This is a genomic window from Sphingomonas sp. Leaf62 (assembly GCF_001421915.1).
GTDB lineage: Bacteria > Pseudomonadota > Alphaproteobacteria > Sphingomonadales > Sphingomonadaceae > Sphingomonas.
Map to the genome: position 1 here is coordinate 52349 of NZ_LMLN01000009.1, position 56924 is coordinate 109272.

Annotated in this window: 54 protein-coding genes; 20 read left to right on the forward strand and 34 right to left on the reverse strand. The window is 66.2% G+C overall.

The window, feature by feature from the left end; all coding sequences use genetic code 11:
- Positions 1–52 precede the first annotated feature (52 nt).
- The 11 genes from ASE91_RS06070 to ASE91_RS06120 form a co-directional block, all read right to left on the reverse strand.
- Positions 53–484: an ExbD/TolR family protein gene (locus ASE91_RS06070; protein WP_056623847.1), complete on the reverse strand. Its 432-nt coding sequence runs from the start codon at positions 482–484 to the stop codon at positions 53–55.
- Between the two features lie 3 nt (positions 485–487).
- Positions 488–1177 carry a protein TolQ gene (gene tolQ, locus ASE91_RS06075; RefSeq protein WP_443024523.1) on the reverse strand — a complete coding sequence of 230 codons (690 nt, stop codon included), beginning with the start codon at positions 1175–1177 and terminating at the stop codon, positions 488–490.
- Positions 1177–1635: a YbgC/FadM family acyl-CoA thioesterase gene (locus ASE91_RS06080; protein WP_055996163.1), complete on the reverse strand. Its 459-nt coding sequence runs from the start codon at positions 1633–1635 to the stop codon at positions 1177–1179. Before ASE91_RS06080 ends, tolQ begins: the two co-directional genes overlap by 1 nt.
- A gap of 59 nt (positions 1636–1694) precedes the next feature.
- Positions 1695–2021, reverse strand: coding sequence for a hypothetical protein (locus tag ASE91_RS06085; RefSeq protein WP_055996166.1), 327 nt, complete (start codon positions 2019–2021; stop codon positions 1695–1697).
- 9 nt (positions 2022–2030) lie between these two features.
- Positions 2031–3050, reverse strand: coding sequence for a Holliday junction branch migration DNA helicase RuvB (ruvB, locus tag ASE91_RS06090; protein ID WP_056623853.1), 1020 nt, complete (start codon positions 3048–3050; stop codon positions 2031–2033).
- Between the two features lie 71 nt (positions 3051–3121).
- On the reverse strand, positions 3122–3724 hold the full coding sequence (gene ruvA, locus ASE91_RS06095; RefSeq protein ID WP_056623856.1) for a Holliday junction branch migration protein RuvA: 603 nt from the start codon (positions 3722–3724) through the stop codon (positions 3122–3124).
- Positions 3725–3842: 118 nt separating this feature from the next.
- A complete protein-coding gene (gene ruvC / locus ASE91_RS06100; RefSeq protein WP_055996174.1) occupies positions 3843–4352 on the reverse strand; it encodes a crossover junction endodeoxyribonuclease RuvC in 510 nt (169 codons plus the stop codon).
- Between the two features lie 152 nt (positions 4353–4504).
- Positions 4505–5248: a YebC/PmpR family DNA-binding transcriptional regulator gene (locus ASE91_RS06105; protein ID WP_055996177.1), complete on the reverse strand. Its 744-nt coding sequence runs from the start codon at positions 5246–5248 to the stop codon at positions 4505–4507.
- Positions 5249–5277: 29 nt separating this feature from the next.
- Positions 5278–5811 (reverse strand): DUF1003 domain-containing protein, encoded by a 534-nt coding sequence (locus tag ASE91_RS06110; protein ID WP_055996180.1) that lies wholly within the window; start codon positions 5809–5811, stop codon positions 5278–5280.
- Positions 5812–5834: 23 nt separating this feature from the next.
- A complete protein-coding gene (locus ASE91_RS06115) occupies positions 5835–6071 on the reverse strand; it encodes a DUF2312 domain-containing protein (RefSeq protein WP_055997244.1) in 237 nt (78 codons plus the stop codon).
- A gap of 69 nt (positions 6072–6140) precedes the next feature.
- Positions 6141–6506 (reverse strand): DUF1244 domain-containing protein, encoded by a 366-nt coding sequence (locus ASE91_RS06120; RefSeq protein ID WP_056623861.1) that lies wholly within the window; start codon positions 6504–6506, stop codon positions 6141–6143.
- A 72-nt stretch (positions 6507–6578) separates the two neighbouring features.
- Between ASE91_RS06120 and pyk the strand changes: the two genes are divergently transcribed.
- On the forward strand, positions 6579–8045 hold the full coding sequence (pyk, locus tag ASE91_RS06125; RefSeq protein WP_055996183.1) for a pyruvate kinase: 1467 nt from the start codon (positions 6579–6581) through the stop codon (positions 8043–8045).
- 137 nt (positions 8046–8182) lie between these two features.
- On the opposite strand, the gene ASE91_RS06130 is transcribed toward pyk, so the two are convergent.
- The 4 genes from ASE91_RS06130 to ASE91_RS06145 form a co-directional block, all read right to left on the reverse strand.
- On the reverse strand, positions 8183–8968 hold the full coding sequence (locus ASE91_RS06130) for a transglutaminase family protein (RefSeq protein WP_056623863.1): 786 nt from the start codon (positions 8966–8968) through the stop codon (positions 8183–8185).
- On the reverse strand, positions 8968–9900 hold the full coding sequence (locus ASE91_RS06135; protein ID WP_200911208.1) for an alpha-E domain-containing protein: 933 nt from the start codon (positions 9898–9900) through the stop codon (positions 8968–8970). Before ASE91_RS06135 ends, ASE91_RS06130 begins: the two co-directional genes overlap by 1 nt.
- A 7-nt stretch (positions 9901–9907) precedes the next feature.
- Positions 9908–11389 (reverse strand): circularly permuted type 2 ATP-grasp protein, encoded by a 1482-nt coding sequence (locus tag ASE91_RS06140; protein ID WP_056623869.1) that lies wholly within the window; start codon positions 11387–11389, stop codon positions 9908–9910.
- Between the two features lie 77 nt (positions 11390–11466).
- Positions 11467–13497, reverse strand: coding sequence for a protein-disulfide reductase DsbD family protein (locus ASE91_RS06145; protein WP_056623872.1), 2031 nt, complete (start codon positions 13495–13497; stop codon positions 11467–11469).
- A 52-nt stretch (positions 13498–13549) separates the two neighbouring features.
- On the opposite strand from ASE91_RS06145, the gene ASE91_RS06150 reads away from it, so the two are divergent.
- Positions 13550–15211 (forward strand): alkaline phosphatase family protein, encoded by a 1662-nt coding sequence (locus ASE91_RS06150; RefSeq protein WP_056623876.1) that lies wholly within the window; start codon positions 13550–13552, stop codon positions 15209–15211.
- Between the two features lie 54 nt (positions 15212–15265).
- On the opposite strand, the gene ASE91_RS06155 is transcribed toward ASE91_RS06150, so the two are convergent.
- From ASE91_RS06155 to ASE91_RS06175, 5 genes are all read right to left on the reverse strand, one after another.
- On the reverse strand, positions 15266–16402 hold the full coding sequence (locus ASE91_RS06155) for a hypothetical protein (RefSeq protein ID WP_056623879.1): 1137 nt from the start codon (positions 16400–16402) through the stop codon (positions 15266–15268).
- A gap of 157 nt (positions 16403–16559) precedes the next feature.
- Entirely contained in the window at positions 16560–17501 is a 942-nt protein-coding gene (locus ASE91_RS06160) for a right-handed parallel beta-helix repeat-containing protein (RefSeq protein WP_056623882.1), read from the reverse strand.
- A gap of 99 nt (positions 17502–17600) precedes the next feature.
- Positions 17601–17879: an integration host factor subunit beta gene (locus ASE91_RS06165; protein ID WP_055996205.1), complete on the reverse strand. Its 279-nt coding sequence runs from the start codon at positions 17877–17879 to the stop codon at positions 17601–17603.
- Between the two features lie 164 nt (positions 17880–18043).
- Positions 18044–19747: a 30S ribosomal protein S1 gene (gene rpsA / locus ASE91_RS06170; protein WP_055996208.1), complete on the reverse strand. Its 1704-nt coding sequence runs from the start codon at positions 19745–19747 to the stop codon at positions 18044–18046.
- A 535-nt stretch (positions 19748–20282) separates the two neighbouring features.
- Positions 20283–21962 carry a DEAD/DEAH box helicase gene (locus tag ASE91_RS06175; RefSeq protein ID WP_055996211.1) on the reverse strand — a complete coding sequence of 560 codons (1680 nt, stop codon included), beginning with the start codon at positions 21960–21962 and terminating at the stop codon, positions 20283–20285.
- A 176-nt stretch (positions 21963–22138) separates the two neighbouring features.
- On the opposite strand from ASE91_RS06175, the gene msrB reads away from it, so the two are divergent.
- Positions 22139–22624, forward strand: a complete 486-nt coding sequence (msrB, locus tag ASE91_RS06180; RefSeq protein WP_056623885.1) for a peptide-methionine (R)-S-oxide reductase MsrB — start codon at positions 22139–22141, stop codon at positions 22622–22624.
- A gap of 65 nt (positions 22625–22689) precedes the next feature.
- Here the strand turns inward: msrB and ASE91_RS06185 are convergent, their stop codons facing one another.
- On the reverse strand, positions 22690–23265 hold the full coding sequence (locus ASE91_RS06185; RefSeq protein WP_056623888.1) for a CHAP domain-containing protein: 576 nt from the start codon (positions 23263–23265) through the stop codon (positions 22690–22692).
- A 347-nt stretch (positions 23266–23612) separates the two neighbouring features.
- Here ASE91_RS06185 and ASE91_RS06190 point away from each other — a divergent pair, with 347 nt between their 5' ends.
- Positions 23613–24164, forward strand: a complete 552-nt coding sequence (locus tag ASE91_RS06190) for a hypothetical protein (RefSeq protein ID WP_055997247.1) — start codon at positions 23613–23615, stop codon at positions 24162–24164.
- Positions 24165–24177: 13 nt separating this feature from the next.
- On the opposite strand, the gene ASE91_RS06195 is transcribed toward ASE91_RS06190, so the two are convergent.
- From ASE91_RS06195 to ASE91_RS06210, 4 genes are read right to left on the reverse strand one after another with little or no spacing between them, the layout of a single operon-like run.
- The gene (locus ASE91_RS06195; RefSeq protein ID WP_056623891.1) at positions 24178–24915 is read right to left on the reverse strand and encodes an extensin-like domain-containing protein; all 738 of its coding nucleotides are present in this window, start codon (positions 24913–24915) and stop codon (positions 24178–24180) included.
- Positions 24912–25625, reverse strand: a complete 714-nt coding sequence (locus ASE91_RS06200) for an NUDIX hydrolase (protein ID WP_056623894.1) — start codon at positions 25623–25625, stop codon at positions 24912–24914. The genes ASE91_RS06195 and ASE91_RS06200 overlap by 4 nt, the downstream gene beginning before the upstream one ends.
- A gap of 37 nt (positions 25626–25662) precedes the next feature.
- Entirely contained in the window at positions 25663–26877 is a 1215-nt protein-coding gene (locus tag ASE91_RS06205) for a hypothetical protein (RefSeq protein WP_082453845.1), read from the reverse strand.
- A gap of 5 nt (positions 26878–26882) precedes the next feature.
- Positions 26883–28223, reverse strand: coding sequence for an MFS transporter (locus ASE91_RS06210; protein WP_056623896.1), 1341 nt, complete (start codon positions 28221–28223; stop codon positions 26883–26885).
- 132 nt (positions 28224–28355) lie between these two features.
- On the opposite strand from ASE91_RS06210, the gene cyoA reads away from it, so the two are divergent.
- From cyoA to ASE91_RS06255, 9 genes are all read left to right on the forward strand, one after another.
- Positions 28356–29516, forward strand: coding sequence for a ubiquinol oxidase subunit II (cyoA, locus tag ASE91_RS06215; RefSeq protein ID WP_200911205.1), 1161 nt, complete (start codon positions 28356–28358; stop codon positions 29514–29516).
- Positions 29517–29524: 8 nt separating this feature from the next.
- Positions 29525–31525, forward strand: coding sequence for a cytochrome o ubiquinol oxidase subunit I (cyoB, locus tag ASE91_RS06220; protein WP_056623899.1), 2001 nt, complete (start codon positions 29525–29527; stop codon positions 31523–31525).
- A 5-nt stretch (positions 31526–31530) separates the two neighbouring features.
- Positions 31531–32160 carry a cytochrome o ubiquinol oxidase subunit III gene (gene cyoC, locus ASE91_RS06225; RefSeq protein ID WP_056623902.1) on the forward strand — a complete coding sequence of 210 codons (630 nt, stop codon included), beginning with the start codon at positions 31531–31533 and terminating at the stop codon, positions 32158–32160.
- Complete coding sequence (gene cyoD, locus ASE91_RS06230) at positions 32160–32543, forward strand: cytochrome o ubiquinol oxidase subunit IV (protein ID WP_055996234.1); 384 nt, start codon at positions 32160–32162, stop codon at positions 32541–32543. The genes cyoC and cyoD overlap by 1 nt, the downstream gene beginning before the upstream one ends.
- Positions 32540–33238, forward strand: coding sequence for an SURF1 family protein (locus ASE91_RS06235; protein ID WP_443024524.1), 699 nt, complete (start codon positions 32540–32542; stop codon positions 33236–33238). Before cyoD ends, ASE91_RS06235 begins: the two co-directional genes overlap by 4 nt.
- 1 nt (position 33239) lies before the next feature.
- Positions 33240–34544, forward strand: coding sequence for an ATP-binding protein (locus ASE91_RS06240; RefSeq protein ID WP_327196764.1), 1305 nt, complete (start codon positions 33240–33242; stop codon positions 34542–34544).
- Complete coding sequence (locus ASE91_RS06245; RefSeq protein WP_056394433.1) at positions 34541–35071, forward strand: response regulator transcription factor; 531 nt, start codon at positions 34541–34543, stop codon at positions 35069–35071. The genes ASE91_RS06240 and ASE91_RS06245 overlap by 4 nt, the downstream gene beginning before the upstream one ends.
- A 116-nt stretch (positions 35072–35187) precedes the next feature.
- Entirely contained in the window at positions 35188–36687 is a 1500-nt protein-coding gene (locus tag ASE91_RS06250; protein ID WP_082453846.1) for a L,D-transpeptidase family protein, read from the forward strand.
- Between the two features lie 10 nt (positions 36688–36697).
- Complete coding sequence (locus tag ASE91_RS06255; protein WP_200911206.1) at positions 36698–37072, forward strand: hypothetical protein; 375 nt, start codon at positions 36698–36700, stop codon at positions 37070–37072.
- Positions 37073–37402: 330 nt separating this feature from the next.
- Here ASE91_RS06255 and ASE91_RS20070 read toward each other — a convergent pair whose 3' ends face one another.
- The 5 genes from ASE91_RS20070 to ASE91_RS06275 all read right to left on the reverse strand — a co-directional run bounded on the left by ASE91_RS20070 (position 37403) and on the right by ASE91_RS06275 (position 43989).
- Positions 37403–37564, reverse strand: a complete 162-nt coding sequence (locus ASE91_RS20070; RefSeq protein ID WP_200911207.1) for a hypothetical protein — start codon at positions 37562–37564, stop codon at positions 37403–37405.
- 162 nt (positions 37565–37726) lie between these two features.
- Positions 37727–37990, reverse strand: a complete 264-nt coding sequence (locus ASE91_RS06260) for a hypothetical protein (RefSeq protein WP_056394428.1) — start codon at positions 37988–37990, stop codon at positions 37727–37729.
- Positions 37991–38056: 66 nt separating this feature from the next.
- Positions 38057–39571 carry an efflux transporter outer membrane subunit gene (locus tag ASE91_RS06265; protein WP_235530353.1) on the reverse strand — a complete coding sequence of 505 codons (1515 nt, stop codon included), beginning with the start codon at positions 39569–39571 and terminating at the stop codon, positions 38057–38059.
- Between the two features lie 2 nt (positions 39572–39573).
- Complete coding sequence (locus ASE91_RS06270; RefSeq protein WP_056623913.1) at positions 39574–42780, reverse strand: efflux RND transporter permease subunit; 3207 nt, start codon at positions 42778–42780, stop codon at positions 39574–39576.
- Between the two features lie 6 nt (positions 42781–42786).
- Entirely contained in the window at positions 42787–43989 is a 1203-nt protein-coding gene (locus ASE91_RS06275; protein ID WP_082453847.1) for an efflux RND transporter periplasmic adaptor subunit, read from the reverse strand.
- Positions 43990–44095: 106 nt separating this feature from the next.
- Between ASE91_RS06275 and ASE91_RS06280 the strand changes: the two genes are divergently transcribed.
- The gene (locus ASE91_RS06280) at positions 44096–44767 is read left to right on the forward strand and encodes a TetR/AcrR family transcriptional regulator (protein ID WP_162233631.1); all 672 of its coding nucleotides are present in this window, start codon (positions 44096–44098) and stop codon (positions 44765–44767) included.
- Between the two features lie 77 nt (positions 44768–44844).
- On the opposite strand, the gene ASE91_RS06285 is transcribed toward ASE91_RS06280, so the two are convergent.
- From ASE91_RS06285 to ASE91_RS06300, 4 genes are read right to left on the reverse strand one after another with little or no spacing between them, the layout of a single operon-like run.
- Complete coding sequence (locus ASE91_RS06285; protein WP_056623919.1) at positions 44845–45354, reverse strand: GNAT family N-acetyltransferase; 510 nt, start codon at positions 45352–45354, stop codon at positions 44845–44847.
- Positions 45351–46718, reverse strand: a complete 1368-nt coding sequence (locus tag ASE91_RS06290) for an efflux transporter outer membrane subunit (RefSeq protein ID WP_056623922.1) — start codon at positions 46716–46718, stop codon at positions 45351–45353. The genes ASE91_RS06285 and ASE91_RS06290 overlap by 4 nt, the downstream gene beginning before the upstream one ends.
- Positions 46715–47863, reverse strand: a complete 1149-nt coding sequence (locus tag ASE91_RS06295) for an HlyD family secretion protein (protein ID WP_056623925.1) — start codon at positions 47861–47863, stop codon at positions 46715–46717. The genes ASE91_RS06290 and ASE91_RS06295 overlap by 4 nt, the downstream gene beginning before the upstream one ends.
- Positions 47860–49410, reverse strand: a complete 1551-nt coding sequence (locus tag ASE91_RS06300) for an MFS transporter (RefSeq protein WP_235530354.1) — start codon at positions 49408–49410, stop codon at positions 47860–47862. The genes ASE91_RS06295 and ASE91_RS06300 overlap by 4 nt, the downstream gene beginning before the upstream one ends.
- Before the next feature lie 256 nt (positions 49411–49666).
- On the opposite strand from ASE91_RS06300, the gene ASE91_RS06305 reads away from it, so the two are divergent.
- From ASE91_RS06305 to ASE91_RS06330, 6 genes are all read left to right on the forward strand, one after another.
- Entirely contained in the window at positions 49667–51439 is a 1773-nt protein-coding gene (locus tag ASE91_RS06305) for a M14 family metallopeptidase (RefSeq protein ID WP_056623929.1), read from the forward strand.
- A gap of 201 nt (positions 51440–51640) precedes the next feature.
- Entirely contained in the window at positions 51641–52351 is a 711-nt protein-coding gene (locus ASE91_RS06310; protein WP_056394389.1) for a response regulator, read from the forward strand.
- A gap of 4 nt (positions 52352–52355) precedes the next feature.
- Positions 52356–53699 carry an ATP-binding protein gene (locus ASE91_RS06315; protein WP_235530355.1) on the forward strand — a complete coding sequence of 448 codons (1344 nt, stop codon included), beginning with the start codon at positions 52356–52358 and terminating at the stop codon, positions 53697–53699.
- A 98-nt stretch (positions 53700–53797) separates the two neighbouring features.
- Complete coding sequence (locus tag ASE91_RS06320; protein WP_056623932.1) at positions 53798–54493, forward strand: carbonic anhydrase; 696 nt, start codon at positions 53798–53800, stop codon at positions 54491–54493.
- Between the two features lie 126 nt (positions 54494–54619).
- Positions 54620–56209 (forward strand): SulP family inorganic anion transporter, encoded by a 1590-nt coding sequence (locus tag ASE91_RS06325; RefSeq protein WP_200910773.1) that lies wholly within the window; start codon positions 54620–54622, stop codon positions 56207–56209.
- On the forward strand, positions 56206–56841 hold the full coding sequence (locus tag ASE91_RS06330; RefSeq protein ID WP_055996281.1) for a carbonic anhydrase: 636 nt from the start codon (positions 56206–56208) through the stop codon (positions 56839–56841). Before ASE91_RS06325 ends, ASE91_RS06330 begins: the two co-directional genes overlap by 4 nt.
- Positions 56842–56924: the final 83 nt, after the last annotated feature.

Below are 56924 nucleotides of genomic sequence, written 5' to 3' on the forward strand. Positions count from 1 at the left end.
ATGTCCCGCAACCGCGATGCCAAGCCCGATCTTCTCCGCCTTCTGCATCGCGTTACTGCGCCACGCTGATCAGCGACACCCGGTTCAGCCCCGCGCGGTTCAGTTCGCCGAGCACGCCGTTGACCCGGCCGTAATCGAGCGTGCGGTCGGCGCGCAGCATCACCTGTCGCGGTTCGGTCGCCCCGGCACCCGCCGCCGCGATCTTTTCCAGTTCGCCGGGCAGATTGTCGGCCGACACTTCGGCATCGTCGATAAAGGTCCGGCCATCGGCATCGATCGACAGCGTCACCGGCTGCTGCGTCTGTTCGACCGCCTTCGCGCGGCTGTCGGGCAGGTTCACCGGCACGCCCGCGGTCATCAGTGGCGCGGCGACCATGAAGATGATGAGCAGCACCAGCATCACGTCGACCAGCGGCGTGACGTTGATCTCCGCCATCGGCGCACGACGCCCTTTACCCTTCGCGGACGGCAGGTTGATGCCCATCGTTCAGACCCCTTCGAGCTGACGCGACAGCGTGGCATGGAACGCGTCGGCAAAGCGGTTCAGCCGCGACTCGATCCGGTTCACGCTGTGGCTGAAGCGGTTATAGGCGATGACGGCGGGGATGGCGGCGAACAGGCCGATCGCGGTGGCGAACAACGCCTCGGCGATGCCCGGCGCGACGACGGCCAGCGACGTATTCTGTTCGGACGCGATCGCGGTGAACGACCGCATGATGCCCCACACCGTGCCGAACAGCCCGACGAACGGTGCGACCGACCCGATCGTCGCCAGTACGTTCAGCCGGTCGGCCAGCGTCTCGCTCTCGTCCGCAACACTTGACGCCATGGCGGTGGCGAGCCGTTCGCGGGTGCCGTCGCGATCGATCTGCTTCGATGCGGTCGAGCGACGCCATTCGCGCACCCCCGACGAAAAGATGCGGGCGATGGCGGTGTCGCGCGTCCCCTGCAACCGGTGGAAGGCGTCGATATCCTCGGCCTGTTCGAATTCGGTTTCGAACCGGTCGATGTCGCGCCGCACTTTCCGCGCGCGGACGAGGAAGCCGATGATGATCGCCCAGGTCCAGATGCTGGCGGCCAGCAGCCCCAGCATCACCGCCTTCACCACCCAGTCGGCGGCGAGGAAGAGCGCGACCGGCGACATGGTCGCGGCGTCGGTGTTCACGAGTACGTCCATCATGCCCCTTTTTCGGTTGCGACCAGGCGCTGGAAGGTGTCGACCCACGCGGCCGGTTGACGACGCGGACGCCCGTTCGGGGCCACGAACGCAACCTCGACCCGGGCCGATGCCAGTAAGAGTGTGTCGCGGATGACTGTCTGATGAATATCGACCGCCGCCGCGCGCACGCGTTCGACGGTACTGACCACGACCAGCGCATCGTTCAGTCGCGCGGGTGCCCGCCAGTCGAGCTGCATCGAGCGGACGGCGTAGGCCCCCTCGCCCGTTTCGTGCGCGGCGCGTTGATCGATACCGGCGATCATCAGCATGTCGCTGCGCGCGCGTTCGAAATAGCGCAAATAATTCGCATGATAGACGACACCCGACAGATCGGTGTCCTCGAAATAGATGCGAACGGGAAAGCGATGCGTACCGCCCGTGAAGCGGCCGCCGGCCGGCTGGTCGGGGTCGGTCATTCGTCCGCTTTAACCACTGCGACCGGACGGGGAAAGGGGTGAAGGGCCCGTCCGACCCGTCAATCCGCCGGCGATTCGTTCAGGACCGTGACCTGGGTAAAGCCGGCCGACTGGGTCAGATAAAGGATACCACCGATCACCCGGTACGGGGCCGCGACCTTTCCCAGCACCGCGATCGTGACCGGGCGGTCCTTGTCCGGCAACGCCTTGAGCGCCGCTGACATCGCGTCCTGTTCATCGGGCAGCACGAACTGCACCCCTTCGATGTCGATCCGTGCGGCGGCATCGCCACGCATCGTCACGCCGATCGTGAGCGGCGTTTCGGCGGCACCAACGGGCGCGTTTATCAAACCCAGCGCAGCCGACGTCAGCAAAGTCTTCTTCATGGCGATTCCTCAGTCGAACAGACCGTCCTGCGATCCGGCCGGCGGTTCGAAGCCGAGATGCTTCCATCCGCCGGCGTTCAGGCAGCGCCCCCGCGCCGTGCGCGCGACCATGCCGATCTGGATCAGATAGGGTTCGATCACTTCCTCGATCGTGTCGCGCGGTTCGGACAGGCCGGCGGCCAGCGTCTCGACGCCGACCGGGCCGCCGCGATACACATCGGCGATCATCGTCAGATAGCGGCGGTCCATCGCATCAAGCCCCTTGGCATCGACCTCCAGCCGGTTGAGTGCGGCATCGGCGGTGCGCGCATCGACGGTCTCGACCCCCGCGACATTGGCGAAGTCGCGGACCCGGCGCAGCAGGCGACCCGCGATCCGCGGCGTGCCCCGCGCCCGGCGGGCGACTTCGGTCGCTCCATCCTTCGAAACGCCAAGGCCGAGCAACCCGGCCGCGCGGACGACGACGCGGGTCAATTCGTCGACGGTATAAAATTGCAGACGGATCGGGATGCCGAAGCGATCGCGCAGCGGCGTGGTCAGCAACCCCTGCCGGGTCGTCGCCCCGACCAGCGTGAAGCGCGGCAGGTCGATGCGGACGCTGCGTGCCGACGGCCCCTCACCGATCATCAGGTCGAGCGCACGGTCCTCCATTGCCGGGTACAGTACTTCCTCGACTGCCGGATTCAGCCGGTGGATTTCGTCGATGAACAGGACATCGCCATCCTCGAGATTGGTGAGCAACGCGGCAAGGTCGCCCGACTTGGCGATGACCGGGCCAGACGTGGCGCGGAACCCCACGCCCATTTCGCGGGCGACGATCTGCGCCAGCGTGGTCTTCCCCAGCCCCGGCGGACCGAAGAACAGGACATGGTCGAGCACGTCGCCCCGCCCGCGCGCAGCATCGATGAACACCCGCAGATTTTCACGCGCCGCCTGCTGCCCGACGAATTCGTCCAGCGCCTTGGGGCGGAGCGCTGCGTCGACGTCCTCGGGACGGCGAAGCGGGGTGGTCATGCGGTCGTCGGTCACGCGTGTTCCCTAGCTGTTCGCGTGGGAGGAAGAAAGCTGCTTCGAAATCCTCCCCGGCACGGGGAGGAGCTTTAGGTGCGGGACGCTTTTCGCAGCGCCAACCGCACCATCGCGTCGAGACTGGCACCCTCGTCCAGTTCCTCCGCCGCCTTGCCGACCGCCGTCGCCGCTTCGGCCGGCCGGAAACCGAGGTTGAGCAACGCCGACACCGCGTCCCCCTCTACCCCGTCACCGCCCGCCGCGGGTGCCACCACCCCCGGACCGATCGCGATGCCGCCGACCTTGTCCTTCAGTTCCATCGCGATACGCTGCGCCAGTTTCGGGCCGACGCCGTTGGCGCGGGCAATGCTCGCCTTGTCGCCGCGCGCGATCGCGGTGCGGACTTCCTCGGGTGCCAGCGTCGACAGGATGCCGAGCGCCACCCGCGCGCCGACGCCTTGCACCCCGGTCAGCAGCCGGAACCAGTCGCGCTCGTCGGCGCTCGCGAAGCCGACCAGCCGGATGAAATCCTCGGCGACCAGCATCTCGGTATGGATCGTCACGCTGCCGCCGACCGGCCCCAGCGCCTGCAACGTCCGCGACGACGCGCCGACCAGATAACCGACGCCGTTCACGTCGATCACCGCGTGGTCGATTCCGGAAACGGACAGCGTGCCTTTGAGATGGGCGATCATGCGGGATTTCTCTCGATACGCCGTATCCCCGCGCAGGCGGGGAGCCAGGGCGACAATCGACGCCGGTTCTGTGTGGCGCTGGATCCCCGCCTGCGCGGGGATACGGGCGCGGCAAGGGTCACGCCCCGATCCCGGTCGACCGCCGCGCCCGCGCATGGGCGCTGGCGAGGTGATGGGCATGGGTAATCGCCACCGCCAGCGCGTCGGCGGCGTCGGGACCGGACAGCTTCACGCCGGGCAGCAGATGACCGACCATCGCCTGAATCTGCTTCTTGTCCGCGCCGCCGGTGCCGACCACCGCCTTCTTGACGATGCTCGGATGATATTCACCGATCGGAAGGCCTGCGGTGGAGGCGGACAACAGCACGACGCCGCGCGCCTGCCCCAGCTTCAGCGTCGATTGCGCGTTGCTGTTGCCCAACACCTCCTCGACCGCCGCGCCATCGGGGCGTTCGGTGCGGATCACCTCGCCCAATGCGCCGAACAGCAGCGCGAGACGGCGGGGAAGCTGCATCGACGGGTCGGTACGGATCTGGCCGTTGGCGATGTGGCTGAGGCGGTTGCCATCGGCCCGGATGATGCCCCAGCCGGTGGTGCCGAGACCGGGGTCTAGACCGAGGATCAGCACGTTCCAGACCCTCCCCGTTCACGGGGAGGGGGACCAGCGTAGCTGGTGGAGGGGGGCTTCCGCGAGCGCTGTGCTGCGAGGTGCNAGGTGCTCCCCCTCCACCACCGCTGCGCGGCGGTCCCCCTCCCCGCAGGCGGGGAGGATGAAATGCGTCAACCCAGCTTCTCCATGACCTCGTCGGATACTTCGTAATTGCCCCATACGGTCTGGACGTCGTCGTCGTCGTCGAGCGCGTCAAGTAGCTTGAACAACGTCGCCGCATCGTCCTCGCCGACCGCGACCATCGTCTGCGGCCGCCACGCGAGCTTGGCACCCTCCGCCTCGCCCAGCACCGGTTCCAGCGCCTTGGCGACTTCGTGCAGGTCACCTACGGCAGTCCAGATTTCGTGGCCGTCCTCGCTCGACGTCACGTCTTCGGCGCCGGCTTCCAATGCGGCTTCGAACACCTTTTCGGCGTCGCCAGCCTTGGCGGGATAGTTGATCAGGCCCACCCGGTCGAACCCATGGCTGACTGAACCGGCGGTGCCCAGATTGCCGCCATTCTTCGACACGGCGGTCCGGACATTGGTCGCGGTGCGGTTCCGGTTGTCGGACAATGCCTCGATGATCAGCGAAACTCCGGCCGGGCCGAAGCCCTCGTAGCGGATTTCCTCGTAATTCTCGAGATCACCCTTCGACGCCTTGTCGACCGCGCGCTGGATATTGTCCTTGGGCATCGACTGCGCCTTGGCGGCGTTGATCGCCGCGCGCAGACGCGGGTTCATGTCGGGATCGGGCAGGCCCATCTTCGCCGCGACGGTGATTTCGCGGCTGAGCTTGCTGAACATGCCCGACCGCTTCTTATCCTGCGCACCCTTGCGGTGCATGATGTTCTTGAATTTGCTATGGCCTGCCATCGGTGCCTCTTTATGTTCTGTGTCTGCTCTTAGGCGGACGGCGCGCGTTGCGCCAGCGCGTCGATTTTCGCCTCCAGCGCCGCCAGCCGGTCGATCACGTCGACGTCCAGCTTGGCATGCAGCGCGAGGATGTCGATCTCTGCGCGCAGGTTGGTTTCATAGTCGAGCCGCGCCGCCAGCCGATCCTTTTCCGACTGCCGGTTCTGGCTCATCATGATGACCGGTGCCTGGATCGCGGCCAGTGTCGACAACATCAGATTCAGGAAGATGTAGGGATAGGGGTCGAACGCCAGCCCGAAATGCGACAGCACGTCGGAATTGAGCAGCATCCATCCGAGCAGCACCGCCGTGAAGGCGATGATGAACCCCCACGACCCGCCGACCGCCGCCACCCGATCCGCCAGCCGGTCGCCGACCGTCGAGCGCAGGTCCGATTCGTCGGCCGCATCGCGCGAGACCGGCGCGCCGCGTTCGATCGCGGACAGGACATGGGCCTCTTCCTCGCCATGCGGATCGCCATGCCCCTTGAGCAGGCGCGTCGCGAAGTGAAAGACGCTGGCCATGTCGCTGCCCCCTTGTCCGGCGTTCAGATACCGAGTGCCTGCTTGTAGGTTTCGAGCAGCATGTCCGCTTCGTCGCGGTGATGCTTTTCCATCCGGCGCAGGCTGATGATCTTGCGCATCGTCTTCACGTCGAACCCGGTCGACTTGGCTTCGCCATAGACGTCCTTGATGTCGTCGCTGATGCCCTTCTTTTCTTCTTCCAGCCGTTCGATACGTTCGATCAGCAGGCGGAGCTGTTCCGCCGAAACATTGTCGGTCATGCGGTCCTCGAATTTCACGCGAATAGGGAACGGGCGCGCCTAGCCGATCCGCGCGCCCGCCTCAACCGATCAGCGCGGCTCGGTGATCGCCGGCGGGTCGCTGGCCGGGAAGCTGTCCTCCAGCGCCTCGTCGAGCGCGTCGTCGGTGCGGTTCCTCGCGACGCTTTCTTCCATTTTCGCGATCTGCTCCGGCGTGGCGGGACGCTGGTGCGTCGCCTTCCACCGGGCATAGGGCATGCCGTACACCGCCTCACGTCCCTCGTCCTTCGACACGCCCGCCGCTTCACCCAGCCAGTCGCCAAGGCAGTTGCGGCAGAAACCGGCCAGTCCCATCAGGTCGACATTCTGCGCGTCGGTGCGATGTTGCAGGTGACGCACCAGACGCCGGAACGCCGCCGCCTGTGCCTGTTCGCTCATTGAATCGATTGTTGCCATGACATTGGCCTCCAAGGTTGATCGTTTACGAATAAGGGCTAGAGGCAGGCGCGCAACGCCCGGAGAGTGATTATGACCAAGGCCATTAGCCCCCGTTCGCGCAAGGTTCGCGTTCTCGCCACGCTCGGTCCCGCCAGCAACACCCCGGAAATGATCGCGAAGCTGTATGAAGCCGGCGCCGATGCATTCCGGGTGAATATGAGCCATGGCGACCAGCAGTCGAAGATCGCGGTGATCGAGGCGATTCGCGGGCTGGAGCGCCAATATGGCCGCCCGACCACGATCCTCGCCGATCTGCAGGGACCCAAGCTGCGCGTCGGCCGCTTCGCCGAGGGCAAGGTGATGCTCGAAACCGGGCAGCGTTTCACGCTCGACCGGTCGAACGAGCCGGGCGATGCGACCCGCGTCGAATTGCCGCATCAGGAAATCTTTGCCGCGATCGCGCGCGATGCCCGTCTGCTGCTGGACGACGGCAAGCTGGTGTTGCGCGTGCTCGACCATGACGATCAGAAGATCGTCACCGAGGTCGTGGTCGGCGGCGCGCTGTCCAATTCGAAGGGGCTGAACGTCCCCGATGTGGTGCTGCCGATGGCGGCGCTGACGCCCAAGGATATTTCCGACCTGCACTTCGCGGTCGAACAGGGCGTCGACTGGATCGCGCTGTCGTTCGTGCAGCGGCCGGAGGATCTGGCGGAGGCGCGCAAGTTGATCCAGGGCAAGGCCGCACTGCTCGCCAAGATCGAGAAGCCGTCGGCGGTCGCGCGGCTGGAGGAGATCGTCGAGCAGTGCGACGGCGTGATGGTCGCGCGCGGCGATCTGGGCGTCGAATTGCCGCCGCAGTCGGTGCCGCCGCTGCAAAAGCGCATCGTCGAGACCGCCCGCCGCCTCGGCCGCCCGGTGGTCGTCGCGACGCAGATGCTCGAATCGATGATTACGTCACCCTCGCCCACCCGCGCGGAAGTGTCCGACGTCGCCACCGCCGTCTATGACGGTGCCGACGCGATCATGCTGTCGGCGGAAAGCGCCGCGGGCAGCTGGCCGGTCGAATCGGTCACGATGATGAACGACATCTCGCACGCGGTCGAACGAGACCCGGCGCATGGCGACCGCGTCCACTTCACCGTGCTGCGTCCCGATCCGACCACCGCCGACGCGCTGGCCGAAGCCGCCAAGAACATCGCGGCGACGGTCGATGCGAAGGCGATCCTGTGCTTCACCAAATCGGGTTCGACCGCGCGCCGGATCGCGCGCGAGCGTCCGGCGGTGCCGATCATGGTACTGACCCCGCAGATCGATACCGCACGCCGGCTGGGGCTGTTGTGGGGTGTCCACGCTGTCCATACGCGGGATGTCGCGTCGTTCGAGGAAATGGTGGCCAAGGCCAAGCGCATGGTGCTGCGTCACAATATCGCGGGTGCCGGCGACCGCGTCGTCGTCTGCGCGGGCGTGCCGTTCGGGACGCCGGGGTCGACCAACGTGCTGCACGTCGTGCAGATCGTCGGCGACGAATTGAAGAACTACAAAAAAGCCGAGGCGTAAGCTGCAATTCCTCCCCGGCAAGGGGAGGGGAACCACTGCCGAAGGCGATGGTGGAGGGGGCGCTCCACGAGCGATCCGTACGCGGAAATCCCCCTTCGCCAGCGTCGCCGGTCCCCCTCCCAGTGCCGGGGCGGAGTTTACGCCTCTTCTACCCGTACATCGACGTCGAGCACCTCGTCGCCCGCGCCCATCCGCACCCCAGCGATCGGCGCGGCCGCAGCGGCGTCCAGTGCCACCGCGACGCGGATATGGTCGAGGCCCGATCGACCCCCCATAGCGGGGTCGAACGCATACCAGCCGTCCGCCACGAACGCCTCGGCCCAAGCATGCGGCGCGGCAGTACGGCGCGCATCATCGCCCGACAGGCTGTACCCCGACACATAGCGCGCGGGAACGCCCTGTGCGCGGGCAGCGGCGACGAAGATCTGCGCCATGTCACGCGGTGACAGTCGGTCGTCCGCCGTCGCGTCGACCGCGCTGCGGATCGTCGGCGTGGGTCGCCGGTCGAGCGGCCAACGGGTGTGGATCGCCGCCGCCAGCGCCGTCATCGCCGCCAGATCATTGCCTGTCGCCAGCACGGCGATCGCGTCATCGGCGATCGTGAGCGGCGTCGTCCGCAGGAACAGATCGGGCGGAAACGGTTCGTCGGTGCCCTCGATCGGCCCATCGCTCTCGCTCAACAGCGCTTCGCCGGTGACGATCAGGTTCAGCGTCTCGACCGGCCCCTCGGCATACAACATCCGCGTCCGATTGCCGTAGCCGTCGATACTCTCGCGCAACCGCGCGTCGCAGTCGACGTCGATCCGCCAGTTCACCACCGTCTGCTGACTGGTATCGCCGGGAAACAGGCGCAGCAGCTGGACGATGCGCGCCTGCGGTTCGGTGAAGTGATAGTGCGTTTCGTGTTGGACCGACAGCCGCATCAGATGAAGCGGAACTGGCGGGCGATCGCGGCATCGAGCATCGCATTCTCCCGGATGAAAGCGGTCAGATATTCGTGGAGGCCGTTGACGATGACCTCATGCGCGCGGGTCTTCTGCATCCGCGCCAGCCGGGCACGCGCCATGCGATCGGCCTCGCCCTGAAAGCCGGTGCGCTTGCCGAGCATGTTGAGCATGTCCACCGTTTCATCGACGCACGCTGCCAGACTGCGCGGCACCTCGCCCCGCGACAGCAGCAGCTCGATGACGCTCGCCGGCTTCAACCCGTCGCTGTAGAGCCAGCGATAGGCGGTGACCGCCGACACGGTCTGCAGGATCGTCGTCCATTGATCGCGGTCGATCGCACCGCCGATCCGCTCGCCCTCGGGCAGCAGCAGGTGATATTTGACGTCGATCAGCCGCGCGGTGTTGTCGGCCCGCTCGATCGCTGCGCCCAGTTGCACGAACCACGTCGCCTCGTTCTTCATCATGCGCTGGACCGCGCCTTCGAAGCCTCGCGCCTCGGCCTTGATCGCCTCGACCAGATTGAGGATGTCCTCGCCCTCCTCGCCGCGCGGCGCGTTGAAGACGATCCAGGCGCGATTGATCGCGGTCCAAGCGTCGCGGGTCAGCGCGGTGCGCACCGCCTTCGCATTGTTGCGCGCGGCGTCGAGGCACCACAGGATCGACCCCGGATGGCTACGGTCGCAGGTCAGGAACCGCGCGACCGATGCCTGTCCGACCGGCTGGTCCGTCGCGGCGAAACTGTCCTCGGTATAGCTGACCGCCAGCGCGCTGGCCCATGCCGCATCGCCCGCCGGGCGCGACGACAGCGCGTCGAGCCGCACCGTCGCCTCGACCAGCCGAGCGAGAAAATCGGCGCGTTCGACATAGCGGCCAAGCCAGTAGAGCGAGGCGGCGGTACGGGAGAGCATCGCCATGTCAGCGTCCCCCCTGCGACTGGGTCATGCCGCCCAACGTCTGCGACTGCATCGGCGGATCGTCCATCAGCACGAAACTGTCCTTGGTCCCGCCGCCTTGGCTGGAATTGACGACCAGCGACCCTTCCTTCAGCGCAACGCGGGTCAGGCCGCCCGGCACCACCTGTATCTTGTCGGCACCGGTCAGCACGAACGGACGGAAATCGACATGGCGGGGTGCCAGCCCCGCATCGGTCAGCGTCGGCACCGTCGATAGCGCCAACGTCGGCTGGGCGATGTAGCGCTGCGGCTCGGCGATCAGCGCGCGGCGGAAATTCTCGATCTCCACCTTCGACGCGGTCGGCCCCACCAACATGCCATAGCCACCCGATCCGTCGACCAGCTTCACCACCACTTCGCCTAGGTGGTCGAGGACATATTTCAGCGCATCGGGCTCGCGGCAGCGCCACGTCTCGACATTGGGGAGCAAAGGCTCGCTCTCCGCATAGAATTTCACGATCTCGGGCATGTAGCTGTAGATCGCCTTGTCATCGGCGATGCCGTTGCCCGGCGCGTTGACCAGCGCGACGTTGCCCGCGCGATAGGCGGCGATCAGCCCCGGTACGCCCAACAGCGAATCGGGCCGGAACACGACGGGGTCGATGAAGTCGTCGTCGATCCGGCGATAGATCACGTCGACCCGGACCCGCCCGGCAATGGTCTGCATCCACACCACATCGCCATCGACGACCAGATCGGCCGGCTCGACCAGTTCGATCCCCATCGAATCGGCGAGGAAACTGTGTTCGTAATAGGCCGAATTGAAATGCCCCGGTGTCAGCACGACGCAATTGGGATGCGCACCGGCACCCGGCGGTGCGACCGACCGCATCGTTTCGAGCAACAGGTCGGGATAGCTGTCGACCGCCGCCACCCGGAAATTGCGGAACAGTTCGGGGCATAGCCGGATCATCGCCTCGCGATTCTCCAGCATGTACGACACACCCGACGGCGTACGGGCATTGTCCTCCAGCACGAAGAATTCGTCCGGTCCGGTCCGTACCAGATCGATGCCGCAGATATGCGCCCACACCCCGTGCGGCGGCCGGATGCCGGCGATTTCAGGACGGAATTGTGCGTTGCCGAAGATCAGGTCGGCGGGCAGCACGCCGGCTTTCAGAATACGGCGCTCGCCATAGATATCGTCGAGGAATAAGTTGATCGCCTGCGTCCGCTGAATCAGCCCCTGGGACAGGCGGGTCCATTCGTCGGCCTTGAACACGCGCGGCACGATATCGAACGGGATGATCCGCTCGGCCGCCTCGCTCTCGCCATAGACGGCAAAGGTGATGCCGAGCTGGCGGAAGGTAGCCTCGGCCGATTGCAGGCGTCGTTTCAACTCGTGCGGCGGCACCTCGCGCATCCACCGCGCCAGTGCCGCAAGGTCGGCGCGCGGATTGTCCGGCCCACCATGTCCCCAGATTTCATCGAACGCTTGCCCCATTCGTCCCCCAACGCCGCCTGCCGCTAATTTCTCCCTATGCTGCGTTGCGAAGCGCGCGCTGGCAAGCAAGTTCGGGATCAGGAGACGAGATCGGTGAGGGTCGCCGGTGTAAGTAACTGCGGCAGAACCCGGGCATCGCGGCTGCCCGGTGCATAAAATAGATACAGCGGTACGCCGGCGCGGTTATGCGCCTCGATGAAACGGCCCAGCACCGGGTCGCCATCGGTCCAGTCGCCGACCAGCACCTTCACGCCGCCCTTGCCGAACGCGTCCGCGACCACTCGAGTCTCGATCGCGGCACGTTCGTTGACCTTGCACGTGAGGCACCAGTCTGCGGTGAAATAGGCGAAGACCGGCTTGCCCTCGGCCCGCAGCGACGCCAGTCGCGCCTCGCTGAACGGTTCGGCCCCGGCGATGCCGGTCGGTGCGGCACCGGCGCGCGGCGCGCGATGCACCAGCATGGCCGAACCGATCGCCAGCACCAGCGCCGCCAGACCCGGCCACCATGGCCGATCGCGCCCGCGCAACTGCCGCCGTCCGGTCCACCACAGGCCGAGCGCCGCCACCAGCAGCGCCGCCAGTCCCGTCGCCATCCCATCGACGCCCGCCTGCCGCCCCAATATCCATGCCAGCGCCAGCGCCGTCAGGAACATCGGCACCGCCAGGCATTTGCGGAACACGTCCATCCACGCACCCGGTCGCGGCAGGCGACGGCGCAGTGCGGGCACGAAGCCGAGCAGCAGGAACGGCAGCGCCAGCCCGAAGCCCAGCCCGGCGAACACCGCCATCGCCGCGACCGGCGGCAGGACCAGCGCCGATCCCAGCGCAGCGCCCATGAACGGCCCGGTGCACGGCGTCGCGACGAACGCAGCCAGCGCGCCGGTCGCGAACGCCCCGCCCCGCCCGCTGCGCGCCCCCACCTGCGGCGTCGGCAGTTCGAACAGCCCGGCAAGGTTCAGCGCGATGCCGCCGGTCAGCACCAGCAACAGCAGCACGACCCGCGGATCGGTCAGCTGAAACGCCCAGCCCGCCGCCACCCCCGCCGCCCGGATCGCGAGCAGCACACCGCCGAGCAGCAGGCACATCGCCACGGCACCGGCGGTGTACGCCACCCCCTCCGCGCGCGCATGGGAGGCCGACTCGCCCGATCGGGCAAGGCTCAACGCCTTCAGGCTCAGGATCGGAAAGACGCACGGCATGATGTTGAGCAGCAACCCGCCCAGCAACGCCCCGGCAAAGGCGATCAGCGCGGCGCGGATCGGTGCCGGTTCGGCGGGCGCGGCGACGACCCCCGGTGTCGCGCGAATCGCGAACCCCTGTCCCTGCCCGGTTCCCAGTACGCCTTCGAGGACCGCCGGACGTCCGGTTCCTTTCGTCGCGACGACGATCGCGTCGCCGTCGCGCCGGATCGTCTGCGGCGCGTCGTAATCGATGGCATCCTCGGTCAGCGGAAAGAAATAGGCAGTGCCGATCGCGACATCGGCCGGGAACGGCACCCGCAACCGCAGCTGCTCGCCGGGCTGGAACACGGCCGGCGATCCGATCGGTTTGGGCAGGGCCCGCCGCCAGCCATCGAACGCCGCGCGCCGTGCCGGATCGATCGCGCCGTCGCCGACGGTCAGATCGGCGGTCAGCACCGCCTTTTCCGGCACGCAGATTTCCCGGGTGCAGACCAGATAATCGATCGCCAGCCGGAGCGGCAGCCTCGTACCGACGGCCAGTCCGGCCGGCACCCGCAGTTCGGTCAGCAACGTCCAGGGGCGTTCATAGACGTAGTTCATGATGCCCGCGACGGTCAGCCGTTCGGGCACCGGATAGCGGAGGTCGCCGACGCTCGCGCCTGCCGGCAACGTCCAGTTGAGCCGCGGCTGGGTCCCCACCGCACCCGGATTCCGCCAATAGCCGTGCCAGCCGGCATCGGGCACCGACGCCAGCGCGATCGCGACGCCCGATCCCGCAGCGGGCGCATCGCTTTCGGCGACGATCCGCATCTGCACGTGCCGCTGCCCCGGAACCTGCGCCGCCGCCGGCCCGGTAGCCAGCAACAGCGCCAGCAGCCCTGCGAGCAACAAGGCGATTCGAACCGATACTATTCTTGCTGCTGTCATGGTCGGGGAGTAGCGGAGTTCCAGGACGGATGCACCGTCCGCGGAGTACCCGATGCGCCTCGTTTCCCTTGCCGCGCTGTTGCTGGCAACCGCTACCCCCGCGCTGGCGCAGACCGCCGCGCCTGCCGCCGCCGATCCGGCCCCGCCGACCTATCCGGCGACCCCGCCCAAGCTGATCGTCGCAATCTCGGTCGATCAATTCTCGGCCGATCTGTTCGCCGAATATCGCGGTCGCTTCACCGGCGGTTTCGCCCGGTTGCTGCAGGGGGTGGTATTCCCGTCGGGATATCAGAGCCATGCCGCGACCGAGACCTGTCCCGGCCATTCGACGATCCTCACCGGATCGCGCCCGTCGCGCACCGGCATCATCGCCAATGACTGGATCGACCAGCGCAGCAACACCCGTCCGGGGTTCAAGGTCTATTGCGCGGAAGACGAACGCGTCCCCGGGTCGACCTTCGACAACTACACGGTGTCCGACGCGCACCTGATGGTGCCGACGCTCGGCGAACGCATGAAGGCGGCCGATCCGCGGACCCGCGTCGTGTCGGTCGCGGGCAAGGACCGCGCGGCGGTGATGATGGGCGGCCACAAGGTCGACGAACTCTGGTGGTTCGGCAAGGACGGCTTCGTCAGCTATGCCGGCCGGGCGATGCCGCCAGTCGTGGCCCGCGCCAACGCCGCCGTCGCCACGCGGATCGCGACCGCACAGCCGGCGATGACGCTGCCCACCTTCTGCCAGCCGCTGGCACGCGCGGTACGGGTCGGCGACAAGACCGTCGGCACCGGCCGGTTCGAACGCGCGGCGGGCGACGTCGCCAATTTCCGACGGTCGCCCGAATATGACGCGGCGGTGCTGGCACTTGCCGCCGGGCTGATCCAGGACATGAAACTGGGTCAGGGTCCGCAGACCGACATCATCTCGATCGGCGCGTCGGCCACCGACTATGTCGGCCATGGCTATGGCACCGAGGGCAGCGAGATGTGCCTGCAACTGACCTCGCTCGACCAGAGCCTCGGCGAATTCTTCCGTGTGCTCGATGCGACCGGCGTCGATTATCAGGTCGTGCTGACCGCCGATCATGGCGGCAGCGACGCCAGCGAGCGGCTGGCCCATCACGCCGTACCCGATGCCGTGCGCCTCGACGGCGACTTCGCCGTCGAACGCATCGGCAAGGCGATCGGCGAGAGGCTGAAGATCGCCGGTCCGGTGCTGTTCGGCGGGGTGAATGGCGATGTCTGGTACGACATCAAGCTGACGGCGGCGCAGAAGGTTGCCGTCGAACGCGAAGCGATCGCCATGTTCGCCGCCCATCCGCAGACGCAGGCGGTGTTCACCCGCGCGCAGATCCTCGCGACGACGGTGCCGAACACGCCACCCGAAACATGGTCGCTGATCGAACGGGCCCGCGCATCCTATTACCCGGCGCGCTCGGGCGATCTGCTGGTCGCGATGAAGCCGCGCGTGCTGACCATCCCGCACCCGGTCGCCGGCACCTCCGTCGCGACGCATGGCAGCTTCTGGGACTATGACCGCCGCGTGCCGATCCTGTTCTGGCGAAAGGGTCAGGGCGGGTTCGAGGAGCCGTTCGGCGTCGAGACCGTCGACATCCTGCCGACGCTGGCCGCGACGATCCGCCTGCCGGTGCCCAAAAACGAGATCGACGGCCGCTGCCTCGACCTCGATCCGGGCGAAGGAACGACCTGCCGGTAATCGGCCGGCGTCGGAGGACCATCCGTCGGGGACGATGCCCGACGGATGGTTCGATCAGGGCAGCGTCACCGACGCCGTCGCTGCCGACGACGGATCGAGCCGATCCTGCAACGACTGGACGATCGCCGCCGCCGTCCGTTGCACCCTGCCGTCGAACACTTCGCGACCATTGACGACGATCCGCACCCGCTGGTCGAGATTCAACAGTCGGTCGGACAGGCGGACGACGGTTCCGGCCGGTACGCTGCCGGTCAGCGTGATCGTTTGCCCCTTCACCACGGCCTCGATCCGGTCGCCTGCCTTCGCCGTCGCCGCATTCGGAATGCGAAGCCAGTAGAAGCGGTCGTGCGTGACATCGTCCTGCACCCACACGATCCGGTTCGGCCACGGATTGCGGGCGAACTGCGCCATCCAAGGCAGCGCCTCCGCATCCTTCCGGTTCATCCAGTGCGGCAGTCCCGGATAGATGCGCGTCATCGATACATAACCGCCCGGATCGGCGGCGTGGAGCCGCTCCAGCTCCGCCCCGCGCTCGGCGGCGATCCGGTTGCGGTCATAGGCACTGTCGGCGCCACCCATGAAGATCGCGAACGGCAGGTTGCGGAGCGACGCGACACCTGCCTCGTTCGGATGCCCCGCCATCATCGCCGCCGCCGCGAAGCGATCGGCCATGCGCGGTGCCAATTGCCACACCCCGTCGCCGCCTGCAGAATAGCCGAGCAGGTAGACTCGATCGGGATCGACTCCGTTGATCGCGACCTGCGCATCGATCAGCCGCTGGAACAAGGGGTCGATCTGCGGCTCATGCCACAAATTCCACGTATCGGTCGGCGCCCGCGGTGCGAGATAAATGCCCTCCGCCGGCTGATACAGGCCGATCTGGTTGCGCCACTGTTGATCGTTGACCGCCGGTGCCGCATTGCCGCCGCCGTGCATCGATATCCACAGGCTGCGTTTGCCGAACGGCGCGTTGCCGAACGAACGGCTTTCCCAGCGCAGCGTCCGGTCGCCGATCGTGATCGCCTTCGCGTCCATCGCCGACTTTGCCGACGCGGCCACTTCCCGCGTCCGGGCAGCCGCGATCAGATCGATCGCCGTCTCCGCTTCGCGTCGAGACAGCGGCCGATGCAGCGCGGGCGCGTCCACGTTCCGCTTGCCCGCACCGGTGAGCCAGTCGGACAGCGCGTTCAACGAATGGGCCGGCGGCGATTTGGAGGAAGCCGCAACCGGTATGGTCAGGAGGAGCAACAGAGCGAGAAGAGAATGTATACGCATGCGATACGCCTACTGGCTATCAGACCGATGTCGAGGCGAAAGCACTGCACCATTTGGGTGACGTTGCTGGCTGTCACCGCCGTTCGAACTTGCGCACCCCCGGTCCCAGGCGATTCACGCCGATGGCGACGCCGTCACCGGTGTAGTCGGCGACGAACGCCGGGCTCTTCGTCATTCCCGGGGCGAGTCGTGCGTCATTCTCCTCGACGCGCAGGCCATTGGCCGGAAACGTCCGCTTTTCCGCCCCCACGACGATAAAGCCGGTCCAGTTCTCCTTTGCCTTGCCCTGTACGAAGGTGTTCCGCGCGATCAATCCGGTCGCGCCCTCGGGCAGGTCGATCATGTAATTGGTCTTGGTGCCGCGGCTGTCATCGAAGCTCGAATCGACGATCTCGATGCGGGGCGCGCGAATCTTGACGTAATGGCCGCCGGTGCCGCGTTCGAAGCGCGACCGCCGGATCGTGATCGAGCCGTTGTTGCTCAGATAGACCGAATGCGAGCAATCGACCGTCTCGTCGCATTGCCCCAGCCCGGCAAAGGTCGAGCGGTCGAGCGTGATGCGCTGCTGCCCCTCGGGATTGCCGCCGAGAATCCCTTCCTGACTGTCGAGAAAGGTTGAGTTGGTGACTGTCAGGTCGCCGATTTCGGTCCGGATGCCTGCGCCATTGCCATCGGGTACGCGGATGCCGCGAAAGATGATGCCGTCGACTGTCGACCGCCGCCCGCGCAGGACGAACGTCGCCTTTCCCTCGCACGCGCCGCCATCGAAGATGACGGTGCCCGGTACGCGGGCACGATAGGTGATGTCGCCGCCGGTCTGGACGGTGCAGTCGCGATAGGTGCCCGGCGCGATCAGGATCGTCGCGGTGTCATCGCGCACCGCCGTCACCGCGGCATCGATCGTGGCATAGCCGACACCGGTCTGCTCGATCACGAACGGCGCTGCGCGCGCCTGCGCCGGCAGCGGCGCGGCGGCAAGCAGCAGGATCAGGGGCGATACGATACGAACGTTCATCCGGCGAACCTCGACAATGTCGGACCCGCCATGCGCCGCCGCGGCGGTCGGCGGAAGCGCTAAATCAGCCCTATCCCCGTCCCGCCGTGACACGCATGATCAGACGTTCAGCCGCGCGCGCATTTCCTTGCCCGGCTTGAAATAGGGCACGCGTTTCGCATCGACTTCGACCGCTTCGCCGGTGCGCGGATTGCGGCCGGTGCGGGCTTCGCGGGCACGGGTCGAAAAGGCACCGAAGCCGCGCAGTTCGACGCGCCCACCGGCATGGAGCCGTTCGGTAATGGTGTCGAAAAAGATCGAGACGATCCGTTCCACATCGCGCAGTGGCAGTGTCGGATTATCCTGCGCAACCTTTTGTACCAGTTCGGATCGGATCATCTTTTCCTCGGCAATCCAGATATCTACGCCAAAATTATCTCGGCTGGGCAACGAACGCCTACCCTGAATTTATTTGCGGCGACAATCCGCCTTTCGAATGAACGAAAAACGGGGCGCTCCAGTTTGGAGCACCCCGTCGATCGTCCTGCAAAGGAAGGCGAAGCTTACTTCTGCTCGCCCCGAGCCTTCAACGCTTCGCCGAGGATGTCGCCGAGCGACGCACCCGAGTCCGACGAACCGTACTGCGCAACGGCCTGCTTCTCTTCGGCGATCTGCATCGCCTTGATCGAGAAGGTCGGCTTCTTCGAACGATCGAAGCCGGTGACCATCGCGTCGAACTTCTGGCCGACCTGGAAACGCTCCGGACGCTGTTCGTCGCGGTCGCGGCCGAGATCGGTGCGCTTGATGAAGCCGGTCGCGCCATCGTCGCCCTGCTGCACTTCGAGGCCCGCGTCGCGGACTTCGAGCACGGTCACAGTCACGATCGCGCTCTTGTTCAGACGGTCGCCCGCCTGCGCCGCGACCGGGCCGCCACGCTCAAGCTGCTTCATGCCGAGCGAGATACGCTCCTTGTCCGGCTCGATCGCCAGCACGACGGCCTGAACCGTCTCGCCCTTGCGATGCAGGTTCAGCGCGTCTTCGCCCGAAATGCCCCATGCGATGTCCGACATGTGAACCATGCCGTCGACGTCGCCGTCCAGACCGATGAACAGGCCGAATTCGGTCGCGTTCTTGACTTCGCCCTCGACGGTCGAGCCGACGGGGTGATCCTCCGCGAACTTCTCCCACGGATTGGCCTGTGCCTGCTTGAGGCCCAGCGAGATGCGACGCTTGTCCTGATCGACTTCCAGAACGATCACATCGACTTCCTGGCTGGTCGACACGATCTTGCCCGGATGGACGTTCTTCTTGGTCCAGCTCATTTCCGAAACGTGGACCAGACCTTCGATGCCCGGCTCCAGTTCGACGAACGCACCATATTCGGTGATGTTCGTGACGCGGCCCGACAGCTTCGCGCCGACCGGATACTTGGCACCAGCGCCATCCCACGGATCGCTCTCAAGCTGCTTCATGCCGAGCGAGATGCGCTGCGTGTCGCGGTTGATGCGGATGATCTGAACCTTGACGGTGTCGCCGATGTTCAGGACTTCCGACGGGTGACCAACGCGCTTGTACGACAGGTCGGTGACGTGCAGCAGGCCGTCGATACCGCCGAGGTCGACAAACGCACCGTAATCGGTGATGTTCTTGACGACGCCGTCGATGACCTGACCTTCGGCCAGGCTCTGGATCAGGCCCGAACGCTGCTCGGCGCGGGTTTCTTCCAGCACCGCGCGACGCGACACGACGATGTTGCCGCGCTTGCGGTCCATCTTCAGGATCTGGAACGGCTGCGGAATGTCCATAAGCGGGGTGACGTCGCGCACCGGACGGATATCGACCTGCGAACCCGGCAGGAACGCCACGGCGCCCGACAGGTCGACCGTGAAGCCGCCTTTGACGCGGCCGAAGATGACGCCCTCGACGCGGGCGGTCTTGGCGAATTCGGTTTCCAGCTTGTCCCACGCGGCTTCGCGCCGGGCGCGGTCGCGGCTCAGCATCGCTTCGCCGTTCGAATTCTCTACGCGGTCGACATAGACTTCGACTTCGTCACCGACCTTCAGATCGGCCTTCTGACCCGGCGCGGCGAATTCACGCAGCGGCACGCGGCCTTCGGACTTCAGGCCGACGTCGATGACGGCGAGGTCGTTTTCGATCCCGGTGACGGTGCCAATGACAACGCGGCCCTCGAAGCTTTCCGAGGCGCCGAACATGTCGTCGAGCATCGACGCGAAATCGTCACGGGTGGGATTTGCCATGCTGGCCATATAAATCTTGGTTCCTGAACGTACTGATTTCCGGCCGGCCGGTTGTCTCCGGCGGTCTTTGACCGGGATTGCCGCGCGCGCCGAATACGACACGCGGCATTCGGCGACCCCGTCGTCACGAAAGGCTTGCCCCGGCTATGCGGAAAGGGCGCGCAAGCACCCGGCCCTCGCGAGTCTGTGCTCGTCGAACCGGCGCGCCATACGCTTTTTGGGCGGAGGGTGCAACGGTTTGAGGTTCGCGCTCGGGTAGAAGAAGGGATTGGTTCACGCGAAGGCGCGAAGGCGCGAAGACGCGGAGAAGAAGCGCGAAGGTTGGATTTCGCGCAGAGGCGCGGAAGGCGCAGAGAGGTTGCGATCGCGGCGACGTCCTGCCGCGCCAGCGGCTGTCATCTATAGTTGCAGCGATATCGAAAGGCCGTGCCGGACAACCATCCGCCGTCCACCACGCAACCCCCTCTGCGATTCCGCGCCTTCGCGCGAAATCCAACCTTCTGCCCTTACCTTCGCGTCTTCGCGCCTTCGCGTGAAAACAAGATCACCCGCGCCGCGCGCCCGGCCGATACGGTTTTGCCGAATGCCGCGGCGGTGCGCTGTTCGTGCGCCGCTGCGGCGCGGCGGGCGGGCCGGCCATCTGTTCGAACATCAGATCGTCATCGGGCGTCGCGGTGCGCTTGACCGATGCGACGAACTTGCCGGCGATCGCCTTGGGAATTTCGAACGCCGACTCGTCGTTGCCGATGCGGATCGCACCGATCTCGCTTTTTGTAATGTGACCGCGGCGGCACAGCAGCGGCAACAACCAGCGCGGATCGGCATTGTGACGGCGGCCGACATTCATGCGGAACCACACCGTATCCTCGAAGCCCGGACGCGGCCCTTCCGGACGCTCCCGTCGTTCGGGTGCACCGGCTGCCGACAATTCCTCGGGCGCGGGCAGCTTGGCGCGATAGGCGCGAACCAGCAACGCCGCGATATCCTCGGGCGACTTCTCGGTCAGCAACCGCGCACCCAGCTCGACATCGGCCTCGTCGAATTCGACCGGCTCCGCCAGCTTGGCGAGCAGGCGCTCGCGATCGGCGGCATGGATCTGTTCGGGCGTCGGCACGCCGATCCATTCGGCGTTGATCTTTGCATCGCGCAACAGCCCTTCGACCCGGCGACGGCGCTGGAACGGCACGATCAGCGCAGCAATCCCCTTCTTGCCCGCGCGACCGGTCCGGCCCGAACGATGCTGCAACGCCTCGGCATCGCGCGGCAGTTCGACGTGGACGACGAGGCTCAGCGACGGCAGATCGATCCCGCGCGCGGCGACGTCGGTCGCGACGCAGACGCGGGCGCGGCGGTCGCGCAGTGCCTGCAGCGCATGGTTGCGCTCCGACTGCGAATGCTCGCCCGACAGCGCCACCGCGTCGAAACCGCGCTCGACCAGATTGGCGTGCAGGTGCCGCACCGCCTCACGCGTCGCGCAGAACAGGAACGCGGTGTCCGGTTCGTGCAGGCGCAGCAGGTTGACGACCGCATTCTCGATATCGTTCGGGGCGACGGTCATCGCCTGATAGCTGATGTCGCCATGGCCCCGCTCCGCCTCGCGCGTGTCGATGCGGAACGCGTCCTTCTGGTACCGCTTGGCCAGCGCGACGATCGGCTTGGCCAGCGTCGCCGAGAACAGCATCGTGCGGCGTTCGGCGGGCGTACGGTCCAAAATCCCTTCGAGATCCTCGCGAAAGCCCATGTCGAGCATCTCGTCGGCTTCATCGAGAATCGCGACCTTCAGGCTCGACAGGTCGAGCGCTCCGCGTTCGATATGATCGCGCAGCCGGCCCGGCGTCCCCACAACGATGTGCGTGCCGTGGCTCAGGTTGCGGCGTTCGCGCGCCGCGTCCATGCCGCCGACGCACGACACGATGCGCGCGCCGTTCTCGCCATACAGCCACTGCAGTTCGCGCGCGACCTGCAACGCTAGTTCGCGGGTCGGAGCGATGGCAAGCGCGAGCGGCGCGCCGGCGCGCGGCATCTTGTCGTCGGCGTCGAGCAGGTCGCGCGCCATGGCAAGGCCGAAGGCAACGGTCTTGCCCGATCCGGTCTGGGCGGACACGAGCAGGTCGCGTCCCTCGGCTTCGGGGGTAAGGACGGCCGCCTGTACGGCGGTCGGGGATTCATAGCCGCGCGCGGAAAGCGCCGCGGCTAACGGTTCGGGCAACGTCGAAAAAGGCATAAAGCGCCAAATGGCCCCAAATTGCGGCCACTACAAGGCCAAGACGGCGGCTTCACACCAATGCATGTAGCGTGACGTGCAAATTCCCGGCTGCTGCCGGTTCGGTCGGGAAGCGTACACGCGCCGTTGTCGGCTCCGGCGCGGCCACCCACATCGGTCTTTCGAAAGGAATTTTCATGTCGATCGATCGCCGCCGCCTGCTGGAACTGACCGGATTATCGGGACTTGCCGCCCTGATCGGCTGCGCGCCCGAGACGAGCGACGCCGCACCTGGTTTTCCGTTCAAGCTGACCGATACGCAGTGGAAGGCCCGTCTGACGCCAGCACAATATAATGTGTTGCGCCAGGATGGGACCGAGCGCCCCTATAGCAGCCCGCTGAACGGCGAAAAGCGCAAGGGACAGTTCGCCTGCGCCGGATGCGGCCATCCATTGTTCGCGTCGACCACCAAGTTCGAAAGCGGGACCGGCTGGCCCAGCTTCTACGCACCGCTGAACGGCGCGGTGGCGACCGCGACCGATCGCTCGATGCTGATGACCCGGACCGAAGTGCGGTGCGCACGCTGCGGCGGACATCTCGGCCATGTGTTCGACGACGGCCCCAGGCCGACCGGCAAACGCTATTGCATGAACGGCGTGGCGATGACCTTCCGCCCGGCCTGAAACGACGAACGGCCCGCAATACCGGTCGGTACGGCGGGCCGTTCGTGGAAGTTCGGTGGAAGCGATCAGTCGTTGAGGGCGACGACCTGCCTGGCGTGCTGCGGCTGGATGCTCGCTCCACCGGTCGGGGCCGGCGGATCGACCTCGGCGATTTCCATCGGCGCCGCGAATTCGGCGGGGACAGGTGCGTGGCCGGCATAAATGAAGCCGTTGGCAGGATAGGCAGAAGTGCCGAGCCCGCCGAGTGGACCGAACCACACCTTCACTTCGCTCCAGTCCCCCGCCGCTGATACATCGACAGCGCGGACGTCGCGTTCGATGCCGCCGCGCTGCGACCAGTTGGCGTGGGTGAGCAACACTTCGCGGTCGCTGACGACCTTCGACACCATGGCGACATGACCGAAGCGCATCTTCGACGTTGCTGCGAACGACAGGACCGCGCCTTCCTTCGGGGCATGGCCGCGTTCGTACTTGCCGGCGGCCTGACCCCACCACGTATGGGCGTTGCCGAAGATTTCGACGCCGGAGATTTCGCGGGCATAGGGAGCGCATTGCCAGAACCGGGCCTGCGCCGGGGCCACCATCGCCAGGGCGCACGAAACCACCAGCGCAAAACGCGCTGCCAAAGCACCAAAATTCATCTGATCCCCACGGCCCAACGAATGTCGTGAGCGGCATGAAGCAGGGTTTGATGGCCACGGAAACCCCATGCCCCGCCGATCGGGAACCAATTCGGACGAAGCGTGTTGCGGCGGCGATGACTGGCAGATGAACCGATCCGCACGGCATTTTCCTGCTCCGCCCTTTACCATTTCAACGCTTCGTCGGGTTCGCGTCGATGCGACGAACCGCATGACAAGGATGTTGCAATGCAGCACCCGACATGATCGGATGTGTCGTCGGCCGGGTTGCGACATGTTCGTTCAGTAAGCTGTTAACCGTTTCCGCGTAACATCCGGTCGTTGGCTATTTGGGCGGGGAGTTGATGATGGCGATTGCACGCAGACCAGCCGAAGGGGCGATGACGCTGGCCGAAATGAAGGAATTCGCGACGTTTTCGTCGGCGACGCAGCGGTACATCCGTCGCTCGCTCGACATCGGTCTCGACCGCGACGACGCGATGCGGCGCTGGTCGCGCGACGTCGTGGAGGCCGCCAGCATCCGCGCCCAGGCCCGCATCTACGACCGCCTGCCCGATATCCGTGCCTGCATCCCCGAAGACAGCGGCCTCGATGCGACCGAGCCGTTCATGACGCCACTGCTGATGGTCACCGCCTTCGATCTGGGTCAGGGGCGGCTGACGACGTTCGGCGCCTATCGCTTCCTGTACGAACGGCTGGTCGGTGCCGAGGCGCGGCCGTGGCTGCCCGCCGCGTTCTGCGCATCGGCGGCGCTGCCGCATCTGCATCCCGAACTACGGCGCAAGCTGTTGCAGTCGCTCAGCGAAGCGGCGGCGACCGCATCGGGCTGGTCGCTTCGGCCGCCCGCATTCTATCCGGCATGGGTCGAAAAGGTCGAAGCCGGCGCGCCGATGCACTGATCAACCGGCGGGTTCAGCGGCACGCGCCGCCGAACCCGCGTGCCGCCTGATCGAAGTGGAAATGGTCGCGATGGGCGGCGTTGTAATCGGGGGACAGCACCGTCGAGAACACGCCGCACGCCCCGTCGCGAACCTCCCGCAGGAACGCCGCCTTCGCCGCGTCGTCGCGCCCCTCCCCCGCCGTCCAGTCGCCGACGACACTGATCCGACGACCATCGTCCAGCACGAAGGCGGCGATATCCAGCGCATTCGCCGTCGCATGCTCGCTGAACGCGCCGGTGTCGCGGCCATAGAGCCGGCGGCAATTATAGCTGCCGAAATTCTGGGTCCGGGCGACCGGCGATCCGAAATGCTTCTGGGCGGCCGGCTGCACGACTTGCCACTCCCATAGCGCCATGGCGGTCGCCACCCGGCACGAGACACCGACATCGGGCGTGATGGCGATGGTGCGCGATCCGCCGCCGCGCATCCGCACGGCATCGTCATAGCCACATTGTGCCGATCCCTCGCGTGGCGGCAGCGCGGTATAGCGGACCCCCGCCGCATCGAGCAGCGCCCGACAGCCGGCAAAGTCGCCGCGCAGTTCGCCGATCTTGCCGCGCGTGAACATGCCGATCGGTTGCGACAGATCGAGCGGCGTCCATGGCACGTCCTGCGGCCGGCTGCGCGCAAAGGCGTATAGGGCGAAGGCGATCGCGGCGAGGATCGCGAACCACACCAGCGCACGGATGCTTGTCGACAGCGCCTTCACCCCCGCACCGCGCGCGATGCCCGTTCGGCGGTAACCGGATAGCCGAGATCATCGGGAATGCAGATCCAGTCACCATCGGTACGGGTTTCGACCCATGGCGTAATGGTCCGCACCGGCCAGCGCGCCGCCGATGCGAAAGCCGCATCGACATCGCCATGTTCGGCCAGCCGCTCCAGCACCCGCCGGGTCGGAAACAACAGGGTCGCCTCTCCCCTGTCCGCCGCCGCCAGGGCAGCCGCCGCCGTCGTCCACAGCACGCGGCTATTCTCGGTCGCATCGACGCGCGCGTCCGGGGCATGGTCCGGCAAGCGCGCCAGAAAGAAATGCGTGTCGAACACCCGAACCGGTACGTGCGTCGGCCGCCACCGCGCATAGGGCACCAGCAGGGTCGGATCGACCGGCCCCAGGTCGGCAATCGCGGCACCTTCCGCCAGCGCGACCCGCATCGACTCGACATCGCCGACGATACCGATCGCGATCCCTGCCTCCTCGATCGTTTCGCGGATCGCGGCCAGTCGCGGTGCCAGATCGCCATGCCCCATCGCCAGTGCCAACGCATGGTCACCAGCGTCGATCCGGCCACCGGGAAACACCAGTGCCCCGCCGGCAAACGCCATCGTCGCCGCGCGTTCGACCATCAGGATATCGGGCGGGCCATCGAATCGGTCGCGAAGGACGATCAGCGTGGCGGCGGGAATGGCAGCGGTCATCCACCCCGACGTGGGGAGCGGCGGACACGATGTGAAGTCAGTTCGGCGGCACGATCGGCGGCGCAACCAGCAACCGCCAGCCCTCGGGCAGATAGTCGAGCGACATATAATAATAGAACACGCACGACCGGTCGGGCCGATAGCTCGCGCCCTTCAACAGCCCGATCGCGATGCCACCCAGAAACACCGGCCCCCCGCTGTCGCCACCACGACATCCCGGCCCGGCAACGGCGACCCAGGTCGGCAGGCACGGCCCACCGCACAGATCGCCCGATGGCGCGAAATCGACCATCATCACCTCGGCACAGCTATAGCCGCTATTCTCGCCCCGGTGGCACACGATATCGCCGACCCGCGTGGCGGTACGACTGCGCTGTCCCTCGACCGTCCGGATCTGCGTCCGGGCCGCGTCGGCAAAGAACAGCGGGCGGGCCGCCTGCGGCGTCGCGTTGACCTGTACGTCGTGAAAGCCCCAGCCCCATTGTCCGACGAACGTCGTCGGCGTGATTGATCGGTCGGGGCCGATATGGTCGAGCTGATCGGGGCAATGCGCGGCGGTGACGATGCCGGTCTGCGTGCCGTCGGTGACGACGAAGCCGGTCGTGCAATAATAGCGGCGACCGGTGACCGGGTCCGGCCCGATCAGCCGCGAGCCACCGATGACTTCCCCGGCAAGGTCGAGGTTGGGCCGCCCGGTCGTCGCGATCCGGATCGGCACGCCGGTCATCTCAACGATCCGACGCCGCAGTGCCGCGACATCGCCGGCAGCATCGGCTGCCCCGATCTGGATCAGCAACGCTCCCTGCCGGGCATCGACGCCGATCGCCGGCGGGCGCGTCAGCATCGCACGGATCGCCGCCTGATGCTTGTTGAGGGCGTCGAGCAGCTCCACCCGGGTCGATTTCGCCCCGATCCGGAAGCGGACCGGAACGACCAGATCGCCCGCCCGGACCTCGCCATCCGCGACCGGTCGATTGCCGGTCAGCAGCACCGATACCGCGCCATCCGGCTCGATCGCGACGCCGGTGAGCCGATCGCGATAGCGGCCTTCGATCCAGTCGGTCGCGGCGATGCTGGCGACCTGCTTGCGCAGCAGGATCAGTGCGGCCGCCGGGTCGATGCCACGAAGACGCGCGACCTCGGCGGCATCCTGCGCCAACGCCGCCTCGCGCGAAACGATCGTGGCGGCATCCTGCGCCGCGACGGGATGTCCCGCCACCAGCGCAAGCGCCGCCACCATCCAGCGCAGCATGGCGGTCAGTCGAGCCTGCGCGCCAGTTCCTTGTTCAGCGCCAGCGCCGCCAGCGTACCCACCGCACCCGACAACAGGTACAGGCCCGACGCGATCAGCCCCAGCTTGTCGGCCAGCGCCAGCGCGACCAGCGGCGCGAAGCCGGCACCGAACAACCACGCAAGGTCCGAGGTCAGCGCCGCACCGGTGTAGCGCGAATCCTTGGCGAAGTTCGCCGCGACCGTGCCCGAAGACTGGCCGAACGACAGGCCCAGCAGGATGAAGCCGGTGATCATGAAGGCAATTTCGCCGGCATCGCCACCGTTCAGCAGCAACGGCGCCAGTCCGGAGAACAGTGCGATCGCGACCGCGCCGATGCCCAGCAGCGTCCGGCGACCGATATGGTCGGCCAGCACGCCGGAAATGATGATCGCGAAGATGAAGAAGACGGCGCAGGCGGTCTCGATCCACAGGAAGCGCGCGATCTCCTGTTCGGTGAACAGCAGGATCCACGACAGCGGAAACACGGTGACCATGTGGAACAGCGCAAAGCTGGCCAACGGCACCAGCGCGCCGATCACGATCGTCTTCCATTCGCGGCCGACCGTCGGCAGCACCGGCGACGCCTTCAGTTCGCGATTCTCGAACAGCGCGGTATATTCCGGCGTCACGACGATCCTCAGCCGGGCGAACAGCGCGACGACGTTCAGCGCGAACGCGACGAAGAACGGATAGCGCCAGCCCCAGCTGATGAAATCCTCGGCGCTCATATAGGCGGTGAAGAACGCGAACAGCGCGCTGGCGACCATCAGGCCGAGCGGCGCGCCCAGCTGCGGGATCATCGCATACCAGCCACGCCGGTCCTGCGGCACGTTGAGCGCGAGGAGCGACGCAAGGCCGTCCCATGCCCCGCCGAGCGCGATACCCTGCAGGATACGCAGTGCCGACAGCAGGATCGCCGACCACACGCCGACCGCGGCATAGCCGGGCAGGAAGCCCATCGCCACCGTCGCGGTGCCGAGCAGGAACAGCGCCATCGTCAGCTTCGTGCCGCGACCATGCCGGCGGTCGACCCACATGAACAACAGCGTGCCGAGCGGACGGGCAAAAAACGCCAGCGGGAACAGCGCGAACGAATACAACGTGCCGGTCAGCCGATCGACGAACGGAAATACCAGCTGCGGGAACACGATGACCGATGCGATCGCATACACGAAGAAGTCGAAAAATTCCGACGTGCGCCCGATGATGACGCCGATCGCGATCTCTTCGGACTGGACGCTGATCTGCGCCTCGCCGTTCGGGGATGCGTTGACGGCCCGGGCATCGGCCTCGATTTCTTGGGAATGGACGAAGGCCTCGGCCATAGGGACTCCAAACGTTGCGCGGACGAAGGCGCGGTAAGACTGACTGCTCGCCCGTTATCGCAATGCACCAAACGCGGGGATAGGACAAAATGTCCTATCGCAGTGCAGCATCGCTCGGCATAGGTCGCCCCCATGATCCTGCCCCGCTCGATTCCGTGGCATCGGCCACTGCGCTCGCTCCTGCCCCTCGCGGCCCTGCCGCTGGTCGGCGGCTGCAACATGGTCGTGCTCAATCCCGCCGGCGACGTCGCGCGACAGCAAGCCGACGTCCTGATGATATCGGTGGGGCTGATGCTGCTGATCATCATTCCGGTGATGGCATTGACCGTCTGGTTCGCGTGGAAATATCGCGCGACCAATGAAAAGGCGACGTACAAACCCGATTGGGACCATTCGACCGGTCTGGAGCTGATTATCTGGTCGGGGCCGCTGCTGATCGTCATCGCGCTCGGCGCACTGACGTGGATCAGCACCCACCTGCTCGATCCGTATCGGCCGATCGGCCAGATTTCCGCCGGCAAGCCGGTACCGGAAGATCAGCAGCCACTGGAGATCCAGGTCGTCTCGCTCGACTGGAAGTGGCTGTTTATCTATCCCGAACAGGGCATTGCGACCGTCAACCGGCTGGTCCTGCCGGTCGACCGACAGGTGCGGTTCCGCCTGTCGTCGTCATCGGTGATGAACACCTTCTACGTCCCTGCGATGGCGGGCATGATCTACACGATGCCCGGCATGGAGACGAAACTGCATGCGGTGATGAACAAGGCGGGAACCTATGACGGCATGTCGGCGCATTATAGCGGTGCCGGCTTCTCCTATATGAACTTCAAGACCACCAGCACCGACCAGGCCGGCTTCGACCGCTTCGTGGCGGGCGTGAAGGCAATGCCCAACCGCCTCGACACCGGCCGCTATCTGGTATTGGAACGACCGAGCGAGAAGGTCGCGCCGATGGGCTTTGGCGGCGTCGAGCAGGGCCTGTTCACCCGCATCGTCCAGATGTGCGTGAAGCCCGGCACGCCGTGCATGACCGAAAGCATGCAGCATGGCGGTCACGACGGCGCGCTGGGCGGCCCGACCAACAATCGTCTGCCGCCGCAGGGCGAGGACACCAAGGGCGCCCTCGAAAAAGCCCCGTCCGACTATGGCGTCAGCCCGCACAGCAGCGGCGACGCGCCCGAAGGATCGAAGGCCGCGCCCGGCAGCAACAAGCCGGGCAGCGCCAACAACCGTAACATGACCCGCGTCGCACCGCTGGCGATCCCGGGCCGCCGCGCTTCGGCGCAAGGCTGAGAAACATCATGTCCGATACCCTTACCAAGCTGATCTTCGGTCGCCTGACGATCGAAAGCTTCCCGATCCACGAACCGATCATCGTCATGACCTTCGCGGCGGTCGCCATCGGCGGCGCGGCGGTGCTCGGCGCGCTGACCTATTTCAAGCTGTGGGGCTATCTCTGGAAAGAGTGGTTCACGACGGTCGATCACAAGCGGATCGGGATCATGTACATGATCCTCGGCATCGTCATGCTGCTGCGCGGTTTCGCCGACGCGATCATGATGCGCAGCCAGCAGGCGATCGCCTTCGGCCAGAACGAAGGGTTTCTGAACGCCCATCACTATGATCAGGTGTTCACCGCGCACGGCGTCATCATGATCTTCTTCGTGGCGATGCCGCTGGTGACGGGTCTGATGAACTACATCGTCCCGCTCCAGATCGGCGCGCGCGACGTGTCGTTCCCCTTCCTGAACAATTTCAGCTTCTGGATGACCACCTCGGGTGTCGTGATCGTCATGGCCAGCCTGTTCGTCGGCGAATTCGCCCGCACCGGCTGGCTGGCGTTCGCGCCGCTGTCGGGCCTCGATTACTCGCCGGACGTCGGCGTCGACTATTATATCTGGGCGCTCCAGCTGGCGGGCGTCGGGACCTTGTTGTCGGGCGTCAACCTGATCGCGACCATCGTCAAGATGCGCGCGCCGGGCATGGGCCTGATGAAGATGCCGATCTTTACCTGGTCGGCGCTGGTCACCAACATCCTGATCGTCGCCGCCTTCCCGGTCCTGACCGCCGTGCTCGCGCTGCTGTCGCTCGACCGCTATGTCGGCACCAACTTTTTCACCAACACGTTGGGCGGCAACCCGATGATGTACGTGAACATGATCTGGATCTGGGGCCACCCGGAAGTCTACATCCTGATCCTGCCGGCGTTCGGCGTGTTCTCGGAAATCGTGTCGACTTTCTCGGGCAAGCGGCTGTTCGGCTATACGTCGATGGTCTACGCGCTGCTGGTCATCACCATCCTGTCGTATCTGGTGTGGCTGCACCACTTCTTCACCATGGGATCGGGGGCGAGCGTCAACTCGTTCTTCGGCATCACCACGATGATTATCTCGATCCCGACGGGCGCGAAGATCTTCAATTGGCTGTTCACCATGTATCGCGGTCGTATCCGCTACGAACTGCCGATGCTGTGGGCGATCGCCTTCATGCTGACCTTCACCATCGGCGGCATGACCGGCGTTCTGCTCGCGGTGCCGCCCGCCGACTTCGTGCTGCACAACTCGCTGTTCCTCGTCGCCCACTTCCACAACGTCATCATCGGCGGCGTGGTGTTCGGGATGTTCGCGGGCATCAACTACTGGTTCCCCAAGGCGTTCGGCTTCAAGCTCGACAAGAAGTGGGGTCTGGTCAGCTTCTGGTGCTGGTTCGTCGGCTTCTGGGTCGCCTTCACCCCGCTCTATGTGCTGGGCCTGATGGGTATCACCCGCCGCCTGCGCCACTTCGACGATCCGAGCCTGCAGATCTGGTTCGTCATCGCCGCCGTGGGTGCCGCGATCATCGCGGTTGGCATCGCCGCCTTCCTGATCCAGATCGCCGTCAGCATCATGAACCGCGACAAGCTGCGCGACTTCACCGGCGATCCTTGGAACGGACGCAGCCTCGAATGGGCGACCTCGTCGCCGCCACCGGACTATAACTTCGCGTTCACGCCGGTCGTCCACGACATGGACGCATGGTACGACATGAAGAGCCACAAATATGCCCGGCCGACCGACGGCTTCCAGCCGATCCACATGCCGAGCAACACCTGGGCCGGCATCGTGCTGGCGGGCCTGTCGACGGTCTTCGGTCTGGCGATGGTCTGGTACATCTGGTGGCTGGCGGCACTGTCGTTCGTCGCGGTGATCGGCGTCGCCATCTTCCACACCTTCAACTACAAGCGCGACTTCCACATTCCGGTCGAGGAAGTCATCGAGACGGAGCGCCGGCGTACCGCCGACCTCCAGGCCGCGGGGGCGTAAGGAATATGGGTTCGTCGGTTCAAGTCCCCGCAGGCGCGTCCGAACGCGCCTTCCACCTCGCGGAGGAGCATGAGCATGAAGCCGGGTCGAGCACGATGCTCGGCTTCTGGCTCTACCTGATGAGCGATTGTCTCATCTTCGCCATGCTCTTCGCCTCCTATGGCGTCTATTCGGGCAGCACCGCGGGTGGCCCGGACGCCAAGGAGCTGTTCGACCTGCCGCTCGTCGCGCTCAACACCGCGATGCTGCTGTTCTCGTCGATCACCTATGGCTTCGCGATGATCGCCGCCGAAGAGGGCAAGAAGACAGCGACGCTGCGCTGGCTTGCCATCACCGGCGTGTTCGGACTGTGCTTCCTCGGCATCGAACTCTACGAGTTCAGCCACTTGATCCACGAAGGCGCCGGTCCGCAGCGCAGCGCGTTCCTGTCCAGCTTCTTCACGCTGGTCGGCACGCACGGCCTGCACGTCACCTTCGGCATCGTCTGGCTGGTGACGCTGATGGTGCAGGTCGCCAAGTTCGGGCTGGGGGCCGCCAATATGCGCCGCCTGATGTGCCTGTCGCTGTTCTGGCACTTCCTCGACGTCGTCTGGATCGGCGTCTTCACCTTCGTCTATCTGCTGGGAGTGCTGTAATGGCCGGCCACGCTCATCACGACGCGCATGGTCATGGCGGCCATGGCGATGCGCCCGCCCACGGCTCGCGCCGCGAATATATCACCGGTTTCCTGCTGTCGGTGGTGCTGACTGCGATCCCCTTCGCGCTCGTCATGACCAACGCCTTCGCCGATACCCGGATCACCGCCGGCATCGTCATGATCAGTGCGATCGTGCAGATCGTCGTGCACATGATCTACTTCCTGCACATGAACACGAAGTCGGAGAATGGCTGGACGCTGATGGCGCTGATCTTCACCGCCATCCTCGTCGTCATCGTGCTGTCGGGGTCGTTGTGGGTGATGTACCACATGAACCTGAACATGATGCCGCAGATGTCCGGGGAAATGAGCGGGATGTGACCCGGCCGGGGGGCATGCGGCGCATCCTGATCGGAACCCTGATCGGATGCGTCATCGCCAGCCTCCTCGCGCTGGGGGTGTGGCAGTTGCAGCGTCGGACGTGGAAACTGGACCTGATCCAGCGAACCGAAGCGATGCTGCGCTCCCCCCCCATCCCTGCCCCGCCGCCGTCGGCATGGGGCACGATCGGCACCGACGATATGTACCGACCGATCACCGTTACCGGTCGCTATCGTGCCAAAGCCGATACCTATACGCAGGCCGCGACCGCGCTCGGCGGCGGCTTCTGGGTCCTGACCCCGCTCGATACCGGGCACTTCACCGTTCTGATCAACCGCGGCTTCGTGCCGCCAGATCAGCGCGGCAAGGTTCCGCCACCGGCGGGCACCGTCACCGTCACGGGATTGTTGCGCGTCACCGAACCGGGCGGCGGCTTCCTGCGCAGCAACGATCCCGCCACCGACCGATGGCATTCGCGCGACGTCGCCGCGATCGCGACCAGACGCGGCCTGTCCGGCGTCGCTCCCTATTTCATCGATGCCGCCGCGACACCGGGCGCGCCTTGGCCGCGCGGCGGCCTGACGGTGGTCAATTTCCGCAACAGCCATCTGGTCTATGCGCTGACATGGTTCGGCCTTGCCGCACTGCTGGCGGGCATGACGTGGTTTGTCGCGCGGCCGAACAAACGGGCGTAACATGCGCCCGATGCAGCCCGCCGCCGCCCCGACTCCCTATGTGCCGCCCGCCGAAGGTGTCGGACGCAACATGCTGCTGCTGGTTCAGCTGCGCTGGCTGGCGGTCGGTGGGCAGTTGGCGACGATCCTCGTCGTCGACGGGTTGCTGGGCATCCATCTGCCGCTGGTGCCGATGGCGGGCGTTCTCGCGGCACTGGTGCTGCTCAACCTGCTGACCCTCGCACGCCGGTCGCGGTGGAGCGACACGAACCTGCCGCTGTTCGCCGCACTGATGTTGGATGTCGCCGCGCTGACCGCACAACTCTATCTGTCGGGCGGGGCACGCAACCCGTTCGTGTCGCTCTACCTGTTGCAGGTGGTCATCGGCGCGATCCTGCTCAACGTCTGGTCGAGTTGGGCACTGGTCGCGATCACCAGCGTCGCCTTTGCGCTGATGGGACCGTTCCACCGTCCGCTGCAACTGCCGCCGACCTATGCCAGCAGCCTGTCCGATGCGTTCCTGCTCGGCAACTGGATCAATTTCGTGCTGGCGGCGACGCTGCTGGTCGCGTTCGTGACGCGGATCGCCGCCAATCTGCGCAACCGCGATACCAAGGTCGCGCAACTCCACCAGCGTGCGGTCGAGGAGGAGCATATCGTCCGCATGGGCCTGTTGGCGAGTGGCGCGGCACATGAACTGGGCACGCCGCTATCGTCGATCTCGGTGCTGCTGGGCGACTGGAAGAACGAACCGGCGGTGCGCCGCGACCCGCGTTTCGCTGCCGAGGTCGACGACATGCGATCCGAAGTCGCGCGCTGCAAGGAGATCGTGTCGGGCATCCTGTTCGCGGCGGGTGAGGTGAAGGGCGAGGCCCCGACCCGAACCACGCTCCGCACCTTCCTGACCGCCACGCTCGACCGCTGGCGCGGCACCGATCCCGCCCGCGCCGCGTTCGACGACCGACTGGGACCAGACGTGCCGATCGTTGCCGATCGTGCGCTGGCGCAGGCGCTGACCAACCTGCTCGACAATGCGGTCGAGGCCGGCGGCCGCAATATCGCGCTGGTCGCGCTCCGCGACGGCGCGATGCTGCGGCTGACGGTGCGCGACGACGGCAACGGCTTCGCCGACCGTATTCTTTCCAGCCTCGGCAAGCCCTATAATACCAGCAAGGATCGGCAGGGTGCCGGCCTTGGCTTGTATCTCGCCACAAACGTGCTGCGGCCGCTTGGCGGAACGATCGAGGCGGTGAACCGTGATAGCGGCGGTGCGGAGACAACGCTGATCCTGCCGATCGAGTCGCTGGCGTTGGAGAAGACGAAATGACCGACCGTCGCCTGCTGATCGTCGAGGACGATGCGACGTTCGCCCGCACGCTGTGTCGCTCGTTCGAACGGCGCGGCTATGCAGTGGAGGTGATCGGCGGTCCCGACCGGCTGGACGATGTCGCGCGCGGCTTCGAACCCGAATATGCGGTCGTCGATCTGCGGCTGGGCGGCGCATCCGGCCTCGCCTGCGTCTCCGCGCTGTCGGCGATCGACCCGACCATGCGGATCGTCGTGCTGACCGGATTTGCCAGCATCGCGACGGCGGTGGAGGCGATCAAGCTGGGGGCCACCAACTATCTGACCAAGCCCGCGAATACCGACGAAATCGAGGCGGCCTTCGCCAAGGTCGACGGCAATCCCGAAGCCGACCTGACTGCCGCGCCGACTTCGATCAAGACGCTGGAATGGGAACATATCCACCAGACGCTGGCCGATACCGGCTTCAATATCTCCGAAGCGGCGCGCCGGCTGGGCATGCATCGCCGGACGCTTGCCCGGAAACTGGACAAACGGCATCTTTCCTGACCCATGAGGGTTCGAAACCGTTCCCCGCTTGTGGTAACAGGTCGCCAGGGGCAACGGTTCATCGTGCGGAAGGTTGGGATCCGTATAGGACGACCACCGTACCAACAGAGTCTGGGATGAAAGCGATTACCGATCACCGCCTATGTTTCGCCCGTGCGCTGCGGCGTGCCCTGTTCGCCGGCGCGGGCCTGACGCTCGCGAACGTCGCTTCGGCGCAGGTCCTGCCGCCGCCGGTCGTGCCGACCGTCCCGATGGCCGCGCCGATGGTACAACCGATTCTTGCGCCCTTGCCGCTGCCGACGCTGACCGCCGCGCAGGAGAGCGAGCTTGCCCGGCTGCTCGCGCGTGATGCGGTGACGCAGGGGCTGAAGGACCGCGAGCCGTTGCTGGGTGCACTGAGCGGACCTGCGCTGGTGCAGGCGGCGCTCGACCATGCCCATGCGGTACGCGCCGGTCGGCTCGACACCGCCGATTTCCAGAAGGACTGGGCGATGCGCCCGCAATCCTATGACCCGCTGCCCGCGTTTCGCGATGCGGTGGCGAAGGACCGGCTGGCGGCGTGGGTCGCGTCGCTGCCGCCGCCCTATGCCGGATATGACACGCTGGTCGCGGGCCTTGCGCGCTATCGCAAGATCGCCGCGAATGGCGGCTGGCCGATCGTCGCCGCCGGTTCCGACCTGCGCATGGGCGGACGTGGTCCGCAGGTCGCGGCGCTGCGCAAGCGGTTGGCAGTCGAGGATTCCGAATTGTCGGCCAGCGGCGACAGCTTCGATCCGGCGCTGCTCGACGCCGTCCGCCGGGCGCAGCGCCGCTACGGCCTGAACCCTGCCGGACAGGTCGGTGCGCAGACCATCGCTTCGCTGAACGTCCCCGTCGGGGAGCGGATCAAGCAGATCAAGGCAAATATGGAACGGTGGCGCTGGCTGCCGACCGAGCTGGAAAAGAACCGCATTCAGGTCAACATCGCCGCGGCGGTGCTGACAGTGTTCGACGGCGATCAGCCGGTGACGTCGATGAAGGCGGTAACCGGGCGACCGGGCGACGAGACGCCGATGCTGACCTCGACGATCCATTCGATCGTGCTCAATCCGCCATGGAACGTGCCATCGTCGATCGCCGACAAGGAATTGTGGCCGAAGGAACGCGCCAATCCCGGCTATCTGAAGCGCAACGGGTTCCGCGTCATCGAAACCGAAGGCGGCGGGCGTCGCCTGCAACAGGCGTCGGAGCGGAGCGCGCTGGGCCGGTTCAAGTTCGATTTCGACAATCCGTTCGCGGTGTATCTGCACGACACGCCGGCCCAGTCGGGCTTCGCCAATTTCGACCGGCTGGCCAGCCATGGCTGCGTCCGGCTGGAAAAGCCTGAGGATCTGGCGCGGCTGTTGTTGCGGACCACCCCCGACTGGTCGGCCGGGCAAATCGATACGACGCTGGCGTCGGGCAAGACGGTACGCGCGCGCGTTGCCGACCCCGTAAAGGTCTATCTGCTGTATTGGACCGCGTTCGCGACGCCCAACGGCACGATGAGCTTCCGCGAGGATCCGTATAAATGGGACGGCGTGCTGGCGAACAAGATCGCCGCCCGCGCCGAAGCCAGCCAGTTGGCGGCACGATAAGGGGATGGCGATGAAGAGCGGATGGCGTGCGATGCTGCTGGCAGGCAGCGGCCTGTTGCTGACGGCGGGGCTGGCGGCCTGTTCGAACGACAATGTCGACGAGGCACCGATCGAAAACAGCGCATTCGATGAGGAAGCGCCGCCCCCGACGCCCCTGCCGGAAGAAAACTACGAAGTCGCGCCGCCGAAGATGGAGAATCTGAGCGCGGTCGCACCGGCTGAGGAACTCCCCCCACCCCCGCCGATCGAGCCCGATCAGCAGGTGCTCGACGACGCATCGGCGACGGGCATGACGTCCCGCTCCACGCGGGGCGAGGAAAAGGCGGCGGACGACGCCGCGGATGCCCCGGTCGACGATGCGATGTCGAACCAGCAAGGTCAGTGAGGTTTTGGTATCGGCCATGCCCATGGCCGATACCGGGATTGCGGCGTCGGCATGGAGGCGGTGGAACGCGAGACTTTCGTAAAATTCACTCGCTCGGGAGCCTGCCGCGCCTCGTTCCTGACGCTGCTCCCAATTTGCGGCAGGCACCGCGTGTTCGGAATGGTTACGGTGTTTGCAGCATGATTCGTGCGCGATCGCAGGCCGAGCAACCTTCACCAAGCCGTCAAAGCGGACCACATATCAAGCAGTGCCCACGCTTCAGGGCAGACCGGGTCGCCGCCGCCCAGTCCACTGCAACCGTCGGCCAACAACACGACCATCAACGACCGTTCAGGCCGCCTGCGCAGCGACCTCCACGACGGCAGCAGCATCGGCATAGGCTTTTTCGAGGTAGAGGTTGGCGAGTTCGTAATGCGCATGCACAACCTGCTCATGGTCGGCCTGCTGCGCCAATTCCAACTGCTGTTCCGCACGGCGTACAAAGTAGGACATTTCGTCCGGTCCGATCAAAGACACGACAACCTCTCAAGGGCGTTTGCCGCCCGCTTATTACACTCGCCCGGTGCAACCGGACCTCGCTAAAACGCTTGGCGGCTACGAGGGATGCCTGTCGCTGCAAATTCTGACGTAGTGATTACAATGGCATCCGCCGGATCACATCCGGCGATGCTTTCCGCCATAGCGCCCGCCGATATACGCGCCCAGCCGATTCATCTCGCTCGCAGCCGCAACCACCGCGTCGGACTGACACGGCAGCGGGTCGCGGTCGTGCTCGGCCGCGCGACTCGCGACCTTGGCCGCCAGTTCCTCGATATCGGCGCGCGACAGCAGGTTCTTCTCGCGCAGCAGGCAAAGCAGGCTTTGCAGGATCACCATGCTCTTTTCGCCGGCAGCATCGCCCGGTTCGATCGGATTCATCGTTCCTCTCCTTTATGTTATGCCGGAGAGCATATGCCGATCGGGCGATGATGCAAGCGGGCGGGCCTAGTTCAGCCCACCGCCCAGTGTCCGATACAGGGTCACCAGATTGGTCGCCTGGGCGAGGCGCGTCTGCACCAGCGTCTGCCGCGCGGCATAGCTGGTCCGCTGCGCATCGAGCGTGTTGAGGAACGAATCGATTCCTGCCCGATAACGCGCATCGGACAGGCGCTCGGCGGTCGCCGCCGCCCGTGCCCGCGCGGTCTGGGCCGACAATTGCTCGCCGATCGTGCCGCGCGTCGCCAATGCATCCGCAACCTCGCGAAACGCGGTCTGGAGCGTTCCTTCATAGGTGGCGACCGCCGCCAGCTGTTGGCCCCGCGCAACCTCGACATTGCCGCGCCGCTGCCCGCCGTCGAACAGCGGCAGCGAGGCGGCCGGCGAGATCGAGAAGTTCTGCGTTCCCGCACCGAACAGCCCGCCCAGCGCGGTGCTGATGGTGCCCAGCGTCGCCGTCAACGAGATGGTCGGGAACAGCGCCGCACGCGCCGCGCCGATATTGGCGTTGGCCGCATAGAGGCGCCGTTCGGCCTGCAACACATCGGGTCGCCGCAACAGCACCGCCGACGACACGCCGGTCGGCAGATCGGTCAGCACCGGATCGCGGTCGCCCAGTTCGGTCGGCAGCTGTTCGAGGGGGATGGTCGTGCCGGCGAGCAGGTTGATCGCGTTCTGGTCCTGCGCGATCTGTGCGGTCAGCGCCGCGATATCGTTGCGCGCCTGCTGGTACGTGGTTTCGGCCTGCTGCACCTCCAGTTCGGAGATGACGCCGACGCGAAACTGCGCACGCGTCAGTTCGAGCGTCCGCCCGAAACTGTTCAGCGTTTCGCGCGACAGCCGCAACTGATCCTGATCGGCCGCCATCGTCAGCCAAGCCGTCGCCACTTCGCCGACCAGCGCAATGCGCGCCGCCCGCTGTGCTTCCTCGGTCGCGAAATATTCCTGCAACGCGGCCTGGCTCAGGTTGCGGATCCGGCCGAACAGGTCGAGTTCGAACGCCGAAAAGCCGACCGACGCCTGATAGATTTCGAGGTTGCTCGTCTGCGCCGGCACGCCGCCGACGCCGGCACCCGTACCACCGCCGCCGGTTCCACCCGTACCGCCGGTCCCGGTTCCAGTTCCGCCGGTGGCACCCCCTGCCCCGCCCAGCGCACCGAACGGGTTGTTGGTATAGGTGACGCCGCCATTGACGCCGGTCGCCGGCACCTGACTGGCGCGGGTCACGCGATATTGCGCTCGGGCGACCAGTACGTTGGCGGTCGTGACGCGATAATCGCGGTTATTGTCGAGCGCGGTGGCGATCACCGCCTGCAACCGCGGATCGGTGAAGAAATCGCGATAGGCGATCGCGGTCACGTCTGCCTGTTCGGCCCCCAGCGGCGGATACGCCCCGCCCTGCGGCAGGGTCAGCGGGATCGCCCCCTCCGGCCGGACATTGCCCGGCGCGAGGTTGCATCCCGCCAGCGCAGTGGTGGCGGCAAGGAGGATCAGGCTACGCAGCGTCATCACATGGTTGCTCATGGTCATGCCCCCTGCGGCGCAGGTTCGCCGCCATCGGAGGACCGGTTGCCGCCATCGGGTTCGACGTCCCGGTTGGCGGACGGGGTGCCCTTGTCACCGCCATGGCCGAACAGGCGCAGGACGACGACGAAGAACATCGGCACAAAGAAGATGGCGAGGATCGTCGCCGACAACATGCCGCCGACCACCGCGCGGCCGATCGCATTCTGTCCGCCGGCACCCGCGCCGGTCGACAGCGCCAGCGGCAGCACGCCGAAGACGAAGGCGAGCGAGGTCATCAGGATCGGCCGCAGGCGCAGCCGTGCCGCCTCCGCCGCCGCGTCGATCGGGTTCATCCCGTCGGCCATCCGCTCTTCGGCGAATTCGACGATCAGGATCGCGTTCTTCGCCGACACGCCGATCGTGGTGATGAGACCCACCTGAAGGTAGATGTCGTTGTTCAGCCCCGTCAGCCACGCCGCCAACAGCGCACCGAGAATGCCCAGCGGCACGACCAGCAGGACCGAGATCGGCACCGACCAGCTTTCGTACAGCGCGGCAAGGCACAGGAACACGATCAGCAGCGACAACCCGTACAGCGCCGGTGCCTGTCCCCCGGAAAGCCGTTCCTCGAACGACAGGCCGGTCCATTCGAGCGCGGTGCCCGGTGGCAGCTTGGCATGGATCTCCTCCATCGCCTCCATCGCCGCACCGGTGCTCAGGCCCGGCCCCGGCGAACCCTGCAGCTGCATCGCCGACTGCCCGTTATAGCGGGTCAGCTGTACCGGCGCATTGGCCCATTCGAGCGTCGAGAAGGCGGTGAACGGCACCATCTGTCCGGTCGCATTGCGCACGTACAGGTCGCCGATATCCTCCGGACTTAAGCGATAGGGCGTATCGGCCTGGATATAGACGCGCTTCACGCGACCACGGTCGATGAAGTCGTTGATATAGCCGCCGCCCCATGCCGTCGCGATCGTCGAGTTGACGTCGGCAAGGTCGAGACCCAGCGCGCGCGCCTTGTCCTCGTCGATATTGACCTTCAGCTGCGGCGCATCGTCGAGGCTGAGCGGACGCACCTGTGCCAAGCGGCCATCCTGCGCGGCCATGCCGAGCATCATGTTGCGCGCCTGCAGCAGCCGGTCGTGGCCGATGCCGCCGGTATCGACCAGCTGCACGTCGAACCCGGTAGCGTTGCCCAGTTCCTGTACCGCCGGCGGAACCAGTGCGAAGATCAGCCCGTCCTTATACCCGGCAAAGGTGCCCATGGCGCGACCGACGATCGACTGCGCCTTGTTCTCAGCCCCGCTGCGCTCGTCCCACGGCTTCAGGTTGACGAATACCAGACCGGCATTCTGCCCCTGCCCCGCGAAGCTGAAGCCGTTGATCGTGAAGACACCTGCGACGTTGGCGCTTTCCTGTTTCAGGAAATGATCGCGCACGAGGTTCAGGCCCTTTTCGGTACGACCGCTGGTCGAACCCGCCGGACCCTGCACCAGCGCCAGCACCGTGCCCTGATCCTCGTCGGGCAGGAAGCCCGAGGGCAGGCGCGTGAACACGAACACCATGCCGCCGACAATCAGCAGATAGACCAGCATCGAGCGTTTCCAGTTGCGCGTGGTGCGCCGGACGCCGCCTTCATATTTGTTCTGCCCGCGTTCGAACCGGTCGTTGAACCAGCGGAAGAAACGCGCCAGCAGGCCATTGCCCTGTTCGTGCTGGTGCGGATCATGCGGCTTCAGGATCGTCGCGCACAAGGCGGGTGTCAGGATCAGCGCGACCACCACCGACAGCACCATCGCCGATACGATCGTGATCGAGAACTGGCGATAGATGACGCCGGTCGACCCGCCGAAGAACGCCATCGGCAGGAACACCGCCGACAGGACCAGGCCGATACCGACCAGCGCACCGGTGATCTCGTCCATCGACTTGCGCGCGGCTTCCCGCGGGGACAGCCCCTCGGTCTGGATCAGGCGTTCCACGTTCTCCACGACGACGATCGCGTCATCGACCAGCAGGCCGATCGCCAGCACCATGCCGAACAGCGTCAATGTGTTGATGGTAAAGCCCGCGACCGCCATCACCCCGAAGGTGCCGAGCAGCACCACCGGCACCGCGATGGTCGGGATGATCGTCGCCCGCCAGTTCTGCAGGAACAGGAACATCACGAGGAAGACGAGCACCACCGCCTCGATCAGCGTGTGGATGACCTGTTCGACCGACAGGCGGACAAACGGCGTCGTATCGTACGGATAGATGACCTTGACGTCGCTCGGCAGCGTCCGGCCGATTTCCTGCGCGCGCGCCTTGACCAGCTCGACGGTATCGAGTGCGTTGGCACCCGCCGCCAGCCGGACGCCGAAGCCCGATGCCGGCTTGCCGTTATATTGCACGTCGAAGCCGTAATTCTCGGCCCCGATCTCGACCCGCGCGACGTCACCCAGCCGGACGACCGCGCCGGTGGCATTGGTCTTCAGACGGATATTGGCGAATTGTTCGGGGGTTTGCAGGCGCGACTGGACGCTGACCGTGGCGTTCAGCATCTGCTCCTTGGGCGCCGGCAACGCGCCGATCTGCCCGGCGGAAACCTGCGCGTTCTGTGCCTGGACCGCCGCCGTGACATCGCCGATCGTCAACTGGTAGCTGTTCAGCTTCAGCGGATCGACCCAGATGCGCATCGCATATTGCGCGCCGAACACCTGCAACTCGCCGACGCCGGATACGCGGCTGATCGGGTCCTGAAACTGCGAGACGACCATGTCGGACAGATCGTTGTTGCTGTGCGATCCGTCGGTCGACACAAGGCCGACGACCACCAGGAAGCTGGCGGCGGACTTGGTGACCTGAATCCCCTGCCGCTGGACTTCCTGCGGCAGAAGCGGGGTCGCCGCCTGCAGCTTGTTCTGGACCTGCACCTGCGCGATGTCGGGATCGGTGCCCTGTTCGAAGGTCAGCGTGATCGACACCGTCCCCGCCGAGGAGGACGAGGACGAGAAATAGCGCAGATTGTCGATGCCCTTGAGCTGCTGCTCGATGAGCTGGGTCGTCGTCCGTTCGAGTGTTTCCGCATCGGCACCCGGATAGGTGGCGGTGATCGCGACCGCGGGCGGCGCGATTTCGGGGAACTGCGCGATCGGCAGACTGCGGATCGCGATCGCGCCGGCCAGCATCATGACGACGGCGATAACCCATGCGAAGATGGGTCGGTCGATGAAATAACGGGACATCAGCGGTTACTTCGCCTGTGCCTGCGGACCGCCCGCAGCACCGGGGGCAGCGCCCTGCGGTGCCGCGCCGGCGGTCTGCGGAGTCCATGGATAGCCCTTGACCGGGGTGCCGGGCTGCAACATCTGCGCGCCTTCGACGACCACCTTGTCGCCGGGCTGCAATCCGCCGGTCACCAGCCATGCATCGCCGATGGTACGGTCGGTGGTCAGCGGACGCGGGGCGAGCTTGCCGTCGGCGCCGATGACCAGCACCGTCGCGCTGCCCTTGGGATCGCGAGTAACCGCCCGCTGCGGCACCAGTATCCCGTTCGCCTTGGTCCCCTGCGCCAGTTCGGCGCGGACATACATGCCCGGCAGCAGCAGACCGCGCGGATTGGCGAAGACCGCCCGGATCGCCTGCGTCCCCGTGGCCGGGTCGACGGTCACGTCGGTGAACTTCAGCGTCCCCTCAATCGGATAGGTGCTGCCATCCTCCAGCTTCAGCCGGACCCGCGCTGCCCCGCTCCCGCGCGACAGGTCGCCGTCCATGATCTGCTGGCGCAGCTTCAACAGGTCGGCGCTCGACTGCTGGATATCGACATAAATCGGGTCGAGCCGCTGGATCGTGGTCAGCGCCTCGGTCTGCGCCGCCGACACCAGCGCGCCGGTGGTGGACACCGACCGGCCGATCCGGCCCGAAATCGGCGCGGTGATCGTGGTGCGCGACAGGTCGATCTGCGCCTGGCGCAACGCGGCCTGCTGCGCGGCGATGTCCGCCTGCGCCTGCTGCGCGCCGGTCACCGCATTCTCATATTCCTGCCGGCTGATCGCGTTGATCTTGACCAGTTCGCCATAGCGGCGGGCCAGATTGCGCGTGGAGGCGATCGATGCCTGCGCCCGCGACAATGCGGCCCGTGCGCTCGCCACCGCTGCCTGATAGGGCGCCGGGTCGATGCGATAGAGCGGCTGACCCCGTCGGACGGTGTCGCCTTCCTGAAACAGGCGGGCGAGGATCAGGCCGTTGACCTGTGGCCGGACCTCCGACGTCTCATACGCCGCCGTGCGACCGGGCAGCTGGGTGGTCAGCGTCACCGGCTGTGCCTGAACGGTCACGAAGCCGACCTGTGGCGGACCTTGTGGCGCGCCCTTTTGCGGTTGCGACTCGCCGCCCCCCCCGCCACAGGCCGAAAGAATGAGCGCCAGTGCCAGTGGGGCCATGCGATTTTTCATGAACGTCCTCGACGGATGTGCTAAACGTGAGTGATCGATCACTCACACATTGGCTGCGCGTACGCCGCCCGGCGGAAACTGGCAAGGGCTTACAGGTGAATCTGACGTGAATTTGTTGCAGTGCGGGGTCGCATGTCGGGCGAGCAAAGCCACGGCCCGACGCGAAAAACTGGTGACAGTGGCGCGGACGCTGTTCGCCGAACATGGCTTTCACGGCACCGGAGTCGCGCAGATCGCGGCGGTTTCCGGGATCAAAGTCGGGCAGATCTATCGGGATTTTGCCGACAAGGAAGCGATCGTCGCCGCGATCGTCGAGGGCGACCTCGCCACCTTTCTGCACGAGGCGGAAATCGAGCAGGCGGTCGAAAGCGGCGACGTCGCTGCGATCCGTCATTGGCTCCACATGTTTTTGCAGTGCGGCAGGGATATCGAGTCGGGACAACTCATGCCCGAAATCATCGCGGAGGCCGCCCGCAACGACCGCATCAAAACCATCGCGCACGACATCAACCGCAGGGTGAAGCAGGCGCTGTTGCGATCGCTGACCGGACTGGCCCCCCGGCCGGAGCAGGCCGAGTCGCGCGCCGAACTCGCCGAGATGATCATGACCATCGGTGCGGGGATCATGCATCGCCGTATCGCGGACCCCGATTTCGATGACGCCACGGCATATCGTCGCCTGACGACACTGGTCGAGCGCTGGGTTGACCAATTGTTGGACAGTAGGACGTACCCAAGTCTCCAAAAGAACCATTGCGGATTTGTTGCAGTGGACTAAACCGGTTCGGCGCACTCCCTTGCGCTGCCGTCGCAGGCCCCGTCCGGTCCCCCGGGCGGGGCTTGTCGTTTCAGGCCTCATCGCGACAATCCGCGCTCCAGGACGATGAACGACAGCGACTGGCGCGGCAGGCCGAACCGCACGTCGTCCATCGGGAACGGCCGGCTCTCACCGGTCCTGACATAGCCCTGCCGCTCATACCATGCGATCAGCTCGCCGCGCGCGGCGATGACCGTCATCTCGATCCGCCCGGCACCATGCGCGCGCGCCGCATAGTCTTCCGCCGCCGCGACCAGCCGTCGCCCGAGTCCGACGGCCTGCACGTCCGGACGTACCGCCAGCAGGCCCAGCGCCGACAGCCCCGGCGCGATGCGCGACACCTGTACGCAGCCCGTTGCGTCGCCGGTCATCAGGATCGTCCGGTCCGGATCGACGATCACGTCGGCCAGCGCGGCCCGATCGGTGCGTTGTCCGTCGAGCAGATCGGCCTCGTGCGTCCATCCGGCCCGTGCCGCATCCCCGCGAAACGCCGATTCGACCAGATCGTGCAGCGCCGGGATATCGGCCGCCGTCGCCACGCGGATCATGTCCCCGCCCCCCAGCCGCCGCCCATCGCCTGATACAGCGCGACCAGCGCGGTCAGCTGATCGGCGCGCACCTGTTCCAGCGACAGTTCGGCGCTGAACAAGGCGCGCTGCGCATCCAGCTGTTCCAGATACGGGCTATATCCCGCACGATAGCGATTGGTCGCATGGCGCAGCGCTTCGGCGGTCGCGGTCCGCTGCGTCTCCAACGCGCGCCGCTGCACCGCCAGCCGATCGACCGCCGCCAGCGCATCCTCGACCTCGCGGAACGCGGTCAGGACGCTGCGCTGATAAGCGAACGCCGCCTGATCGCGCCGCGCCGTCGCCGCGTCGTAATTGCCGCGCAACTGCCCGCCCCGGAACAACGGTGCCAGCACGCTCGCCCCGATCGACCAGATACCGACCGGATTGGGCAAGGCACTCGACAGCACCTCGCCGGTCGATCCGGTCAGTCGCAGCGACGGCAGGAACTGCGCCCGCGCAGCCGACAGCGACGCATCGCTCGCCGCCAGCGTCGCTTCGGCCTGTGCGATGTCGGGCCGACGGCGGAGCAGATCGGAGGGCAGCCCCGCCGGGATCGGCGGCGCGACCAGCGCGTCGAGCGAGCGCCCCCGATCGATCGCGCGCGGCGGCGTTCCGGTCAGCAACGCCAGCGCATTTTCCTGCCGCCGCGCCAGCAGTTCGAGTTGCGGCAGCGTCTGCGTCACCCCGGCATATTCCGCCTCGGCCTGTCGCAGTTCGAGTTGCGACGTATAGCCGGCCTCCGCGCGCGACCGGGCGATCCGCAGCGCCTCGCCGCGCGACGCGATCGTCGCCCGTACCGTGGCGATCCGGGCGTCGAGGCCGCGCAACGTCACATAGCCGCTGGCGGTGGCGGCGGCGACCGCCAGCCGGGCGCTGTCGGCGGCCGCCGCAGCGGCATCGCCGGTCAATCGCGCCGCCTCGATCGTCTGTCCGACGCGTCCGAACAGGTCGATCTCATACGCCGACTGGAACACCGGTTGCAGCGACGTGCCGGTCGATGCCGTCCCGAACGCGTTGAGCGCACGCTGTTCGATCAGGCCGACCCCGGCATCGAGCGTCGGGAAGCGCGCCGCCCGCGCCACCCGCTCCTGCCCGCGCGCTTCCGCGACGCGCGCGGCGGCGATGGCGATGTCGGGATTATTGGCCAGCGCCGCCTCGACCAACCGGGTCAGTTCGGGGTCGCCGAACGTCTGCCACCAGGTCGCGGTGTTCGGCGCGCTGCCCGGCAGCGGCGTCCGCCACCCTGCCGGCGGCGCCACCGCCGCCGCTTGCGGCCGCGGCCGTTCGGCCGGGGCGCACGCGGCCAGTATCGCCAGCGCCGCCCATGCGATCCGCCGCTTCATCGCGCCGCCGGCGACACGCCGCTGCCGGTATCGACCCGCGCCTCGACCGACATGCCCGGCCGCAAGCGCCCGAACAGCGGATCGCGCGGATCGATGGCGATGCGGACCGGAATACGCTGTGCGACCTTCACGAAATTGCCGGTGGCATTGTCCGCCCGGATCACCGCGAATTCATTGGCGGCGGCAGGCGCGATACGTTCGACCCGTCCCCGCAATTCGGCGCGGTCGAGCGCGTCGACCCGGACGCGGGCGGGCTGACCCGGTGCCATGCGCGCCGTCTGCGCTTCCTTGAAATTGGCGGTGACCCACACGGTCGGCGGTACCAGGAACATCATCTGCGTCCCCGCCGTGACATATTGCCCCAGCCGCACCCCGACCTCGCCCAGCCGCCCGTCCTGCGGCGCGCGGATGATCGTGTTCGCCAGATCGATCTCGGCCAGCCGCACCGCCGCGCGAGCATTTTCGACCGCCGCGTTCAGCCCGCCGCGCCCGACCGTCACCGTCCGCACCTGTTCCTGTGCCACGCTGCGTTGCGCCTGCGCCTGCAACACGCCCGCCTGTGCCGCGCGCAGCGCCGCCAGCGTCTGGTCGCGTTCGCGCAGCGACACCGATCCTTGCGCCACCAGATCGTTGACCCGCGCCATATCGGCCTGCGCCCGGGCCAGCTGTGCCTGCGCATTGACGACCGCTGCCGCCTGTCCGCCCAGACTGGCCTCGCTCGACCGCTCGCTCTGCTGCGAATTGGCGAGGTTGGCCTGCTGCGCCGCCAGCCCGGCCTGCGCCTGATCGACGCGCTGGCGATAGATGCGGTCGTCGATCCGGGCGAGCACCTGTCCCGCCTTCACATCCTGAAAATCGCGGACCAGTACTTCGGTGACATACCCGTTGACCTGCGGCGCGATGATCGTCGTTTGCCCGCGGACATAGGCGTTGTCGGTCGCCTGAATGGCGCTGCCGAACGGCCACAGCCCCCACGCATACAGCGCCAGCGCAACGCCGCCCAGCAACAGTGCGACGAACCCGATCGTCGATTTCAACGACCCGCGCGGTGGTGCCCATCCGCGTGCCCGCGCCGGTTCGCCCGGCACCTCGACCGGATCGATCAGTCGCTGCTGTTCGTCTTCGGAGAGTTTCGTATCGGTCATGACATCTGCTGCTGTCGCATGCGTTGAACGGCGGCAAGATCGGCGGCGAGCGGATTCACGCCCTTCCACCGGAAGCGCAGCCACAGCGCCCCCAGCCACACCACCATCGCCGCCGACAGGATGGCGACGGCAAGGAACACGTCGTTATAGGCGAGGATATTGGCCTCGCGCGTCACCTGTTGCCCCAGCAGCCCCGCGCCCGACGCCTGTCGCAGCGTCGGATCGCCGAGGACGCGGGCGTAGGCACCGCCCAGTTGCTGGATACGCTGCACGACCAGCGGGTCGGTGACGGTCAGGCTCTGGGTCAGTTCGAACGCATGAACTTTCTCGCGGACGATCTGGAACGACCCGAGCAGCGCGGTGCCGGCCAGCCCGCCCATCGTCTGCGAAATGCTGAAGATCGCCGAGAAGCTGATGATATGGCTCGGCCCCCGCGCCAATGCGCGGAAGATGCCGATCATCACCATCGGCCCAAGGAAATAGAGCGCGGCAAAGGCGATGATCGCCTGACTGACATACAGGCTCGACGGCCGGGTCAGGTTGGTCGAATCCGAATCCATCCATGCGCCGATGCCGATCAGCGCGATCGCGATCACCACCGGCTTGTACAGATCCTGCATGTTCAGCGTCTTCAGACAGACGACCAGCCCGGCGATCGACGCCAGCGTCATGACGAGGCTGAGCGTCACCATCTGGTCGTTGCCCATGCCGACCACGGTCAGCAGCCCGACCGTGCCGAACGTCTGTTCGGACAGCAGGATGCGCAGCGACGCAGCGACGATCGCGAAGCGGACGATGTTGCGCCCGAGCATCCAGCGGGTGTTGAGCAGCGGATTGGCGCGGTTATGCTCGATCAGCAGCGCACCGCCGATCAGCGGGATCGCGGCGGCGGTGGCGTATCCCAGCCACGGCGTCGACCACCACTGGATACGCCCCTGCACCAGCACGGCGCACAACAGCGCGATCCCCGGGGCGAACAGCGCGAAGGTGAGGAAATCGATCCGCTCGAACGCCGGCGTCCGGTCCGACGGCGGCAACCGCAGCAGCGCGACCGACGCGAGGCACATCAGCGTCAGCCCCAGTTCGAACAGGAACAGCGCCTCGATCCGCCCATCGGCCAGCAACAGCGGCGACAGGGTCCGCGCCAGCGGCAACGCCACCTGCGACGCGCCGAACCCGATGATCATCCCCGACAGCCGCGCGGCGGCGGGCAGCGCTTGCATGATATACAGGAAACACAGGGTCGTCAGCGCGCTGCCCGCGACCCCCGCCGCACCGCGCACGATCAACTGCACGCCATAGCTGTGCACGAACACCTGCAACACGTTCAGGATCAGGAACGCGATCAGGAAGATGCGCGTAAAGCGCTGCAACCCGAATTGCTGGCGGAATTTGATGAGCAGCATCGACATGCACACGCTGGTCATCGAATAGATCGCGGTCAGCCACCCGCCCTCGACCGGGGTCAATCCCAGCGACCCCTGAATCTGCGGCAGGTTGGCGATCAGCAGTCCGTTGTTGAACCCGCCGGTGATCCCCAGCAGCATGCCGATCGCAAAATAGCCGATCCGACGCGCGAACGGGTGCTCGGGCGTGGCGGGCGAACCGGGCAGGAACGGCCGTTCGTGCGGCTTGAATTCATAGGCCGTGGCGATCGCCGTGGCTCCAGATCGGGATAGTGCACGGCAACAACTTGTAACGGAACGGATCGTTCCGGTTGAGGAATGGACGCCGATTACGCCCTTCCTTATGAGGGAGGGGAGAAGGACTGGCATCCCCGCACCCATCGGCTAGGATCGCGCCATGCGCACCCTGTTCCTCGCCGCCGCCCTCCTCGCCACCACCGCCACCGCCCAAACCCCGCTCGAAGCGCCCCTGCCGCCCGTCCGCCCATGGCACGGGGCCAGCGAGAAGCTGGTCGCCAAACCGACCGACCCGTGGATCACCCCGGCGGAAGCCGGCGACTTCGTCACCACGCCCAGCTACGCCGAAACCCGCATCTGGCTCGACAGGCTGGTCGCCGCCTCGCCGCTGCTGACCATCGAAACCTTCGGCAAAAGCCCGCAGGGCCGCGACCTCTATGCCGTCCGCGCGCACAAGGGCGCGGCGGGCAAGCCGGTCGTGCTGGTGCAGGCAGGCATCCATGCCGGGGAGATCGAGGGCAAGGACGCCGGGCTGATGCTGCTGCGCGACATCGCGCTGCGCGGCAAGGACGGCCTGCTCGACAAGGTCGATCTGGTGTTTGTTCCGATCTACAATGTCGACGGCCACGAACGCTCCGGTCCCTATAACCGCCCGAACCAGCGCGGCCCCCGGGACATGGGCTGGCGCACCACCGCGCAGAACCTGAACCTCAACCGCGACTATCTGAAGGCCGATGCGCCGGAGACGCAGGCGATGATCGGCCTGATCCGGCGGCTCGACCCGGTTCTGTATCTCGACCTGCATGTCACCGACGGCATCGACCATCGTTATGACGTGACCTATGCCTTTTCCGGCTGGCGTGGGTTTTATGCCCGCTCGGCGGCGATCGGCCGGTTCCTCGACACGCGGTTGCGCCCGGCAATGGATGCCGCGCTCAAACGCGGCGGCCATACGCCCGGCTATTATGTCAGCACGCTCGACAATCGCGAGCCGGAAAAGGGCATGAGCCAGGACGTCGATACGCCGCGCTTCTCGACCGGCTATGGCGACATCGCCCACATCCCGACCGTGCTGGTCGAGACGCACTCGCTCAAACCCTACCGCCAGCGCGTGCTCGGCACCTATGTCTTCGTCGAGGAAGCGTTGCGCATCGCCGCCGGACAGGCATCGGCCCTGCGCACCGCGATCGATACCGACCGCGCCGACCGCCCGGCGACCGCGACGATGACGTGGAAGGCGAACCCGACCCCGCTCTACAGCGTCGACTTCCTCGGGCTAGCGCACGACAATTACCGGTCGCCCGCGTCGGGCCGCGACGAACTGCGCTGGCTGCCCAAGCCCTTGACCTTCAGAATGCCGGTGTTCGGCAGCCTGCCCGACAAGGTGGTGACCCTGCCGACAGCATGGTGGGTGCCCGCCACCCTGCCCCACGTCATCGACCTGCTGAAGCTGCACGGCATCCGCTACGAGACCGTTGACGCGCCGCGAACGCTCGACCTCGACATGGCGCGCGCGACCGAACCGAAGCTGCAAGCCGCCAGCGAAGGCCATGTGCCGCTGGACGCGACGATCGTCCACGAACGCCGCAGCGAAACCATTCCACCCGGCTCGGTCCGCGTCCCCGCCGACCAGCCGCTGGGGCTGCTCGCCGCTTTCCTTCTCGAACCCGAAAGCGAGGACGGGGTGCTGGCATGGAACATGGCCCCCGCGATGCTCGCCCGCACCGAATATATCGAAGGCTATGCGATCGCTCCGCTCGCCGACCGGATGCTGGCGACGGATCCGAAATTGAAGGCCGAATTCGACGCCAGACTCGCCGCCGACCCCGCCTTTGCCAGGGATGCCACCGCGCGGCTGCAATGGTTCTATGCCCGCACGCCCTATTATGATGCGCGCTACCTGCTGTATCCGATCGGGCGCGAGGTGAATTGACCGATACAGGGTCCGGTGGACATTTCGGCGAAATTGGACGAACCCTGCCGGCCAACTCTCGTCATCCCCGCGCCGGCGGGGATCCATAGACGCCACGACCGCGGATCGAGCCGAAACCGTCGCGTTTATGGATTCCCGCCTGCGCGGGAAGGACGAACTGGGTCGATCGACCCCGAAGAACGCGATGGAGAGCCTGCCCCCATGACCGCACCGTCGATCATCGTCGTCGAGGACGATCCCGCGCTCCGCACGCTGACCGCACGCGCGTTGCAGGAAAATGGCTATCTCGTTCGTACCTGTTCGGCGGCACCCGAAATGTGGCTGGCGCTGGAACAGGGGCCGGTCGACCTGATCCTGCTCGACATCATGTTGCCGGGCACCAGCGGCATCGACCTGTGCCGCCAGATCCGGCAGAACAGCGCCGTGCCGATCATCTTCGTATCGGCCAAGGGCAGCGAGGTCGACCGCGTCATCGGCCTCGAACTCGGGGCCGACGATTACCTGCCCAAACCGTTCGGCACCCGCGAGCTGATCGCCCGCGTCCGCGCCGTGCTGCGCCGGGGCGAGTTGAACGCGCAGGCGGCACAGCGCGAGGAAGGCATCTACAGCTTCGAAGGCTGGACCGCCAACCTGCCGCGCCGCGAACTGACCTCGCCGACCGGTGCCGCCGTCGACCTGACCGGGGCCGAATTCGACCTGCTGGTCGTGCTGCTCGACCATGCGCAGCGGGTGATCGCGCGCGAACGGCTGATCGAATTGTCGCGCACCCGGCTGGGCGATTCGTCGGACCGCAGCATCGACGTGCTCATCAGCCGCCTGCGCCGCAAGCTGTCGACCGCGGGCGGCACCCCGCCGATCGTCACCGTGCGCGGCGTCGGCTATATGCTGAACGTACCCGTAGAGCGGCGCTGACGCGGTGGAGGCGCGGCGGATACCGACGCTCCCGGTCGGTCTGATCGGGCGGATCGTCGCGATCCTGCTGTTGACGATCGTCATCGAATTCGGCGTCTCGGTCCTGTTGTACGAACGCGCCAGCCAGTTTTCGGTGCGCGACGACGAAGCCCGCCGGCTGGCCGAACATCTGGTGATCGCGCGGCGGATCGTCGAGGAACGCACGGTCGGCGAACGCGCCGGCATGGCGGCCGAACTGACCACCGAACGCTATGCCGTCCAGTGGCGCGCGACCGCGCCCGAACTGCCCGCCAGCGGCACCGAACTGCGCGAGATGGAACAGCAGGTACTGGCATGGGAACCGACGCTGGCCCCCACCGGCCTGCACCTGACGCTGATCGGACAGGGTCGCCGATCGGTGGTCAGTGGCGCGCTGCGGCTCGACGACAAAAGCTGGCTGTATTTTCGCACCCTCGAACCGCTGCGCGCTTTCGACCTCGCCATCGGCCGCATCCTGCTGGCGCTGATCCCGGCGATCGCGTTGATGGTGGTCGGCGGGCTGTTGATCCGGCGAACGCTGCGCCCGATGCGGCAACTGGCCGATGCGGTCGACCGGTTCGGACCCGGCAGCGGATCGTCGCTGCCGATCGTCGAGGAAGCGGGGCCGAGCGAGGTGCGCCGCCTCGTCGTCGCGTTCAACGGGTTGCAGGCGCGCATCCACCGCCTGATCGACGAACGCACCCGCGCGCTGGCGGCGGTCGGCCATGATCTGCGCACCCCGCTCGCCCGGTTGCGGCTGCGCACCGATGCCATTCCCGACCGCGACGTCCGCGAAACGGTGCAGACCGATCTGGCGGAAATGGAGGCGATGGTCACCTCGCTGCTCGCGTTCCTCGGCGGGGAGAGCGAGCCCGAACGCCCGGTGCTGGTCGACCTCGCGGTGCTGTGCGCCAGCATCGTCGACGACGCCGCCGACCATGGCCATGACGCGCGCTATACCGGCCCCGATCATTTCGAACGTGCCGTGCGGCGCTCCAGCTTCCGCCGCGCGGTCGTCAATCTCGTCGAGAACGCGATCCATTATGGCGGCAGCGTCACCGTCGCGCTGGCGGTGGAAAATGGCGCAACCGTGGTCCGGGTCGAGGATGACGGCCCGGGCATTCCCGACGAATCGTTGAAAGACGTGCTCGAACCCTTCGTCCGGCTCGACGCCGCGCGCAAACGCGACACGGTCGGCTTCGGTCTCGGCCTGTCGATCGTGCAGCGCGCGGTGGACGGCGAGGGCGGCCGGCTGGAGCTTCGAAACCGCGAAAGCGGCGGGCTGTGCGCCGCCATCATCCTGCCCGCCCCGTTCGACGTTCAGCAATAATTCGTTACGCGGCAGGCGAACGCAGCAAGAATATCCCGGCTATACAATTTCCAAAGGACGCAAGCGTGCGACCGGCCGAAAGTTTGAGGGAGACGAGCGTGAACGACGTGATCGGCCGGGTATTCGGGTTCGAAAAGGATGTGTTCGGCAGCGATGCCGACCTTTATTCGAAGCTCGCGACCGATGGGCAGAGCCCTAAGGTCCTGATGATCTCCTGCTCCGACTCGCGCGTCGTGCCCGAACACATCCTGCAAGCGAAGCCGGGCGACGTGTTCGTCATCCGCAACGCCGGCAACATCATCCCTCCTTTCACCCAGCAGAATGGCGGCACCACCTCGACCGTCGAATATGCGGTCGCCGTGCTCGGCGTCACCGACATCATCGTGTCGGGCCATTCGGGTTGCGGCGCGATGGGTGCGCTGATGAAGCCCGAAACGCTGCAAGGACTGCCCAGCGTCGCCGCATGGCTGCGGCATAGCCATGCTGCCCACTCGGTGGTCGAAAACAGCTACCCCGATCTCGACGATGCCGCCGCGGTTCGCGCCGCCAGCCTCGAAAACGTCGTGGTCCAGATTTCTCACCTGCGCACCCATCCGGCGGTCGCGTCGCGCATCGCCAAAGGCGAACTGACGCTGCACGGCTGGTTCGTCGACATCCATGCCGGCTCGATCCTCGCGCTGGACGGCACGACCGGCCGGTTCGCGCCGATCAACCCGGATCGGGCGCTGCCGGTGGCATTGCCCGCCGCCAAGCGGCTCGCCGCAGATTTCGTCACGGCGGAAGCCGCCGAATAGCCGTTCCCGCGAGATCGGCGGGGCGAACCTTCCCTCCCCCGTTCCGTCGATCCCGGGCACCGCGCCGGGCGTGCTTCCCCCAAGCGCGCCCGGCGCACCCCGTTTCAGAACAAGGCAATGCCGGCCATGTCGCAACCCTCCCTGCTCGCCAATCTGCGCCAGGATGCACCCGCCTCGATCGTGGTGGCGCTGGTCGCGCTGCCGCTGTGCCTCGGCGTCGCCCTGGCGTCGGGCGCGCCGCTGTTTTCGGGACTGATCGCGGGCATCGTCGGCGGCATCGTCGTCGGCTCGCTCAGCAAATCGCCACTGTCGGTCAGCGGCCCCGCCGCCGGTCTGACCGTGATCGTGCTCGACGCGATCACCAAGCTGCCCAGTTTCGAAGCGTTCCTGCTGGCCGTGTTCCTCGCGGGCTGCATGCAGATCCTGCTGTCCTTCTCACGATCGGGCGTGCTCGGCGAATTCGTGCCGTCGTCGGTCATCACCGGGATGCTGGCGGCGATCGGCCTGATCCTGATCCTGAAACAGGTGCCGCACGCGATCGGCTATGACGGCGATCCGGGTGGCGATTTCGCGTTTCGTCAGGGCGACGGTCTGAACACCTTCAACACCATCCTCTTCGTCGCGCGTGAACAGGTGGTGTGGGGTGCCACGATCATCGCCGCGATCAGCATCGCCTTCCTGTTCTGGTGGGACAAGAACAAGCCCAAGGATGGTCCGCTGCGTTTCGTTCCCGGCCCGCTGGTCGTCGTCGTCGGATCGATCGCGATCAACGCGCTGCTTGGGCTGGTCGCTCCCGCCATTCAGGTCAAGCCGACCCATCTGGTCAGCGTACCGATCGCCGATGGTCTGGGCGGATTCGTGAAGCTGTTCAGCCTTCCCGACTTCGGCCAGATCGGCAATGCGACGGTATGGACGGTCGCGGTCACGCTGGCGATCGTCGCCAGCCTCGAATCGCTGCTGTCGGTAAAGGCGGTCGACGAACTCGACCCCAAGCGCCGGGTCACCAACAAGAACCACGAACTGCTGGCACAGGGCACCGGCAACATCATCTCGGGCCTGATCGGCGGCCTGCCGGTCACCTCGGTCATCGTCCGGTCGTCGGCGAACGTCGATGCGAACGCCGCGTCGAAAATGTCGACGATCCTGCACGGAACATGGCTGTTGCTCAGTGTCCTGCTGGTCCCGGCGCTCCTCAACCTCATCCCGCTGTCGGCGCTGGCTGCGGTGCTGATCCAGACCGGGTACAAATTGACCAAGCCAGAGCTATTCGCCAAACGCTGGAAACAGGGCATGACCCAGTTCGTGCCATTCGTCGTCACGATCCTCGCCATCCTGTTCACCGACCTGCTCAAGGGCATCGTCGTCGGACTGATCGTCGGTTTCGTGTTCGTCATCGCCCGCAATTTCCGCCCGGCGGTGACGTTCGTGCAGGACGGCGAAGGCCCCGGTGCCAGCTGCATGGTCCGCGCCAAGCGCAACCTGTATTTCATCCACAAGGTCGAACTGACCCGCGAACTGGAAAAGGTGCCGGACGAGTGCACGGTGGTGATCGACCTGTCGGCGACCAGCTATGTCGATCTCGACAATATCGACATCATCAACGGCTTCATCAAGAATGCGCAGTATCGCGGGATCAACGTGCTGGTGCGCGGCGATATCGGTGAAAAGACCGCGCCGCAGATCATGGCGCCGCGCAAGGAGGTTGCGTACGCATGAGGGAATACAAGCATCTCCTCCTCGCCAACAAGGCGTGGGCCGCCGAACGGCTTGAGGAAAATCCCGACTATTTCGCGCGCCAGATGGCGGGCCAACAACCCGAATTCCTGTGGATCGGCTGTTCGGACAGCCGCGTCGCCCCCGACCAGCTCACCAATACCGAGCCGGGCGGCATGTTCATGCACCGCAACATCGCCAACCTGATCCACCCCGAAGACCAGAATTTGATGTCGGTGGTCCAGTTCGCGGTCGAGGTGCTGAAGGTCGGCCATATCATCGTCTGCGGCCATTATGGCTGCGGCGGCATCCATGCCGCGCTCGACGGCGGGGTACAGGGCCATGTCCATGACTGGCTGGCGATCGCTCGCGATGTGATCGACAACCATCGCACCGAACTTGATCTGCTGCCCCCGGAACAGCGCGCCAACCGGCTCGTCGAACTGAACGTGCGCGACCAACTCGTGGCGCTGGCGAGGACCGACGTCGTGCAACGGGCGTTCGCCGCGGGCCAGCCGCTGGAACTGCACGGCTGGGTCTATGACCTGCGCGACGGGTTGCTGAAACCACTGATGGAGATCGACGCAACGACGCCCCTGGGCGCGGTGCCGACGCCGGAGAAGGTTCTGGTCTGACCAGCCAACTGTTGTCGGTAGCGTCAGAGATGCAGGGGCGGTGACCCAATAACAGGCGCACCGCTTCCCCAAATCCCGTTCGG

What these genes read in the sequence shown, in the direction of transcription:
- ASE91_RS06070 (WP_056623847.1), bottom strand. Translation starts at nt 484, where the DNA reads ATGGGCATCAACCTGCCGTCCGCGAAGGGTAAAGGGCGTCGTGCGCCG.
- tolQ (WP_443024523.1), bottom strand. Translation starts at nt 1,177, where the DNA reads ATGGACGTACTCGTGAACACCGACGCCGCGACCATGTCGCCGGTCGCG.
- ASE91_RS06080 (WP_055996163.1), bottom strand. Translation starts at nt 1,635, where the DNA reads ATGACCGACCCCGACCAGCCGGCCGGCGGCCGCTTCACGGGCGGTACG.
- ASE91_RS06085 (WP_055996166.1), bottom strand. Translation starts at nt 2,021, where the DNA reads ATGAAGAAGACTTTGCTGACGTCGGCTGCGCTGGGTTTGATAAACGCG.
- ruvA (WP_056623856.1), bottom strand. Translation starts at nt 3,724, where the DNA reads ATGATCGCCCATCTCAAAGGCACGCTGTCCGTTTCCGGAATCGACCAC.
- ASE91_RS06105 (WP_055996177.1), bottom strand. Translation starts at nt 5,248, where the DNA reads ATGGCAGGCCATAGCAAATTCAAGAACATCATGCACCGCAAGGGTGCG.
- ASE91_RS06110 (WP_055996180.1), bottom strand. Translation starts at nt 5,811, where the DNA reads ATGGCCAGCGTCTTTCACTTCGCGACGCGCCTGCTCAAGGGGCATGGC.
- ASE91_RS06115 (WP_055997244.1), bottom strand. Translation starts at nt 6,071, where the DNA reads ATGACCGACAATGTTTCGGCGGAACAGCTCCGCCTGCTGATCGAACGT.
- ASE91_RS06120 (WP_056623861.1), bottom strand. Translation starts at nt 6,506, where the DNA reads ATGGCAACAATCGATTCAATGAGCGAACAGGCACAGGCGGCGGCGTTC.
- pyk (WP_055996183.1), top strand. Translation starts at nt 6,579, where the DNA reads ATGACCAAGGCCATTAGCCCCCGTTCGCGCAAGGTTCGCGTTCTCGCC.
- ASE91_RS06130 (WP_056623863.1), bottom strand. Translation starts at nt 8,968, where the DNA reads ATGCGGCTGTCGGTCCAACACGAAACGCACTATCACTTCACCGAACCG.
- ASE91_RS06135 (WP_200911208.1), bottom strand. Translation starts at nt 9,900, where the DNA reads ATGCTCTCCCGTACCGCCGCCTCGCTCTACTGGCTTGGCCGCTATGTC.
- ASE91_RS06140 (WP_056623869.1), bottom strand. Translation starts at nt 11,389, where the DNA reads ATGGGGCAAGCGTTCGATGAAATCTGGGGACATGGTGGGCCGGACAAT.
- ASE91_RS06145 (WP_056623872.1), bottom strand. Translation starts at nt 13,497, where the DNA reads ATGACAGCAGCAAGAATAGTATCGGTTCGAATCGCCTTGTTGCTCGCA.
- ASE91_RS06150 (WP_056623876.1), top strand. Translation starts at nt 13,550, where the DNA reads ATGCGCCTCGTTTCCCTTGCCGCGCTGTTGCTGGCAACCGCTACCCCC.
- ASE91_RS06160 (WP_056623882.1), bottom strand. Translation starts at nt 17,501, where the DNA reads ATGAACGTTCGTATCGTATCGCCCCTGATCCTGCTGCTTGCCGCCGCG.
- ASE91_RS06165 (WP_055996205.1), bottom strand. Translation starts at nt 17,879, where the DNA reads ATGATCCGATCCGAACTGGTACAAAAGGTTGCGCAGGATAATCCGACA.
- rpsA (WP_055996208.1), bottom strand. Translation starts at nt 19,747, where the DNA reads ATGGCCAGCATGGCAAATCCCACCCGTGACGATTTCGCGTCGATGCTC.
- ASE91_RS06175 (WP_055996211.1), bottom strand. Translation starts at nt 21,962, where the DNA reads ATGCCTTTTTCGACGTTGCCCGAACCGTTAGCCGCGGCGCTTTCCGCG.
- msrB (WP_056623885.1), top strand. Translation starts at nt 22,139, where the DNA reads ATGTCGATCGATCGCCGCCGCCTGCTGGAACTGACCGGATTATCGGGA.
- ASE91_RS06185 (WP_056623888.1), bottom strand. Translation starts at nt 23,265, where the DNA reads ATGAATTTTGGTGCTTTGGCAGCGCGTTTTGCGCTGGTGGTTTCGTGC.
- ASE91_RS06190 (WP_055997247.1), top strand. Translation starts at nt 23,613, where the DNA reads ATGGCGATTGCACGCAGACCAGCCGAAGGGGCGATGACGCTGGCCGAA.
- ASE91_RS06200 (WP_056623894.1), bottom strand. Translation starts at nt 25,625, where the DNA reads ATGACCGCTGCCATTCCCGCCGCCACGCTGATCGTCCTTCGCGACCGA.
- ASE91_RS06205 (WP_082453845.1), bottom strand. Translation starts at nt 26,877, where the DNA reads ATGCTGCGCTGGATGGTGGCGGCGCTTGCGCTGGTGGCGGGACATCCC.
- ASE91_RS06210 (WP_056623896.1), bottom strand. Translation starts at nt 28,223, where the DNA reads ATGGCCGAGGCCTTCGTCCATTCCCAAGAAATCGAGGCCGATGCCCGG.
- cyoA (WP_200911205.1), top strand. Translation starts at nt 28,356, where the DNA reads ATGATCCTGCCCCGCTCGATTCCGTGGCATCGGCCACTGCGCTCGCTC.
- cyoB (WP_056623899.1), top strand. Translation starts at nt 29,525, where the DNA reads ATGTCCGATACCCTTACCAAGCTGATCTTCGGTCGCCTGACGATCGAA.
- cyoC (WP_056623902.1), top strand. Translation starts at nt 31,531, where the DNA reads ATGGGTTCGTCGGTTCAAGTCCCCGCAGGCGCGTCCGAACGCGCCTTC.
- cyoD (WP_055996234.1), top strand. Translation starts at nt 32,160, where the DNA reads ATGGCCGGCCACGCTCATCACGACGCGCATGGTCATGGCGGCCATGGC.
- ASE91_RS06240 (WP_327196764.1), top strand. Translation starts at nt 33,240, where the DNA reads ATGCGCCCGATGCAGCCCGCCGCCGCCCCGACTCCCTATGTGCCGCCC.
- ASE91_RS06245 (WP_056394433.1), top strand. Translation starts at nt 34,541, where the DNA reads ATGACCGACCGTCGCCTGCTGATCGTCGAGGACGATGCGACGTTCGCC.
- ASE91_RS06250 (WP_082453846.1), top strand. Translation starts at nt 35,188, where the DNA reads ATGAAAGCGATTACCGATCACCGCCTATGTTTCGCCCGTGCGCTGCGG.
- ASE91_RS06255 (WP_200911206.1), top strand. Translation starts at nt 36,698, where the DNA reads ATGAAGAGCGGATGGCGTGCGATGCTGCTGGCAGGCAGCGGCCTGTTG.
- ASE91_RS20070 (WP_200911207.1), bottom strand. Translation starts at nt 37,564, where the DNA reads ATGTCCTACTTTGTACGCCGTGCGGAACAGCAGTTGGAATTGGCGCAG.
- ASE91_RS06260 (WP_056394428.1), bottom strand. Translation starts at nt 37,990, where the DNA reads ATGAATCCGATCGAACCGGGCGATGCTGCCGGCGAAAAGAGCATGGTG.
- ASE91_RS06265 (WP_235530353.1), bottom strand. Translation starts at nt 39,571, where the DNA reads ATGAGCAACCATGTGATGACGCTGCGTAGCCTGATCCTCCTTGCCGCC.
- ASE91_RS06270 (WP_056623913.1), bottom strand. Translation starts at nt 42,780, where the DNA reads ATGTCCCGTTATTTCATCGACCGACCCATCTTCGCATGGGTTATCGCC.
- ASE91_RS06275 (WP_082453847.1), bottom strand. Translation starts at nt 43,989, where the DNA reads ATGAAAAATCGCATGGCCCCACTGGCACTGGCGCTCATTCTTTCGGCC.
- ASE91_RS06285 (WP_056623919.1), bottom strand. Translation starts at nt 45,354, where the DNA reads ATGATCCGCGTGGCGACGGCGGCCGATATCCCGGCGCTGCACGATCTG.
- ASE91_RS06290 (WP_056623922.1), bottom strand. Translation starts at nt 46,718, where the DNA reads ATGAAGCGGCGGATCGCATGGGCGGCGCTGGCGATACTGGCCGCGTGC.
- ASE91_RS06295 (WP_056623925.1), bottom strand. Translation starts at nt 47,863, where the DNA reads ATGACCGATACGAAACTCTCCGAAGACGAACAGCAGCGACTGATCGAT.
- ASE91_RS06300 (WP_235530354.1), bottom strand. Translation starts at nt 49,410, where the DNA reads ATGCTGCTGGGGATCACCGGCGGGTTCAACAACGGACTGCTGATCGCC.
- ASE91_RS06305 (WP_056623929.1), top strand. Translation starts at nt 49,667, where the DNA reads ATGCGCACCCTGTTCCTCGCCGCCGCCCTCCTCGCCACCACCGCCACC.
- ASE91_RS06310 (WP_056394389.1), top strand. Translation starts at nt 51,641, where the DNA reads ATGACCGCACCGTCGATCATCGTCGTCGAGGACGATCCCGCGCTCCGC.
- ASE91_RS06325 (WP_200910773.1), top strand. Translation starts at nt 54,620, where the DNA reads ATGTCGCAACCCTCCCTGCTCGCCAATCTGCGCCAGGATGCACCCGCC.
- ASE91_RS06330 (WP_055996281.1), top strand. Translation starts at nt 56,206, where the DNA reads ATGAGGGAATACAAGCATCTCCTCCTCGCCAACAAGGCGTGGGCCGCC.